The sequence below is a fragment of the Pseudonocardia aurantiaca genome (genome assembly GCF_039526725.1).
GTDB classification, from domain to species: Bacteria; Actinomycetota; Actinomycetes; order Mycobacteriales; family Pseudonocardiaceae; genus Pseudonocardia; species Pseudonocardia aurantiaca.
The window spans coordinates 222,116-278,377 of the sequence record NZ_BAAAJG010000015.1 but is presented as its reverse complement, the minus strand read 5'-3'; the positions used below and the strand labels follow the sequence as shown (position 1 = coordinate 278,377).

The following is a 56,262-nucleotide window of genomic DNA, read 5'->3' as shown; positions in this document are numbered from 1 at the left end:
CTCAAGGAGGCCGACCCGCAGGCGTGGGTGATCGCCCGCCTCGACGGGGCCGCGAAGGCCGCGCTCGTGACGATCGAGCACGACGAGTACGGCGCGGGCGACCCGGACCGGATGCACGCGCACCTGTTCGGCGAGATGATGCGGGCGCTCGACCTCGACGACTCCTACGGGGCGTACGTGGACGCCGCCCCGGCGGCCACCCTCGCCGAGGTCAACCTGATGTCGCTGTGCGGGCTGCACCGCTCCCTGCGCGGGGCGCTCGTCGGGCAGTTCGCCGCGGTGGAACTGACCTCCTCCCCCGGCTCGGACCGGCTCGTCCGTGCGATGCGCAGGCTGGACCTGTCCGAACGCGCCGTCGAGTTCTACGCCGAGCACGTCGAGGCCGACGCCGTGCACGAGCAACTGGTGCGGCGCGGGGTGATCGCGCCGCTGCTGGCGACCGAGCCCGCGCTCGCCGCGGACGTCGTGTTCGGGATCAGGGCGAGCGGGTTCCTCGCCGACCGCTTCGGCGACGCGGTGCTGGACAGCTGGGCGGCGGGCCGCCCGTCGCTGCGGGTCCCGCTACCGGACGCGCCCGCGGGCGCCTGACCGCCGCACGGGCAGACTTCGCGGGTGCTCCCGACGACCGAGCTACCCGACCTGCCGGTCCGCGCCGCGCTCGGGTCCGTCGCGGACGCGCTGGCCGGGTCCGGGTCCGCGGTGCTCGTCGCGCCGCCGGGCACGGGCAAGACCACCCTGGTACCGCTCGCGCTGGCATCCGGCGACGGGAAGGTGCTGGTCGCCGAGCCGCGCAGGCTCGCGGCCCGCGCCGCGGCCGCCCGGATGGCGGCGCTGCTCGGCGAGGACGTCGGCGAGCGCGTCGGGTACGCCGTGCGCGGCGACTCCCGGACCTCGGCCCGCACCCGCGTGGAAGTGGTGACGTCCGGGCTCCTGCTGCGCAGGCTGCTCGCCGACCCGGAACTGGCCGGCACGAGCACCGTGGTGCTCGACGAGTGCCACGAGCGGCACCTCGACGCCGACCTGCTGCTCGCGCTCCTCCTCGACGCCCGCGACGGGCTGCGCCCGGACCTGCGGCTGCTCGCCACGTCGGCCACGGTCGCCACCGGCAGGCTGGCCGAGCTGCTGGGGCACGCGCCGGTCCTCCACGTCGAGGGCACCGCGCACCCCGTCGACGTCCGGTACACGCCGCCGGTGCGTGGCGAGCGGATCGAGGCCCGCGTAGCCAGGGCCGTGCGGACCGCCCTGGCCGACGGGGACGGGGACGTGCTCGTGTTCCTCCCTGGGGTGCCGGAGATCCGGCGGACCGCCGCGGCCTTGTCCGGCGTCGACGCCGACGCCGCCGCCGACGTGCTGATGCTGCACGGGCGGCTCCCGGCCGCCGAACAGGACCGGGCGCTGCGGCCCGGCCCGCGCAGGCGGGTGGTGCTGGCCACGGCCGTGGCCGAGTCGAGCCTGACGGTGCCTGGCGTCCGCGCGGTCGTGGACGCCGGGCTCGCCCGCGTGCCCCGCACCGACCACCGCCGCGGACTCGCGGGGCTGGTCACCGTGCGGGTGTCGGCGGCGGTCGCCGCGCAGCGCGCCGGGCGGGCGGGCCGCGAGGCGCCGGGCCGGGTGTACCGCTGCTGGCCGGAGGGCGAGCTGCTCCCCCGCTACCCGGAGCCGGAGATCCGGACCGCCGACCTCACCCGGCTCGCGCTCGACCTCGCCTGCTGGGGCACCCCCGACGGCACGGGCCTGCGCTGGTGGGACGCCCCGCCCGACGGTCCGCTGCGTGCCGCGCAGGAGGTGCTGCGGGCGCTCGGCGCGCTCACCGGCGGCGCCGGCGGGGTGCCTGCGGTGACGGACCGGGGGCGCCGGATGGCCGCGCTCGGTCTGCATCCGCGGCTCGCCCGCGCGCTCCTCGACGGTTCCGCCGCCGTCGGCGCCCGGGCGGCGGCAGAGGTGGTGGCGCTGCTCGACGACGACACCCTCGCCGCGGGTGTGGAGGTCGAGCCCGAGCTGGCCCGGCTGCGGTCCGGCGCGGCCCCCGGCTCCGGCCGGTGGAAGGGCGAGGTGAGCCGCCTGCGCAGGCTCGTGGACGGTGGCAGCGCCGGCGCGGGAGCGGGCGGGGCCGCCCTGGTCGTCGCGCTGGCGCATCCTGAGCGGCTCGCCCGCAGGCGCGGGGCGGGGTCGCGGCTGTATCTGATGGCCGGCGGCACCGCCGTCGAGTTGCCGCCGGGCACGGCGCTGGAGGGCCAGGAGTGGCTCGCTGTGGCGGTCGCCGACCGCGCCCCCGGAGCCGAGAACGGGCGGGTGCGCCTCGCCGCGGCCGCTGACCGCGCACTCGCGGAACGCGCCGCGCCCGCCCTGCTCGCGGACGGGGACGAGGTGCGCTGGGAGAACGGGGACGTGATCGCGCGGCACGTCAGGAGGCTGGGGGCGATCGTGCTCGACGAGCGCCGCCTCCCGGCCCCCGACCCGGACGCGCTGCGGGCCGCCCTCCTCGACGGCCTCCGCGCCGAGGGCATGGGCCTGCTGCGCTGGACCGACACCGCGCGCCGCCTGCGCGACCGGCTCGCCACGCTGCACCGTGCGCTCGGCGACCCGTGGCCCGACGGCTCGGACGAAGCGCTTCTCGCCGACCCGGACCGCTGGTGGACCGGGCCGCTCACCACCGCCCGCTCGCGCGCCGACCTGGCCCGGGTCGACGCCGGCGCGGTGCTCCGTGCGGTGCTGGGCTGGCGGGAGGCCGCGCTGCTGGACGAGCTGGCCCCGGAGCGGATCACCGTGGCGTCCGGATCGCGGATCGCGGTCGACTACTCCGGGGACCGCCCGGTGCTCGCCGTGCGGGTGCAGGAGGTGTTCGGCGCCACCGACACGCCGGCCGTCGCGGGCGGGCGGCTGCCCGTGGTGCTGCACCTGCTCTCCCCCGCCGGGCGTCCGGCCGCGGTGACGGCCGACCTGGCGTCGTTCTGGAGCACCGGCTACCCGCAGGTGCGCGCCGAGCTGCGCGGCCGCTACCCGAAACACTCCTGGCCCGAGGACCCGAGCACGGCAGAGCCGACAGCGCGCACCCGCCGCCCCTGACCCCCGCAACTCGCGCGCACTTACGCCGCGACTCGCGCGCACCCAGACCCCGACTCGCGTACACCCAGACCCCGACTCGCGGAACGCAGGGCTACCGCACCCGCGAGTCGGGGTGTGAGTGCGCGCGAGTCGGGGTGTGAGTGCGTGCGAGTCGCTGGATTCGGGCGCTGGTCTCGCGTCTCTCCCGCTACTCGCGCGGGTGGTTGCCGTGGTCCCGCGCTGCCGCCCGGTTCGTCCCGACCTATCCTTCCGGCGTGGTCACCGTCCGCCGTGACGTCAACGCCCCCACCTCAGCCGTCTGGGCCGTGCTGGCCGACGGCTGGCTCTACCCGACCTGGGTGGTGGGCGCCTCCCGGATGCGGGCCGTCGACGCGACCTGGCCCGGTGTGGGCGCGCAGCTCCACCACTCCGTCGGTGTCTGGCCGGTGCTGATCAACGACACCACCACCGTCGTCGCGTCGGTGCCGACGCGGGAGCTGGTGCTGCGGGTCCGTGGCTGGCCGCTGGGCGAGGGGGACGTCCGCCTGACGCTCACCGAGCACGGCGGCAGCTGCCAGGTGGAGATGGCCGAAGACGCCGTGAGCGGCCCCGGCAAGGTGGTCCCCGGCCCGGCCCGGCAGGTCGCGATCGCCCCCCGCAACACCGAGTGTCTGCTCCGGCTCGCCTACCTCGCCGAGGGGGGCGCCCGGTAGACCAGCTCAAGCGCTGCCGACGTGACGCGGCGCCGCAGCGCCCCGAGCGCACCGTGCTCGCCGAGCGCGGCCCTGGCTGCCAGCCACCCGCAGACGCCGTGCACTCCGCCGCCGGGGTGTGCCGACGCACTCCCGAGGTAGAGCCCGCCCACGACCGTCTCCGAGCGGCCGAGCCCGGGCACCGGCCGGAACACGAGCTGCTGGTAGAGCTGCGCAGTCCCGCCGTTTACGGCGCCGTGCACGAGGTTCGGATCGGCCGCCTGCAGGTCGCCGGGCCGCTGCACGGTGCGGGCCAGCACCCGGCCGCCGAATCCCGGGGCGAACTCCTCGACCACGGCGTCCACCCGCTTCGCCAGCTGCCCCGCAGCCTCGTCGTCGCTGACCCCCCGGGGAAGGTGGGTGTAGGCCCAGGCGCTTTCCGTGCCCTCCGGGGAGCGGGTCGGATCGGCCGTGGTCATCTGCCCGAACAGCAGGAACGGTGACGCCGGGACCCGCTGCGACTCGATGTCGGCCGCCCACTGGTTCATCCCGTGCTCGTCCACCCCGAGGTGCACGGTGCCCGCGCCCGCGACGCCGGGGTTGCGCCACGGGACCGGCCCGTCGAGTGCCCAGTTGACCTTGACGACCGGGGTGTCCCAGACGAAGTGCTCCAGGTCGTCGTGCAGCCGTTGCGGCAGGGCGTCGGCGGGGAGCAGGTCGCGGTAGAGCATCGGCGCGGCGATGTCCGCGACCACGGCGCGGCGCACCCGGACGGTCAGCCCGGTGGCCGTGTGCACCGCCACCGCACGCCCGCCACGCACCTCGACGCGCTCGACGTGCTCGCCGGTCAGCAAGTCTGCCCCGGCCGCCGTGGCCCGCCTGGCGAGCGCCGCGGCCAGTTCGCCGGAACCGCCGACCGGCACCGGGAACCCGTAATGCTGGCCCAGCATGGCGAGCAGCCAGCCGAACACCCCGCTGACCGTGGCGTCGGGGGGAGCGTCGGCGTGCACGGCGTTGCCCGTGAGCAGCAGCCGGGCGCCCTCCGATGCGAAGAGCTCCTCCCCCATCCGCCCGGCCGGGAGCGCGAGGAACCGGGCCAGCCTCAGCGCCTCCGCGGTGCCGATCCGGCGCAGCAATTGCAGCGGCCCGCGGACGGGCGGGAACGCTGTGAAGATCGTCCGGAGCATCGGCTCGCCGATCGCGTCCCACTGCTCGCACAGCCGCAGCCACGCCTCGCCGTCCCGCGGGTTCAGCTCGGCGAGACCGGCGGCGGTGCGTTCCCGGTCGCGGTACAGCACCGCGGCAGGCTCGCCGCCCGGCCGGACCGGGTGGGCCAGCACGGCGGGGGCGTGCGCCCAGCGCAACCCGTGGGCCTCCAGGTCCATGGAACGCAGCACGGGCGAGGCGACCGACAGCGGGTAGAACGCGCTGAAGAGGTCGGCGGTGAACCCGGGGTGCAGCTCGGCCGACCGGACGGCCCCGCCGAGCACGTCCGCGGACTCCAGCAGGCACACGTCCCAGCCGGCGTCGGCGAGCACGGCGGCGGCCACGAGCCCGTGGTGACCGCCACCGATCACGACGGCGTCGGCGGTGCGGATCGGCATGCCGCCACTATGTGCCTGTCGCCGCCGGGCGGCACGCCGGAAGCCTCAGCCGACGACGGCGGTCGCGCCGCGCCCGAGGAAGGCCAGGAACCGGGTCTGCTCGTCCGCGCCCGGCGGCGGGGTCAGCTCGGGTCCGATCCCGCCCGGCTCGCGGATCTCGACCCTGCGGGACCAGGCGAAGCATCCGGGAACGAGATCGGGGTCGAGCCGGACGTCGAGGCCCGCCGGGTACCCGATGTCCCAGGTGTGCGCGAGGAAGTCCGTGACCAGCGCCGTCAGGAACCCCTCGAGCGGCACGTCCCCGAACGCCCGCAGCGACACCACTCGGGCCAGCGCGGTGGGCGTGAGGGTGGGCAGGCTCGCGGCGCGGGCCGCGCGCCAGGTGGCGAGCGGGTCGGCGCCGATCAGCTGTCCGGGGTTCGGCGCACCCGGCGCCCCCACCTGGGACGTGAATGGCCGGCCGGTCGCGAGGTGGCGGACCAGGTCCTGGCCCCACACGACGTGGCCCAGCACGTCCCGGGCGGTCCACTCGGTGCAGGCCGATGGGCCGTCCCAGCGGTCGGCCGGCAGTTGGGCGACGACCCGGTCGAAACCCTCCTGGGCGCGAATGTAGCGGGCGATCGTGTCCATGGTGTCCTCCGTGAGGTCGGGCTGTGCGGTCGACTCCGAGGACGAACGGCGGCCGGCCGGCTCGACACCGAATGCCTGTCGAGTTCGCCGGTCCTCGTTCGTCCTCAGGGTGTGCCGCTACCGTCGCGGCGGCTGCGAGAGACACGGGAGGCTCCGCCCATGCGCTACATGCTGCTGATCTACGGCTGCTACCGCCCCGAACCGGACACGCCGGAGGGGGACGCGCGGATCGCGGAGATCCACGCGTTCACGCAGCGCTGCGTGGACGACGGGGTGTTCCTGGCCGCCGACCCGCTGCACACGGTCGACTCCGCGACGACGGTGCGCGTCCGCGATGGCGAGCCGCTCGTGACCGACGGGCCGTTCGCGGAGACGGCCGAGCAGCTCGGCGGCTACTTCATCCTCGACTGCACCGACCTCGACCACGCCCTCGAGTACGCGGCGCGGTGCCCGATGGCGCAGGACGGGTCGGTGGAGGTCCGGCCGATCCTCGAGGTGCGGCTGCCGGGCCGGGCGGGGTAGTTGGCGGCCCCCGCGGAGCCGGACGCGGTCGAGCCGGGTGCCGCGCTCGACCGGGTCTACCGGGCTGATCGGGCCCGCCTGCTGGCGGCGCTGATCCGTGGGCTCGGTGACTTCGAGCTCGCCGAGGACGCCCTCTCGGATGCGTTCGCCGCCGCCATGCGGTCGTGGACCGCCGACGGGGTGCCGCGCGACCCGGCTGCCTGGCTGGTCACGGTCGCCCGCCGGGCCGCGCTGGACAAGATCCGCCGGGCTCGGGTCCGCGAACAGAAGTACGCGCAGGTCGCGTGGGAGCAGCGGGGAGGTGTGGTGGACGACCCATCCGACGCCGGGCCGGACGAGCTACCCGACAGCCTCGAGCGCATCGGCGACGACCGGCTCAGCCTGCTGTTCACCTGCTGCCACCCCGCGCTCGCGCCCGAGGCGCGGATCGCGCTCACGTTGCACGCCGTCGCCGGGCTGACCGCGGCGCAGATCGCGCGGGCGTTCCTCGTGGGAGAGGCGACGATGGCGCAGCGGCTCGTCCGGGCGAAACGCAAGATCCGCGACGCCGGCATCCGGTTCGCCGTGCCCGGCGGGGGCGCACTGCCCGACCGCCTCGCGGCGGCGCTGGCCGTCATCTACCTGGTGTTCACCGAGGGCTACCTCGCCACGGGAGGTGACGGCCTGTCCCGGCCGGGCCTCGCGGCGGAGGCGGTCCGGCTGGGCAAGCTGCTCGCCGCGCTGATGCCCGACGAGGCCGAGCCGCTCGGGCTGGTCGCGCTGATGCTGCTGCAGGACTCCCGCCGAGATGCCCGCACGGGTCCGGACGGGGAGCTGGTGCTCCTCGACGACCAGGACCGCAGCCGGTGGGACCGGACCGAGATCGACGAGGGGCTCGCCCTGGTCGCGACGGCGTTGCGGCGCGGCCGGCCGGGCCCCTACCAGCTGCAGGCCGCGATCGCCGCCGTCCACGCGACGGCGGCGACACCCGCCGAGACCGACTGGCGCGGGATCGTCGCGCTGTACAACGAGCTGGTGCGGCGGCAGCCGTCACCGGTGGTGGCGCTCAACCGCGCGGTGGCGGTGGCGATGGCCGAGGGGCCGGAACGCGGGTTGGAGCTGCTGGACGGGATCCGCGGGCTCGACCGCTACCGGCTCCTGCACGCCGCCCGCGGCGACCTGCTGCGGCGGTTGGGCCGCGGTCGCGAGGCCGTCACGGCGTACCGGCGGGCGCGCGAGCTGGCCACGAACCCCGCCGAGCAGCGGTTCCTGGAGGCGCGGCTGCGCGAGCTTGCGCCCTGAACCCGAACACGGGCAGGGCCCGATCACGCAGGGCCCGATCACACGCATGCCAGCTCCCGCACGACCGCGGCGAACCCCGCCACCAGCGGCGACTCAGCACCCTCGACCCAGGCCAGCGCCACGCGCATCGGCTCGACGTCGGTGATCGGCACCCAGGCGAGGTCGGGGCGGGCGTAATAGCGGGCCATCCCGGCCGGCGCGATGCAGACCGCCGTCCCGCCCGCGACCTGTTCAAGCATCTCCTCGACGTTGTCATTGGTCGGGCCCCAGCGCGGGCTCGACCCGTCGGGGCGCGGGTTCACCGCCCACCAGTCCACCCACTCCCGCGGCGCCCGCTCGGTCCACATCAGCGGGTCGTCGTTGATCTCCAGCACCGAGATCCCCTCCCGGCAGGCGAGCGGGTGCGTCACGGCGAGCCCGACCACCCGCAGGTCGGTGTGCACGACCTCGGCGCGGAGCCCGGTGAGGTCGTTCGGCAGCCAGACGAACGCGACGTCCACCCGCCCCTCCCGGAGCCCGTCGGCCTCCTGGCCCCAGTCGAATCGCTTGGGCTCCACACGCACGCCGGGGTGGCGGCGCGCGAACTCCGCGCGGGCCCGCGTGGTCAGTTCCGCGGCCCCGCTCGCGGCGAAGCCGACCCGCAGGACGCCGGTCTGCCCCCGCCGGTGCCGCTCGGCCGCGGCGCTGACCCGGTCGGCCTGCCGCAGCGCCTTCCTGGCCTCCGCGACGACGTCGCGGCCGGCCGCGGTGGGGGTGACCCCGCCGCGATGCCGGTCGAACAGCCGCAGGCCCAGCTCCGTCTCCAGGGCCTTCAGGGCGTAGGAGAGCGCGGGCTGGCTGACGTAGAGCCGGGTGGCCGCGCGGCCGATGTTGCCGGCGTCGGCGATCGTCACGAGGTAGCGCAGCTGGCGCAGCTCCATTTGCCAGCAATCATAAGCCGCATTCATGACAGCGGTGCGCACATGTGTTGGACGGCAGTGCGCGGACCTGCGACAACGGCACCATGAGTACCGAAGTGAACTCCTCCGCCCGCACGCCGACCGGCCGCGTGTGGCTCATCACCGGCGCGTCCTCCGGCTTCGGCCGGGCCATTGCCGAGGCCGCGCTCGCCGCGGGAGACACCGTCGTGGCGGCTGCCCGCCGGCCCGAGGTGCTGGACGACCTCGTCGCGGCGCACCCCGGCCGGGTGGTCGCGACACAGCTGGACGTCACCGACGCCGTCCGCGCGGCAGCCGTGGTCGCGGAGGTGATCCTCTGGTACGGGCGGATCGACGTCCTGGTGAACAATGCCGGGCGCGGGATGGTGGGCGCGGTCGAGGAGACCACGGACCGGGAGCTCCGCGATCTCATGGAGCTGCACTTCTTCGGTCCGGCTGCGCTCACCAGGGCGGTCCTGCCGCACATGCGCCGTCAGGGTTCCGGCGCCGTCGTGCAGATGAGCAGCATGGGCGGCCGGCTCACGTTCCCCGGGGTGTCCGCCTACTCCGCCACCAAGTTCGCCTTGGAAGGGCTGTCGGAGGCTCTCGCAGCCGAGGTGGCCGCCTTCGGCATCCGAGTCCTCATCGTCGAGCCCGGGGCGTTCCGCACGGGCTTCGCGAACCCGCAGGCCCTGCACCAGTCGGTCGCGATCCCGGCCTACGACGACATCATCGGCCCGTTCCGCAGCGCACTGCCGGAGAGCGACGGCGACCAGCCCGGCGACCCCGCGAAGGGCGCGGCGGCGATCCTCACCGCGCTCGCCGCCGAGCAGCCGCCGCTGCGCCTCGCGCTGGGCAGCGACGCCGCCGACGCCGTCGCCGAACACCTGGAGAAAGCCCGCGCGGAGTTCCTGACATGGGAGACGACGACCCGCGGCACCGACTTCGACGCGTCCGGCGACACCCTGGTCCTGGCCCCTGAAACCGCGGTGAAACCGCGGTGAATGCACTCCCCTGCAACCTCGGCGCATCCGATCGACCACGGGAAAGGACCGGGGCATGCGCGCCGAGCACTGGAACGTCCATCCACAGCACTTCTGGATGCGCGGGGAGGAGAGGGGGCCGGTCGAGTTCGACGCGAGCCGGGGCGTGTGGAACGTCCACGGCCACCCGGAGGCGGTGCGGATCATCAGCGACCCGGCCACGTTCTCCTCCGATGTGGTGCGGCTGTTCCCGATGGACGACATCGACACCAGCTTCACCGAGGGCAACCTGGTGCAGATGGACCCGCCGGATCACCGGAAGCTGCGCAACCTGGTGAGCCGCGCGTTCACGCCGAAGATGGTGGCCGGCGTGGAACCGCGGATCCGGGAGGTCACCACGGAACTGCTGGACGCCGTGGCCGAGCCGGACCGGCTCGAGCTGGTGGCCGACCTCGCCTACCCGCTCCCGGTGATCGTCATCGCCGACCTGCTCGGCGTACCCGCGTCGGACCGCCCGCTGTTCAAGAGGTGGGCCGACCAGATCACCGGGAGCACCGTCGAGCTGTCGCCGGTGGAGGTCACGGAGGAGCAGAAGAACGAACTGCGCTCGCAGCTCGACCAGGTCAAGGAGATGGCCGACTACCTGCGCGGGCACGCCGCCGAGCGCAGGACCCGGCCCCAGCAGGACCTCCTGACCGACCTGGTGCAGGCCGAGGTCGACGGAGTGCGCCTCAGCGACACCGAGGTCGTGAACTTCGCGAACCTGCTGCTCCTCGCCGGGCACATCACCACCACCCTGCTGCTCGGCAGCACCGTCCTGTGCCTGGACGCCAACCCGGAGCAGGCGCAGCGGGTGCGGGCCGACCGCGCCCTGCTGCCCACCGCCATCGAGGAGTCGCTGCGCTTGCTCACCCCGTTCGCGATGGTCGCGCGGGCGACCACAACCGAGACGGAGATCGGCGGGCACGTCGTGCCGCCCGACCAGCTCGTGGCCATCTGGCTCGCTGCGGCGAACCGGGACCCACGGCAGTTCGACCGTCCGCACGAGTTCGACGCGGGGCGCGACCCGAACCCGCACATCGCCTTCGGCCGCGGCATCCACTTCTGCCTGGGAGCGCCGCTCGCCCGGCTGGAAGGGCGGATCGTGCTGGACATGCTGCTCGACCGCTTCCCCGTCCTGCGCGCGGATCCGGCCACCCCGCCGGAGTTCCTCCCCAGCTCGGAGATGACCGGGGTGCGCACGCTGCCGCTGCTGACCGGCTGAGCAGCCCGTTCAGGCGCTCCCAGCCGAGCCGCCGGCGCTGCCCCGGAAGGCCGACAGCTCCTCCTTCATCCCGCGCAGCCGCTCCAGGTGCTCGGGCCCGCGGCGCACCGCGACGGCCGTGGCGAGAATGTCGATCAGCACCAGCCCGGCCAGCCTGCTGACGGTCGGCGTGTAGATGTCGGTGTCCTCGAACGTGCGCAGTATCAGCGCGACGTCGGCGACATCGGCGAGCGGGCCGGGGCCGCCGGTCACCGCGACGACCGACGCCCCGGCCGCCCGCGCCCGCTCGGAGACGTCCAGCACCGACGTCGTGCGGCCGGTGTTGGAGATCGCGACGATCACCGTCCCCGGCGTGCACATCGAGGCGGCCATGTACTGCTGGTGCAGGTCCGCGGGCGCGGAGCAGGGCACCCCGAAGAGCACGGCGTGCTGCAGCGCGTCCTGCGCGATGATCCCGGACGCCCCGAGCCCGACGAACAGCACCGACCGGGCCCGCACGAGCAGCTCGACGGCGCGGGCGACGGCGGCGGTGTCGAGCGACCGCCGCGTCCGGTCGAGGCTGCTCAGCGTGTGGTCGAAGATCTTCCCGGCCATCGCCTCGACCGGGTCGTCCGGCTCGATCGCCGAGTGCGTCACCGGGATGCCGATGGCAAGCGCCTGCGCCAGCCCGAGCTTGAACGACTGGAACCCGTCGAACCCAAGGCCGGTGCAGAACCGCATCACGGTCGGCTCGCTCACCCCGGCCGCCTCGGCGAGGCCCGCCATGCCGAGCTGCACCGCGGCCGCCGGGTCGGCGAGCACCGCGGCGGCGACCTTCCGCTCCGAGGGCCGCATCCGCTCCAGCCCAGCGGTGATCCGCTCCAGCACCGGGCCGTCCGGGTGCTCCGGTCCGGTCACCGGGCGCCCCCGCTCACGGGGCGGCGGCGGGCCGGAGCGACGCGGCCGCGCGGGCACGCCCGGCGATCGCGTCCCAGTTGCCCGCGACGATGTCGGCCCGCGGAGCGATCCAGGTGCCGCCGACCGCGAAGACGTTCGGCAGCGCGAGGTACTCCGCAGCGTTGTCCGGGCGCACGCCGCCGGTCGGCATGAAGCGCGCGCCCGTCCAGCCGAACGGCCCGTCGAGCGCCTTGATGGTGGCCACCCCGCCATAGGCCCCCGCAGGGAAGAACTTGATGGTCGTGCGTCCCGCCTCCAGGCAGCCGCCGACCTCGCTCGGGGTGACCGCTCCCGGAACGAACGGGAGGTCGTGCTCGTCGGCGACCGCGAGGCACGCGCTCGACAGCCCGGGCGAGACCCCGAACCGCGCACCGGCATCGGCGGCCGCGGCGACCATGTCGGGCAGCACGAGCGTGCCGGCGCCGAGCAGGAAGTCGGGCAGCTCGGCGGCGATCGCGGCCACGGCGTCGCGGGCGGCCGGGGTGCGGAAGGTGACCTCGACGACCGGGAGACCGGCCTCGGCGAGCGTGCTGGCGAGCGGGACGGCCGCCGCCGCGTCGTCGATCTCGACGACGGGCACGACCGCGAGCGCCTCCACGTCGGCGAATACGTCCCCGGTGGCCATCAGGCCACCTCCTTCCCGTAGTTCCACTACACCGCTCAACGGTCGGACGACCTGCATGGCGGCGCCGGCGCCAGGATCTTGCCTCTTGGACGCCCCCTCAGCTAGTACTACTACATCACATCGCCGTGAGAGAGAGCGTGGGATCGATGACGAACCGCTTCGAGGGACGACGCATCGCGGTCACCGGTGCCGCAGGCGGGATCGGCCGGGCCATCTGCGAGAGCCTCGTCGCGCAGGGGGCGCAGGTGCACGGACTCGACCGAACGGGGCTCGACGGGCTGCCCGACGGTGTCGCAGGCGCCTCGATCGACCTGCTGTCCGAGGAGTCGGTCGTCTCCGCCGTCCGCGACCTCTATGCCGCGGACGACTGCCCGGTCGAGCTGGTGAACTGCGCGGGAGTGGTCGAGGACGACGTGCCTGCCGAGGAGATGCCGATGGCGCAGTTCGACCTCGTCATGGGTGTGAACCTGCGCGGGGTGTTCCTCACCTGCCGGGAGTTCGGGCGCGAGCTGCTCGCCCGGGGCGGCGGGGCGATCGTCAACATCGCCTCGATGTCGGGCAACGCGATCGTCAACCACCCGCAGCGGCAGAGCGTCTACAACAGCTCGAAGGCGGCGGTCAGCGCGCTCGGCCGCTCGCTGGCGGTCGAGTGGGGCCCGCGCGGGGTGCGCGTCAACACCGTCTCCCCCGGCTACGTCGACACCCCGCTCAACGCGCTCAAGACGCAGATGCACGAGCAGTGGAAGCGCGAGACCGTGCTCGGCCGCTTCGCGGCGCCGGTGGAGATCGCCCGCGCCGTCGAGTACTTCCTCAGCGAGGACTCCGCGTTCTGCTGCGGCGCGGAGCTGCTGATAGACGGAGGCTTCGCGCTGCGCTGAGCCGAACGGGAGGGGGTCGGTCAGCCCAGACCGAGCATGCGTACCGCGTTGTCCTTCAGGATCAGCGGCCGTACGTCCGGTTTGATCTCCAGCTTCGCGAAGTCGTCGAGCCAGCGGTCCGGCGTGATCACGGGGTAGTCCGAGCCGAAGAGCACCTTCCGCTTGAGCAGCGAGTTCGCCGCCCGCACGAGCTGGGGCGGGAAGAACTTCGGCGACCAGCCGGACAGGTCGATGTAGACGTTCGCCTTGTGCGTCGCGATCGAGATCGCCTCGTCCTGCCAGGGCACCGACGGGTGCGCGAACACGATCGTCAGCTCGGGGAAGTCGGCGGCGACGTCGTCGAGCAGCATTGGCGCCGAGTACCTCAGCTTGATCCCGCGCCCCCCGGGGAGGCCAGCGCCGATCCCGGTCTGCCCGGTGTGGAACAGCGCCGGGACGCCCAGCTCGGCGAGCGCCTCGTAGAGCGGGTAGAAGCGCACGTCGTTCGGCTCGAACGCCTGCAGGCTCGGGTGGAACTTGAACCCGCGCACGCCGCGCTCGCCCACCAGGCGCCGCGCCCGCAACACGGCCGCGCGTCCGGCGTGCGGGTCGACCGAACCGAACGGGATCAGCACGTCGTTGTGCTCGGCCGCGAGGTCGGCAATCTCCTCGCTCGACAGCGCCGGATGACCGGTCGCCGCCGTAGCGTCCACCGTGAAGACGACGGCGCCGGTGCGCCGGGCGCGGTAGTACTCGGCGATTTGCCCGAGGGTCGGCGTGCGGTGCTCGCCCGACTTGAAATAGCCGGCGGAGGCGTCCAGCAGCTCCTGGTCGAGCGCGAAGCAGCCGCGGCTGTCCTGCTCGACGTGGACGTGGACGTCGATGGCGTCCAGTGCGGCGATGTCCATGGTGTTCGGCTCTCCTCAGGGCAGGTCGGTGCCGGCCTTCGCGGCGAGCAGCGTGCGCAGCACGGCGTCGCGGTCGGCGACGAGGCGGTCGAGGTCGAGACCCGCCAGCTCCTCGGCCACCCCAGCCACCAGCCGGTCGCCGAGCTCGGGGGTGAGCTCCGGGTCGCCCAGCTCGCGCCAGATCTCCGCGATCGGCGGGCCGAGGTGGGCGAGCACGTGCGCGAGCCCGCCGGGCCCGCCGGACAGGTGCTGGTTGACGAACGGGCCGAGCACGGCCCAGCGCAGCCCGGGACCGTGCGAGATCGCGACGTCGATGTCGGCGACCGAGGCGACCCCGCGCTCCACGAGCGAGTAGGCCTCGCGCCAGAGCGCGGCCTGCAGCCGGTTGGCGACATGCCCGCGCAGCTCCGCGCGCAGCCGGATCGGGCGCTTGCCGGCGGCCGTGTAGAAGGCCGTCGCGCGCTCGACAGCGTCCTCGCTCGTGCACTCGCCCGGCACCACCTCGACCAGCGGGATGACGTGTGGCGGGTTGAACGGGTGCCCGACGACCACCCGCTCCGGGTGGCGCGCGCACCCGCGCGCGATCAGCGATGGCAGGAGCGTCGAGGAGCTGCTGGCGAGCACGACGTCCGGCCGCGCCGCCGCGTCGAGCGCCGCGAAGAGGGCGAGCTTGACGTCCTCGCGTTCCGGCCCGTTCTCCTGCACGAAGTCGGCGCATTCGGCGGCGGCTGCCGCGTCCGCGCTGAACTCCAGCCGGTCCGGAGTGGCGCCCTCGACCGGGGCGAGCGCGGGCCAGAATCCCGCGACGGCCGCGCGCAGCCGCTCCTCCGCGCCGGGCGCCGGGTCGGAGGCGACGACGTCGAGCCCGCGGGCGAGGAACAGCGCCGCCCAGCTCGCCCCGATGACCCCTGTGCCGACCACGGCGACCCGCCGGATCTCCCCGCTCACGCGGACCTCCTCGCCGCGAGCGCCGTAAACGCGTCGAGGGCGGCCGGGTCGGCCAGTGAGTCCCGACCTGCGACGGCGTCGGGGTCCGCGCCGAGCAGGATGCGCTTGGCGGGGAGCTCCAGCTTCTTGCCGGTGCGGTTGCGCGGCACGGCGGGCACCGCGAGGACCGTGTCGGGGACGTGCCGCGGCGACAGCGCCCCGCGCAGCTCCTTTCCGATGCGCGCCCGCAGGGCGTCGTCCAGCGCGGCGCCATCGCGCAGCACGACGAAGAGCAGCAGCTCGCCGGGGCCGCCCGCGGCGTCCTCCAGGTGCACCACCAGACTGTCCTCGACCTCCGGCAGCTCCTCCACCACCCGGTAGAACTCCGCGGTGCCCAGGCGCACCCCACCGCGATTGAGCGTGGCGTCCGAGCGCCCGGCCACAACGCAGCTCCCCTGCTCGGAGAACTGCACCCAGTCGCCGTGCCGCCACACCCCGGGGTACGTGCCGAAGTAAGCGTCGCGGTAGCGGGAGCCGTCGGCGTCGCCCCAGAACGCGACCGGCATCGACGGCATCGGCTGCGTGATCACCAGCTCGCCGAGCTCGCCGACCACCTCGCGGCCGTCGGCGCCGAACGCAGTGGCGGCCACGCCGAGGCAGGGACCCGCGATCTCGCCCTCCCACACCGGCTGTAGCGGCCCGCCCTGCACGATCCCCGAGCAGACGTCGGTACCGCCGCTGCCCACGTTGAGCAGCACACCCGGCCCGAACTGCTCCTGCACCCAGCGGTAGCCCTCGGCAGGCAGCGGGCTGCCCGCCGCGCCGAGCTGGCGCAGCCGCGAGAGGTCCAGCTCCGCGGGCCGCAGCCCGGCTTTCCGGCACGCCATGAGCCAGCCGGGGCTCGCGCCCATCAGCGTGGCGCCGGTGGCCTCCGCGAGCCGCCACTGCCAGCCGAGGTCGGGGTGCACCGGGTCGCCGTCCACGAGCACGATCGACGCGCCGACGAGCAGCCCGGAGACCAGCGCGTTCCACATCATCCAGGCGGTCGTGGTGAACCAGAGCATCCGGTCACCGGCACGCAGGTCCCAGCTCAGCCCGTGGTTCTTCAGGTGCTCCAGCAGGATGCCGCCGTGGCCGTGCACGATCGCCTTCGGACGGCCGGTCGTTCCCGAGGAGAACAGCACGGCCAGCGGCTGCGCGAACGGCACCGGGTCGAAGGTGAGCTCACCGGGCTCGGCGAGCAGGTCGTCCCACCTGGTGGTGCCGGGCAGCTCCCCGGGCCCGTACGGCACGTGCACGACGTGCCGGACGGTGGGCAGGCCGGCGCGGATGGCGGCAATCTCCGCCCGCCGGTCGATCTCCTTGCTCCCGTACCGGTAGCCGGCGACGGCGAGCAGCACCGAGGGTTCGACCTGCGCGAACCGGTCCACCACACTCCGCGGCCCGAACTCGGGCGCGCAACTCGCCCAGACCGCCCCGAGGCTCGCCGTGGCCAGGAACGCCACCACGGTCTCGGGGACGTTCGGTAGGTAGGCCACGACCCGGTCCCCCGGCCCCACGCCGAGCCGCCGCAGCCCCACCCGGGCACGGGCCACCTGACCACGCAGCTCGTCCCAGGTCAGCTCCACCGTCTCGCGGGTCTGCGAGTACGCGGTGACGGCGGTCGCGGGTCCCGTGGTACGCAGCGCGTGCTCGGCGTAGTTGAGGCGCGCCCCCGGGAACCAGTCGGCGCCCGGCATCTCGCGGCGGCCGAGCACGCGCTCCGCCGGGGTGGCGAACCGGACGTCGAAGAACCCGGCGACCGATGCCCAGAACCCGTCGAGGTCGGCGACGGACCAGCGGTGCAGCTCGCGGTAGCCGGGGAAGTCGAGGCCGCGCTCGCGGCGCACGTGCGCCAGGAAACGCCCGGCCTCGGTGGTCTCGCGGGCGTCGGGCGCCGGCGCCCGCACCATCGCCCCGGTCATCCCCGGCCCACCTTTCCGGCACGGCCCTCCAGGAAGGCCTGCATCCGCTCCTTGGCCTCGGCGCTCCCGCTGGCGACCGCGGCCATCAGCGACTCCATCAGGTAGCCCTCCGCCGGGTTGGCCTCGGCGATCCGCGGCAGCGCCTGCAGCACCGCGAAGTTCGTGACGGGCGAGTTGGCGGCCACCTTCCGGGCCAGCTCCAGGGCGAGCGCGAGCCCCTGGCCCGGGTCGGCGCGGTACTGCGTGATGCCGAGGGCGTGACCCTCGTCGGCGTCGAGCACACGGCCGGTCAGCATCATGTCCGCCATCCGGTGCGCGCCGATCAGCCGCGGCAGCCGCACAGACGCCCCACCGCCCACGAAGAGCCCACGCTGCCCCTCGGGCAGGGCGTAGAAAGCGCTCGGCTCGGCGACCCGGATGTGCGCGGCGCAGGCCAGCTCCAGCCCGCCGCCGATCACCGCACCCGTGAGCACCGCGATGACCGGCACTCGCCCGCGCTCCACCCGATCGAACGCGCGGTGCCACATCATCGAGTGCTCGAGGCCGGCGAACGCATCCCGGTCGGTCAGCTCCGCGAGGTCGAGCCCGGCGGAGAAGTGCTCGCCGTCGGCGGCGAGCACCGCGGCCCGCACACCGGAGGGCGGGTTCGCGAAGAACGTCTCGATGCCGAGCACCGTGGCGTCGTCGAGCGCGTTGCGCTTGGCCGCCCTCGCCAGCCGCAGCACCACGACCGCGCCGTCCGGGCCGGGCCGTTCCACTCGCAGCGACGGCGGCAGCAGGGCGCGCACGGGCTCGGTCACCGCGAGCCCAGCTCCGCGACCGCGCGCCTACGCAGGTCGACGCGGCGGATCTTGCCCGTCGCGGCGCGCGGCAGGTCCGGCACGAACACGAGGTGGCGGGGGACCTTGTACCGGGCCAGGTGCGCTTCGAGGTGCGCCCGGAGCTGCGCCTCGGTCAGCTCGGCGCCTTCCCGTACCTCGACGTAGGCGGCGCCGACCTCACCCCAGCGCTCGTCGGGGATCCCGACGACCGCGCAGTTCGCCACGGCGTCGAGCTGCACGGCGACCGCCTCGACCTCGGCCGGGTACACGTTCTCGCCGCCGGAGATGTAGACGTCCTTGACGCGGTCGACGACGTGCGCCCACCCGTCCGGCTCCACGCGCAGCACGTCGCCCGTGCGGAACCACCCGTCCACGAAGCCCGCCGCGGTCTCCTGCGGCCGCCCCCAGTACCCCGCGAACACGTGCGGCCCGCGCACCAGGAGCTCCGCCGGCTCCTCGCCCACCGGGGCGGGCCCGCCGTCGCGGAGCATCGCCACGTCGGTGAAGAAATGCGGCACCCCGGCCGAGAGTGGGTGCTCGGGCTGGCCCTCCTGGGTGCCCATGTACACGCCCGGGGCCGCCTCGGTCATCCCGTAGCCCTGCACGAGCAGCACGTCACGCTCCATCCATGCCCGGGCCACGCGCTCCTGCACGGCGGAGCCGCCGTAGATCACGCAGGTCAGCGAGCTGAGATCGGCCGATTCCCAGGCCGGGTGCTCGGTCATCATCTGCAGCATCGTCGGCACGGCGGAGAAACTCGTGATCCGCGCAGCGATCCGCCCTTGAAGAGCGTCGGCAACGTGATCTGGCCGAGCCCGACGGTGTGGAAGAGCGGAGCGATGCACAGCGCCCTGTCAGTACTCAGCACGTCGACATGGGCGAGCTGGTTGATCGTGTTCCACGTCAGGTTGCCGTGGGTGAGCACCGCGGCCTTCGGCCGGCCCGTCGTGCCCGACGTGTAGAGCAGGATCGCCGGGTCGTCGAGCCCGACGGGCCCCTCCTCGGCCGGGCCGGGAGCGGCGGCGATCGCGGCCTCGTAGTCCCCGGTGCGCACCGAGACCACGTGCCGCACCGCGGCGGGCAGCGGGGCGGCCGCGGCGACCAGCGCGTCCGCGTCGCCGCTGTGCACGAGCACCGTCGCCCCGGAGTCGTCGAGCATGTAGCGGATCTCGGGACCGGCGAGGCGGTGGTTGAGCGGAACGGCGATAGCGCCGAGGAACCAGGTGGCGAAGAACGACTCGAAGACCTCGACGGCGTTGACGCCGAGGTAGGCCACCCGGTCGCCGGCGCCCACGCCCATCCCCCGCAGTGCCGCGGCGAGCCGGGCTGTTCGGTCGGCAAGCTCGGCGTAGGTGAGCGTGCGACGGGCGTCGAGCAGGGCGGTGCTCGCCGGGGCGATCCGGGCCCGGCGCCGTGGCCAGCTACCGAGCGCCGGGACCGGGCGCGTCGCGGCGTCCACCATCGACCTCCCCTCACCGGTCAGTAACAGGAATCCTTCCTATCACTCGACGGCGTCCAGGAGAAGGCCCTCGTGCAAGACTCCCCGCGAGCCGAGCCGAGGAGACCAGGATGTCGCTGCAACCGCTCCCGGACTCCGGCGCCGCCCGACCGGCGCCGTCGCTGCTCTATGCGATCAAGCAGGTCGAGCTGGCGGTGCGCGCCCACCTCGACGAGCTGTTACGCCCGGCCGGGATCACGGCGCTGCAGTACACCGCGCTCACGGTGCTCGACCGCCGCGCCGGGCTGACCACCGCCGAACTCGCCCGCAACTCGTTCGTCACGCCCCAGGCGATGGGCGACCTCGTCACCGCGCTCGAGCGCCGCGGCCTCATCGAGCGCCGCCACGACCCAGCCCACCGGCGGAGGCTGCTGATCAGCCTCACCGGCCCCGGCCAGGAGCTCCTCGCCGCGTTCGCCGAGCCCGTCGAACGGCTCGAGAACCGCATGGTCTCCGACCTGGCGCCCGACGAGCGGACGGCGTTCGCGGGCTACCTCAACCGCAGCCGCGCCGCACTGGCGACGCAACCGGCCCACTGACCGGCCCGCGATGGGTCAAAGTCGGCCGGCGTCCTCGTCGGGCACGACGTCCAGGTGGGCCGCGGCTGCCCGCGCCCCGGGTTCGAACTCCGCGTACAGCCCCCTGAACAGCTGCTGCGCCTGCTCGGCCGGCCAGTCCTGCGGCAGGTGCTGCACCGGGAGCCGCGGGTCGCGGCGGATCACCTGCAGCCAGTCGGTCTGCAGAACGAGCTGGCTCGCGAGACCGTCGGGGAGGCGCGGACGCCGGGACGGCTGCTCCCACCGGTGGAGGAACCCGCGGTAGCGCGCGGCCAGCGCATCGAGATCCCAAGCGTCGCGCACCAGCGCGTCGACGTCGGTGGGCGGCACCGCGGTCGCGGTGAACACCTTGAGGTGCCCACCCGCTTCGAGGTCGTCGCCGAGCACGCCGAGCTCGACGGTCGACGGGGCGATCCAGAGCCCGCCCTGCAGCGGACCGAACCCCGCCCACTGCAGCCGCGACCGCAGGACGTGCCGCTGCCGCTGCCAGGAGTCGGGCAGGGAGAACCCGAGCAGCGTCCACGTGCCGTCCCACTGGGCGTTCACCGCGCCCGCCCGCCACACGCGCGCCTCCCCGTCACGCAGGATCTCCCGCGAGCGCAAGGTCAGCCCGACGTACACCTGACGGCCGCTGCGCGTGCGGTGCAGCAGGTCGCGCCGCGCCATCCGGCTCAGGGTGGAGCGAGTGGCGTGCTCAGAGATCCCGACCCGGTCGAGCACGTCGATCACGCTGCTCGTGGCCACGTGCACACCGCGGCCGAGCAGGTAACCGCCGAAGAACGTGAGCAGGAGCGCCTGCGGCCGCGCCGAACCGGGCGGGCCGTCCAGCTCCTCCTCGATCCCCGTGCCGCCCCCGGGGACCTGCGCCGACGCCACGCAGGCAGCGTAGTGCCCCTTCCCGGCGAGGATGGTGTTGGGCGAATCCTTGACGGGCGTTACACATGTGCCTAAGGTCTGCGCCCATGTGACCCGGGCTACACCCGGAACCGACCGAGAAGACAGGGCACCGCGATGACGCCGACCCCTACCGGCCGCCCCACCCCACAACTCCGCCGCGCCGTGCTGTCGAGCTATCTCGGCAGCGTCATCGAGTACTACGACTTCCTCCTGTACGCCACGGCGTCCGCCCTGGTGTTCAGCCGCGTCTTCTTCTCCGACCTGGACCCGCTCGTCGGCACGGTGGCGAGCTTCGGGACCCTCGCCACCGGCTACCTCGCGCGTCCGCTCGGCGGTGCCCTGTTCGGTCACTTCGGTGACCGGCTCGGGCGCAAGCGCATGCTCGTGCTGACGATGGCCCTGATGGGTGTGGCGAGTGTGCTCATCGGCCTGCTGCCCACCTACGCCCAGGTCGGCGCGCTGGCGCCGGTACTGCTCGTGGTGCTGCGGATCGCGCAGGGCATCGCGGTTGGCGGCGAATGGGGCGGCGCCGTGCTGATGTCGGCCGAGCACGCCACGTCGCGGCGCGGGCTGTGGGCGAGCTTCACCAACGCGGGAGCGCCGAGCGGCATGGTGCTCTCCACCCTCGTGCTGGCTCTCGCGTCCGCTGCCACCGGCGAGGAGCAGTTCCTCGTCTGGGGCTGGCGCATCCCGTTCCTGCTCAGCGCCGTGCTGCTGGCCGTCGGCCTGTTCGTGCGGGCCAAGGTCGAGGAGACACCGGTGTTCACCGCCGCGGCGAAACCGGCAGCGCCGCCGCTCGTGGAGGTGTTCCGGCGGCACCGCCGCAACCTCGCTCTGTCCGTGGGTGTCGGGTTCGGCGCGTTCGTCGCGCAGGGCACGCTCACGACGTTCGTGATCTCCTACGCCGTGCAGGCCGGCTTCCCGCGCCAGACCGTGCTCAACGCGCTGACCGTTTCGTCGGCGGTGGCGATCGCCGGGATCATCGGCTTCTCGGCGCTGTCGGATCGGCTCGGCCGCCGCCCGGTGGTACTCGCCGGAGCGGTGGCGATGGCCGCGTGGAGCTTCCTGTTCTTCCCCATGATCCGCAGCGGCTCGACGCTCCTCCTCGTGCTCGCGGTCGTGCTCGGCCAGGGCGTGATCCACGCGGCCATGTACGGACCGCTCGCCGCGCTCTACACGGAGCTGTTCTCGACGCAGGCCCGCTACACCGGCGCGTCTCTCGGCTACCAGATCGCGGGCACGGGGGCGGGGCTCGCGCCGGTCGTCTTCGCCGCCGTGCTGGGCGGATCGGGCACGCTGCCGGTGTCGGTGATCATCGCGGCCTGCTGCCTGCTGACCGTGGCGTGCGTGCTGGCCCTCGGGGAGACCTCGACGAACGACCTGGCCGCCGAGCCGGAGTCACACGACCGGGAGGTACCGGTCACCTGACCCAGGGACGGTCGTGGTCAGCGAGTGGAGACCCGATCGTCTCCTGCCACCAGCCCGAGCATGGCCAGCATCTCGGCGCAGTCCTCCGCGCCCGTGGAGTGGCTGGCGACGACTCGCGCGGCCCGCCGGTTCTGCGCGTCGTGGATCTCGACCTGAGCGGCCTGGGCGGCGGCGAAGCGGCCGTTCTCGCCGCTGTTGTCATGGGAAGGGTTTCCGGTCCAGCTCATCCGTCCGTGACTCCCTCAGTCGTCGCGCCAGGGCTGAAGCCACTCCTCGCGCGACCATGCATCAGGTGGCAATCTGCACGAACGGGCACTTGGTGCCCGCCCGCCCTGACTGTCTGACCCTACCCCGGATGGACGGCGTCGGTCTGCTCCGGGCACAGCTCGGCCCTCCGCGCGGGATCGGGGATGCTGCGGACCTCGGCCGGGACCACCGCCACCACCACCGCGCGGCCAGGCCCGAGGCCGGCGGGGACCGGCCCGGTGCAGGCGACCGTGCCCGCCGCGGTGTCGACGTCGACCCGGGTGCCGCCCCCGAGCGGCACGATCCGGCGCACTGTTCCCGTGACCCCCACCTCGCCCGCGGGCGGCTCCCCCACCAGCACCCTGCAGTGCTCCGGGCGGGCGGCGAGCAGCGTGTCCCGGCCGGTCACGGCCGGCGGAAACAGGTTCGTGAACCCGACGAGCCGCGCGCACTCCGCGTCGCTGGGCGCATCGAGCACCACTTCCGTCGGCCCGTGCTGGCGGATCCGCCCGGCCACGAGCAGCGCCGTCTCGCCTGCCAGCGCGCGAGCCTCGTGCCGGTCGTGCGTGACGAGCAGCGTGGCGGCGTCGAGCCCGTCCAGGACGGCGCGCAGGTCGGCGAGCAGGTCGACACGGGTGGTGGCGTCGAGCCCGGCGAACGGCTCGTCGAGCAGCAGCACGCGCGGCTCGACCGCCAGCGCCCTGGCCAGCGCGACCCGCTGCGCCTCGCCCCCGGAGAGGGTGCGGGCGTCGCGGCGGGCGAGGTGCGCCACGCCCAGCGCGGCGAGCCACGGCTCCGCCCGCCGGCCCGCCTCCGCCCGTCCGACGCCGCGCAGCCGCAGCCCGGACGCGGCGTTGGCGGCCACCGTCCCCCGGCGCAGGATCGGCCGCTGCAGCACGGCCGCCACGGCGGGACGCAGCTCGCGCGAGCTGGCCGGGCGCCCGTCGAGCAGCACGTCGCCGGTGCGCCGGAGGCCCCCGAGGTGCGCGAGCGCCCGCAGCAGCGTCGACTTGCCGGCCCCGTTCGGGCCGAGCACGGCGAGCGCGCTCCCGGCGGCCACGTCGAGCGCCGGGACGTGCAGCAGCTCCCGGCCGCGCGCGCTCACGCGCAGGTCCCGGCACCCGATTCGCGGTGCTGCCCCCATGGTCATCGCCGCGCCGGATCCTGCTGGCCGGCGAGCGTGAGGACGAGGTTCACCACGAAGGCGATCACCAGCAGGATCAGCCCGAAGGCGATGGCGAGCGCGAAGTTCCCGCGGCTGGTGGCGAGCACGGCGGCGGTGGTCAGCACCCGGGTCTCCCCGGCGATGTTGCCGCCGACCATCTGCGCCGCACCGACCTCGCTCACCACCGCCCCGAACGCGGCCATCGCGGCGGCCAGCAGCGGCAGCCGCGCCTCGCCGAAGAGCGCGAGCAGCGCCCTGGCCCGGCCGGCTCCGAGCGCCTGCATCTGCACCATGAACTCGGGGTCCACCTGCTGCAGCGCGACCGCGACGAGCGCGACGACCACCGGCGTCGCGATCGCGGCCTGGGCCACCACCATCGCGGCCGGCGTGTAGAGCAGGCCGAACGCGCCGAGCGGGCCGCTGCGCCAGAGCAGCACCGTGACGAACAGCCCCACGACCACCGGCGGCAGGCCCATCCCGGTGTTGGCGGCGGCGAGCAGCACCCGCCGCCCCGGGAACAACGTGAGCGCCACCGCGGCGCCGAGCGGCACGCCCACGACCGCGGCGACGGCCGTCGCCGTCAGCGAGATCCGCAGCGTGAGCGCGGTGATCGCCCACGTTTCGGAATCGCCGCCGAAGAGCAGCCACACGGCCTCCACGAACCCGTCGAACAGGACGTCCATCAGCGCGCGCGGGTCACGGCACCGGCTCAGGCTTGCCGGCGTCGGGCACGAAGAGCGGCTGGCCGTACTCGGCCCGGCCGAACTCGCCGATCCGCTGCTGGGCGCCGGGCGCGGTGATCCAGTCGGCGAACGCCACCCCTGCCTCGGGCTGCACCCGCTCGCCCGCCTGCTTCGTCATCTCGATCACGTGGTAGACGTTCAGCAGGCCCGGATCGCCCTCGACCAGCACCGACAGGCCCTCGGGTTGGCTGAGGTAGGTCGCCCGGTCCGACAGCGTGTAGCCACCCTTCTCTGCAGCCACCCGCAGGGTCGCGCCCATGCCCTGCCCGGTCTGCTGGTACCAGTCGCCGGCAGGCGTGACGCCGGCGTCCTTCCACAGTGCCTTCTCCTTCGCGTTCGTCCCCGAGTCGTCGCCGCGCGAGACGAACACCGCGCCGGACGCCGCAATCTTCGACATCGCCTCGCCGACGGGCAGGCCGCGCACGCCTGCGGGGTCGGCGTCCGGACCGAGCAGCACGAAGTCGTTGTGCATCACGAGCAGGCGGCGCCCGGCGGTGCCCTCGGCGACGAAGGCCTCCTCCGCCGCGGGCGAGTGCACGAGCAGCACGTCCGCCTCGCCGCGGCGACCGAGCTCGATCGCCTGGCCACTGCCGACGGCCACCGTCTTTACGCCCCAGCCGGTCTCCTGCGTGAACGCCGGGAGCAGGTCGTCGAGCAGGCCCGAGTCCTGCGTGCTCGTCGTCGTGGCCAGGATCAGCGACCGCTCGGCGGACGGCCCGGCCGCGGGGGGCGCGCTCCCGCCACAGGCGGTGAGCACACCCGCGAGGACAACCGCGAGGATCGAGCCGAGTGTCCGCTTCTGTCCTAGCACAGGGCGGCACTATAGAGTGCGCAGCCGTGACGCGGTACCGGGAGATCTGCGCCGACCTGGCAGGGCGGATCAGCGCGGGTGATCTCGCGGAGGGCGCCGAGTTACCCGGCGTCCGGGAGCTCGCACAGCGCTTCGGCAGCACGTCGTCGACGGTCGGGCGGGCCGAGCGCGCGCTGGCCGACGCCGGCGTGATCGTCACGGCCGACCGCCGCCGTCCGCGTGTGGCACAAGGCGGTGCCGTGGCAGCGCGGCGCTTCCTGCACGCGGATCGCGTGTTCCGCCTCGCAGGGAGCGACGACCCCGCTCTCGACGTCGTGAGCCGCAGGCTGGGCCGCTCCCTGCAGGTCCTCGACGCCGAAGGCAGCTTCAGCGGGTTGCGCGCCCTGCGGCAGAGCCGGGCCGACGGCGCCGCCGTGCACCTGATGCACCACACCGGCATCTACAACGCACCGTTCGCCACCGGGCTGCTGCGCGGGTTGCGCCCGCACCTGATCCACCTGTGGCGGCGCGAGCAGGGGTTGCTGGTGCCGCCGGGGAACCCGCGGGGGCTCAGCACGGCAGCCGACATCGCCAAGCTGCGGGTGGCCAAGCGCAGGCAGGGGACCGGCACCCGCGTTCTGTTCGAGCGGCTCCTGCTCGCCGAGGGCTGCGATCCCGACACGGTTGCCGGCCCCGAGACCGGGTCGCACCTCGAGGTGGCGCTCGCGGTCGCGTCCGGGATCGTCGAGGTGGGGCTGGGCGTCCGTTCGGTGGCCCGCGACCTCGAGCTCGACTTCGTGCCGCTCGTCTCGGAGCAGTACGACGTGGTGCTCACCGGCGCCGCTCTCGACGCCGCCGCACCGCTCGTGGCCGCGCTGCACGACCCGGCACTGCGGGCGGCGGTCGCAGCACTCGGCGGCTACGACACCGACGACTCGGGCAGCGTGGAGGAGCTCGGTCCCTGAGCGGAGCTTGCCCAGGCCGCCAGGCGCGGGACGAGTGCCATGTAGAGGTCGGGGTCCGTGCCCATGCCCGTGTGGCTGCTGTACACCTCGACCCACTCCGCGGCGGGGTCCCGGCAGGACTCCCAGCCCACGACCCCGTCGGTGCGGGAGAAGATCGCCATGGCCGGCACCTCCAGCGGCGCCGCCAGCCCAGCGGAGGCGACCTCGCGGCACTCCCCCGCCACGCAGTCGCGCTCGAGCAGCCCGCGCACCCCGAGATCGGAGAGGCGCACCATGAGCCGCCACGCGACGGAGGCGAGGCCGCGCGCGTCGAGCGGGTCGAGCACCGGGCTGCCCATCATCACGAGCCCCCGCACCAGGTCGGGCCTGCGCACGGCGAGGAGCCGGCCCAGCCAGCCGCCCCGGCTGTGACCGAGCAGGACGACCGGGCCACCGGTCGCGGCCACGTGCGCCTCCACCCGCCGCTCCAGCTTGCCGAGCATGTCCTCGGTGCAGCCCAGGTTGAGCGCGAGCCCGGCGCCGACGGCGTGGTAGTCGCGTGCCGTGAGCCAGCGCCGCAGCACCGCCATGTCCGCGTCGGCGCCGCAGAAGCCCGGAACGACGACCACGCCGACGCCGCGCCCGTCGGCGGCTGGGGTCGTCCACACCGGGTGCCGGAAGAGCGCCTTCCTGCCCATCCCCGCTATCGGCCCGAAGTGCCGCACCAATTCGTTCGCGATCCGCTTGGCCCGTGCAGGCAGCGTCTCGGCCAGCAAACCACCACTCGTCACCCGGTGTGTCTGCCCACCCAATTCTGACGTCACACATCCGTCGTACCAGCTGGCGAGGCGCAGGTGGAATGGCCGCATCCGCTGGGTACTCCCGCGCATGCTCGCAGACAGGCCCCACGGCCGCCGGTTGACCGCCACCGAGCAGATGCGGCTGGATCAGCTGGAACGACAGCTCAGCGACGACGACCCCGAGCTCGCCGCCGCGCTCAGCGGGCAAATCGGGCCGCGGAACATCGCGGCGGCGCCGCGCTGGGCGCTCGTTGCCGGGCTGGCCGTGGCCGCCGCCGTCCTCGTGCTGCTGGCCTCTGTGGTCGGCGGGACCGGGGGCGCGGCATTGGCTGCCACGACCCTGCTCACCGCGTTCGTGGGGTGGCGGATGGTCCAGCGGCGTCGCCGGAGCCGGGACTCCTAGGCGTTCCTAGACCCCGCGCTCGACCGGGAGCACACCGCGGTCCACCGCGGCGACGAGTGCGGCGTGGTCGGCCTCGGTCTGGTCGGCGTAGGCCCGCGCGAACCGGCAGAACGCGACGTCCAGGTTGTCCGAGCTGCCTGCGTAACCGGCGATCCTGGACGCCCCGCTCGTGCGGGCGTGGCCCTTCGCGAGCAGGTGCCCGACCACTCCGGCGTAGTCGGCGAGCGCGGCGCCGTCGATCGCGTCGAGGGCGATGGCCCCCTTCATGTTCCGGAACTGGCGCACGTAGAACTGGTGGTCACCGACGGTGGTCCAGCCCAGCAGCGGGTCGCTGACGGTCTGCAGCGCCTGCTGGTACTCCACCACCCGCTGGCCCTGGTGCGCGTGCAAGGCTTGCTCGCCGTGCACGTGCCGGGCGAGCACTGACCGGCGGGCCTGCTTCAGCTGCAGGAACACCACGTCGTCGGCCGATGAGCCCTCGAGCAGCGCCACGTACGCGCGCAGCCCCACGCTCCCCACCCCGACCACCTTGTGCGCGACGTCGACGAGCGTGTAACCGCCGAGCACCCGCCGCCAGTGCGGGGCGAGGGTCAGGAGGTACTCGTCGAGCGCCGCGGCGATCAGCTCCACCTCGGCGTCGGGAAGGTGGGTGATCAGCGGCGGCTCGTCGACGATGCGGCGCCTGCCCTCGACCTCGCGGGTGAACCGCGGCAGAGCGCGGTCGCTCGTGCGGTTGCGCGCCCGCCGGGCCGCCCGCTGCACCTCGGCGCGCAAGGGCTTGCTGCTCTCCTCCGCGAGCCGGTCGACGTCGAGCCGCTGGTAGGAGCGCGAGAGCAAGGGCTGGTCGGCGAGGTGGCGGACCTCCTCGCGGTACGACGCCATGCACTCCATGACGGCGGCCTCGCACCCGTCCTCACTCGCGCCGTTCTGCCGGCCGGCCACCCAGATGCTCGCGACGAGCCTGCGCACGTCCCACTCCCAGCTGCCGGGGTGGGCCTCGTCGAAGTCGTTGAGATCGATCACGAGGTCGAGTTCGGGCGAGGCGTAGAAGCCGAAGTTGCCCAGGTGGGCGTCGCCGCACACGACCGGCGTGATCCCGGTGGCGGGCAGCTGGGCGACGTCATCCGCCATCACACCGGCCGCGCCGCGCAGGAACCCGTAGGGCGACGCGATCATCCGCCCGACCCGGACGGGCACCAGCTCCTCGACGCGCCCCTCGTGGCTGTCGATGACCTGCTGCACCGGGTCGGCCCGGTCGTCGGGCGGCGCCCAGTCGCCCAGCGCTGAGCGCGGCACCCGCTTGCGCAGTGCCCGCCCGATCGCGTACCGCTCGGAGCGGTCGACGGGCCGCTGCCGCAGCGACGAGTACGCGGCACCGTCGGCGTCGGCGAGCACGGTGTGCGCGCCGGCACGCACGTCGCCGGTGCTGGTCACCCCGCGGATGCTACGCCGCCACCCGCGCAACGCCGCGGCCACGAACCGCGGACGGGCTCAGGCCTCCCTACCACCTAGCGTCGTGGGTGGCTCAGGGCCTGGCCCGTCGTCGAGTCGAACACGTGGGCGCGCCGCGCGTCCAGCAGCAGTTCCGCTCGCTCCCCCTCGCGCAGGCGGGTGGAGCTGGGCACTCGCGCCAGCAGAGACGCGCCGTCGGCCTCGCCTGCGACGCCGACCTCGGCGCTCACCACGGCGTCCGCGCCGGGGCGCTCGACCCGGCGCACCGCGACCGGCAGCGCGACCGTGCCGGGGTCCGCGCCCGGCCCCGCTTCCGTGACGTCCTCGGCGCGCAGCCCGAGCAGCACCCGCTTACCCACCTTCCCGGCGAGCTCCGCGGGCACCGGACCCCACAGCGGCAGCGTCCGCTCGCCCACCCGGTACCCCGCGCCGCCGGACGAGCAGACCAGCCGGGCCGGCAGCAGCCCTATTCCGGGCCCGCCGACGAACTCGGCGACGAACACGTCGGCCGGGCGCTCGTAGACCTGCCGCGGCCGGTCGACCTGCACCACCTCGCCGGCGCGGAGCACCGCGAGCCGGTCGCCGACCGCCATGGCCTCGGCCTGGTCGTGGGTGACGTACAGCGCGCCGACCGCGGCGCGGCGCACCGCCTCGACCACCGTGCGGCGGGCGCGGGCGCGCTCCACCGGGTCGAGGTGGGCGAGCGGCTCGTCGAACAGGAACGCGGCGGGTGCGCGGACCAGAGTGCGGCCGATGCCCGTCCGGCCGGCCTCCCCCGCCGACAGCGTGCCGGGCATCCGCGGCAGCAGCCGCGCCAGGCCGAGCAGCCGGCTGCGGGAGGCGACGCGGCGCGCGGCCTCCTCCTCCGGCACGCCGAAGGCGCCGGCGGAACGGGCCAGGTTCTCAGCGACGTCGAGGAACGGGACGAGGCTGGTGGTGGACCGGAAGACCATGGCCACGTTCCGCCGCGGCGTGGGGGTCTGCGTGACATCCCGCCCGGCCACCAGCACCCGCCCACGCTGCACCGACTGAAGCCCAGCGACGGCCCGCAGCGCCGTGGTCTTGCCACTGCCGGACGGCCCGACGACCGCGAGCACCTCGCCCGGTGCCGCCAGCAGCGTCACACCGCGCAGGGCGACGTCGTCGCCGAAGGTGACGGTGACGTCCTGCAGGCCGGTCAGCCGCTCGCCGGGAGCCACGCCCTGGAACGGTAATCGCCCGTCCCCGGGGTGTCATCACAGTTCTGGCGCCTCAGCCGCCTGCCACAGCCACTACGCCGGCGTGCTCGACGCGCACGAGCACACAGCTGCAGTTGCATGAGGAGCCGTCGATGGTGTTGTTGCCGATGGTCGGTTGAGACGGGCAGCAGACCTGGCAGAGTCCCGCCCAGATGCCATACGGTCAGCCTTGACTGTCTCGGCGAGGGCGGCGAGGAAAGGATCGGGCGACGTGGACGATCAGCAGCTGATCGAGAAGACCGCTCGGCAGGTGGTGGAGACGCACGACCCGCGATCGACCCCGCCGCGCGACTTCCTCGGCGCTGTCTACGACGCGGGGCTGGCGTGGGTCCATTTCCCTGTCGGGCTTGGTGGGCTCGGCGTCTCGCGCGGGCTGCAGGCCCGTGCTGACGAGGTACTGCAAGGCGCTGGCGGGCCAAGCGCCTTCTCTCTCAATCCAATCGGCCAGGGCATGGCCGCGCCCACGGTACTGGAGCACGCCCAGCCTGGGCTGGCGGCCGAGCTGTTGCGCCCGCTTGCAACCACCGAACACATCTGGTGTCAGCTGTTCAGTGAGCCCGGTGCGGGCTCCGACCTGGCCGGACTAGCGACGTCAGCCGTCCAGGATGGGGAAGAGTGGGTGGTCAACGGCCAAAAGGTCTGGACCAGCCTCGCCCACCGCGCCCGTTACGCCCTGTTGCTCGCCCGGACCGATCCCGAACAGCCCAAGCACAAAGGGTTGACGTACTTCGTGCTCGACATGCATGCACCGGGCGTCGAGACGCGGCCATTGCGGCAGATGACGGGGCAGGCCGAGTTCAACGAGGTCTATCTATCGGACGCGCGCATCCCCGACTCCCACCGGCTGGGTGCTGTGGGCAACGGCTGGCGCGTGGCGATGACCACGCTGATGAACGAACGTTCTGCCATCGGCAGTGGCTCGTCGGTGCGCGGTGCGGGTGCCATTGCCGACGCCGTGGAGCTGTGGGCGCGGCGACCGGATCTGCGCACCGCGGTGCTGCGCGACAAGCTCGCCGCGCTGTGGACGCGGGCGGAGGCGCAGCGGCTCACCTCCGCCCGCGCGGGCCGCGCGGCCACTAGCGGCTCGCCCGGCCCGGAGGGCTCGATCGCCAAGCTCGTCTCCGCGGAGCTCAACCAGCACGTCTACGAGTTCTGCATGGAACTGCTGGGCCCCGAGGCCATGCTGTACGGCTCATACGAACTGCGCGACCTCGAGCGCGGGGAGGCCTACCGAGGTCCCGTCCAGCAGCGGTTCCTGCGCTCGCGGGCCAACACCATCGAGGGGGGCACGTCCGAGGTGCTGCGCAACATCCTGGGCGAGCGAATCCTCGGGCTTCCCGGCGACCTTCGAGCAGATTCCGGCAAGGCGTGGAAGGACATCCCCCGTGGTTGAGTTCGTGTTCTCCGACGAGCAGCAGGACTTGCGGCGAGCGGTACGGCAGTTCCTTGCCCAACGGTCTGACGAGGCGGCTGTCCGGCGATCGATGGACACAGACATCGGCTACGACCCGGCCATCTGGTCGCGCCTGGGCAGTGAGCTCGGGGTGCTGGGACTCGCCGTGCCGGAGGCATTAGGTGGCGTGGGCGGCACGCTCGTCGACCAAGCTGTCATCGCCGAGGAGTTCGGGGCGGCGCTGACGCCGGGCCCGGTGTTCGGCACCGTCTCGCTGGCGATCCCTGCGTTGGTCTCGCTGGGCGGTGCCGACGACCTGCTCACCGCCCTGGTGGAGGGCACCCGGACCGCGGCGCTCGCGGTGCCCGATCGGGCTGGACGCTTCGACCCGGGCCTGGTCACCGTTACGGAGTCGCACGGGGCGCTGACCGGTGAAGTCCACCAGGTCGTCGACGGCAACGCGGACGTTCTGCTCGTGGCCGCGTGCACGGGCTCAGGCGTCGGCCTGTTCGCCGTCGAGGGCGGTGAGCGGATTCGGTTGTCCACGTTGGACTCGACCCGGCGCCAGGCCACGGTCCGGCTGCACGCCGCGGAGGGGCGCCTGCTCGCCACCGGCGCCGACGCCGAGCGCGCCATCCTGCACGCGTTCCGGGTCGGCGGGGCGCTGCTGGCCGCCGAGCAGGCGGGCGGGGCGCAGAAGCTGCTCGACCTCACCGTCGCCTACGCGGGCACCCGCCTGCAGTTCGGCCGCCCGATCGGCTCCTTCCAGGCCGTCAAGCACCGGTGCGCCGACATGCTCGTGCTCGTCGAGCACGCCCGGTCCACCGCGTACCACGCGGCGTGGGCGCTGCAGGACGGCACGGACGACCCGGATCTCGCCGTCAGCATCGCCCAGGCCACCTGCTCCGAGGCCTACCAACGGGTGGCCCTGGACACCGTGCAGCTGCACGGCGGCATCGGCTTCACCTGGGAACACCCCACACACCTGTATGTCAAGCGGGCCGTCACCGACGCCGTCCTGCTGGGCAGCGCGGCGGCGCACCGCGAGCACATTGCGGCGGCCGTGCTCGATACCGCCGTCTCCGACGGTGCACTGGTAGTGGCCGCCGGCTGACACCCCGATGTTCCTATGCCCGTGCTGGTGGTGTTGATCCAATCGAAGCAACGTCGACGGTGCCCTGAGACGAACTCGCGTTTGTAGGTGGCATCGCGATGCCACGGAATGCCCGCAACTGGTTGAACGATGCATCGAGCCACAGGTCGAAGGCTGTACCAGCTCGTTGTTGACTGGCTCGCTCGTACCACTCACCCTCCCAGGTGTGCCTGTGATGCGAAGCCGCCGGGCAGATCGAAGAACGCATCGCCCCGGCCGGCGACGTTGTCCGCGTCGCCGAGATCCTCGAGTACCTTCGCAAGGGTTCGGCGGAAGGGGCAGCCGAGTGACGCACGAGCATCAGCCTGTCGTCGCTCTCAGGCACACCTCGAAGACGTTCGGCGCTGTTCGCGCGCTTCATGACGTCGATCTGACCATTCGGCGCGGCGAGGTGCACGGCCTGCTCGGAGAGAACGGATCGGGCAAGTCGACCCTGATCAAGATCCTTTCCGGCTTCCACGCACCGGACGGGGGGAGCGAGCTCGAGATCAACGGCCGCCCCATCTCGGTCCCGCTACACCCGGGTCAGTTCCGCAGTCTTGGCATGAGCTTCGTGCACCAGGATCTCGGGCTCGTGCCCTCGCTGTCGGTCATCGATAATTTCCTCGTCGGCGACCTGACCTCCCAGCGCAGGTGGCGGCTCTCCTGGGCGCGCGAACGGCGTAGGGCACAGGAGACCTTCGAGTCCTTCGGGCTCAAGCTCGATCCGCGCACGAAGGTCTCCGACCTGCGCCCGACCGACCGCGCGCTGCTCGCAATCGTCAGAGCGGTCGAGGAGATCCGTGCGAACACCGCTGGTGACGGGTCCGAATACGGGCTACTCGTCCTCGACGAGCCGACGGTCTTCCTGCCGGCAAGCGACCGCGACGAGCTCTTCGCGATCGTCCGGGAAATCGCCGCGACGCGGGCCAGCATCCTGTTCGTCTCCCACGACCTCGACGAGACCCTTGAGATCACCGACCGGGTCACAGTGCTGCGAGACGGGAAGGTTCGCGGCACCGTCGACACCGCTCAAGCGAGCGGGGAAGTTCTCGTCGAGATGATCATCGGCCGACGACTTCAGGCGCTTTCGCTCGAACGCAAGCAGACGGAGACGGGCAAGGCGATATCAATAACGGGCCTGACCGGCCGATATGCGCGAGATGTGTCGCTCACGGTCCGTGCAGGCGAGGTCGTCGGACTGACTGGGCTACTGGGCAGCGGGTTCGACGAGATCCCGTACTACGTCTTTGGCGCGAGATCCCCCGCCGCCGGCCGGCTCGAGGTGGACGGGAAGACCTACGACCTCCGTGAGATGAGCCCGAGCCGTGCGCTTGAGGCGGGGGTCGCGCTGATTCCGGCCGACCGCCAGCGCGACGGAACCGTCGGCTCGCTCTCCCTTGCCGACAACGTCACGGTTCCGGTTCTTCACAAGTACCAGACGCGCGTCGGTCTGAATCGAAGCCGCATGCGAAGCGCCGCGCGAAAGCTGCTGGAACAGTTCGACGTCCGGCCACCCGACCCGCGGTTGAAGTACCAGTCGCTGAGCGGCGGCAACCAGCAGAAGGCCATGCTCGCGAAGTGGCTGCAGACGAAGCCGTCGCTGCTGCTACTCCACGAGCCGACGCAGGGCGTTGACGTCGGAGCCCGCCAACAGATCTTCCAGCTGACGAGGAAGGCCGCAGCCGACGGCACGGCCGTGGTTTGCGTAAGCGCCGACTACGAGCAGCTCGCGGCGGTCTGTGACCGGGTCCTGGTCTTCGGTCGCGGACGCGTCGCGCGCGAGTTGACAGGCGATCAGGTCACCAAGGCGCGGATCGCGGAGCAGTGCTACCGCGTCGCCGAGAGCCACTCCGGTAGCCATCTCCACGCGGGAGGGGATGCGCAGTGAGCGCGGAGACCGCTTCCCTCGCCCAACGGCTGCGCGGAGGGATGAGCGTCGGCGAGTTCGTCGAGCGATTCGCGCTCGTCGGCGCGTGGATCGCCGTGATCGTCGTCTTCAGCGCGCTCAAGCCGGACACGTTCGCCACGTCGTCCAACTTCGCCGCGATCCTCGGTTCGCAGGCGGTCCTCGTCGTGCTCACGTGCGCGCTGCTGATCCCGCTGACCGCGGGCGACTACGACTTGTCGATCACTGGAGTGCTGACGCTCTCGCAGATGATGATCGGGATCCTGAACACGGTGTACGGGATCTCCGTATATGTATGCATCGTGGTCGCGCTCCTCATGGGAGCGCTCGTTGGTCTGATCAACGGCGCGTTCGTCGTCATCTTCGGCATCGACTCGTTCATCGTCACGCTCGGCACGGGAACGTTCCTCGGCGGCGTTGTCTTGTGGATCAGCAACTCGGAGACCTTCGCCGGGATCTCCTCCCAGCTCACCGGGCCGGTTGTAGTAGAACTATTCCTCGGCGTCCCGCTTGCTTTCTACTACGGCCTCGCACTCGTCATCGTGCTCTGGTACTTCCTCGAGTACACCTCGCTCGGCCGACAACTGCTGTTCGTTGGGCGAAGTCGGAGCGTTGCCCGGCTCAGCGGTCTGCCCGTGGGACGCCTCCGTTGGGGGGCGCTGGTCGCCTCGGGCCTCATTGCGGCCGGCGCCGGCGTCCTGTACGCAGGGATCACAGGTGCGGCCGACCCGGTGTCGGGCGCGGGGTTCTTGTTGCCCGCGTTCGCGGCGGCGTTCCTTGGAGCGACCAGCATCGTCCCCGGCCGGTTCAACCCATGGGGATCGTTTATCGCCGTCTACTTCCTCGTCACCGGGATCACCGGGCTGGCCCTCTTCGGGATCCAGTCGTGGCTCCAGGACATGTTCTACGGCGGCGCGCTCGTGTTGGCGGTTACGTTCTCACAGATTGCCCGGCGGCGCGAGGAGCACGTGAGCGGCGGGCGCGAGGGCTAGCGGAAGGAAGGGCGGCGAGAGACGCAATCGGTGCGCAGTTTTGTTCACGACGGCAACTGCGCCTAATGGACGAAACGGAGGCGAAGTGAGGAGCAAGACTCGAAAGCTGCTACCGGGCCGGCGGGCGTTCACCTTCGCCGTGTTGATCGTTGTCGCCATGCTCACCGCGCTCGCTGCGGGCTGCGGAGTCGATGCGAACAAGGCGGCCGGTGGCACGACCACAGGCGCCGCGGGTGCCTGCGATCTCCAGCACGTAACCAAGCAGATCGACGACCACAAGGGGATCGCCGATTGGATATATCCCGGAAACCCCTTCGATGCGAAGAAGGCGGCCGGGAAAACGATCTTCAGCATCCAGGAGAACTCCACCAACCCGTTCACGAACACGATCGTCGCCGGGATGCAGGACGTGGCCGACAAGATCGGGATGAATCTCGTGGACTATCCGAACCAAGGCCAACGCACGCAATGGATCCAAGGAATCCAGCAGGCGATCTCCCAGAAGGTCGACGTGATCGTCTTGTCGGGCGGCACAATAGGCCCGATCTACTTCAGGGAACAGGCAGCCGCTGCCAATCGAGCGGGCATCCCGATCGTCACGGTCGTCGACCGTGATCTGACCCAGGACGCCGAGCCGAACACGGCCGCACGCGTCGGCCAGCCGTACGCGGAGGCCGCGCGGCTCGACGCGGACTGGATCATCAAGCAGACAAAATGCAGCGCGAACGTGCTCGTCATCACCACGAACGAGCTGATCGCGGGCGACATCAACAGCAAGGCTGCACAGGATGAGTTCGATAAGTACTGCGGCCAGGGTTGCAAGACGCGGTTCGTGAACGTCCCGCTCACCCAGTGGTCGACGAAGATCGGGACGACGACGCAGACGGAAGTCGCGTCGAACCCCGATCTCAACTACGTCTTTCCGTTGTACGACGCAATGTCGCAGTTCGTAGTCCCGGCAATCCAGCTGGGCGGCGGGATCCAGCGGGTCAAGGTCGCGACTTTCAACGGCACGCCGGCGATCCTTCGCATGATCCAGACGGGTGACACGGTGGAGATGATCGTCGGTGAGAACGAGATCCACCTCGGCTACGCGGCGATGGACCAGGCGATGCGCCTGATGACCGGCGTCGACCCGATCCGGGACGGCGACTACGGCATCCCGCTTCGTGTTTTCGACGACTCGAACGTCGACGAGACGGGCGTTCCGCCTGAGTACGGCGTCGGCTACGGCGACCAGTGGCGCGACGGCTTCCTCAAGGCGTGGGGGCTGCCTGGCTAGTGTCCCGCAAACCAGCGAAAGGGGCGGCGCCCCGACGTTGCGCGCCGCTCCTCGCCTAGCGCGAAGGAGGTGGCAGGGAAGATGAGTGAACCCGAGCGCGACCTGGTCGGCTACGGGGCGAATCGGCCCACGACCGGTTTCCCTGACGGCAAGAGGCTCGCGATCTCGCTCGTCGTCAATTACGAGGAGGGATCGGAGCGGTCGTTCGCAATGGGCGATCCAGACCAGGAAACACTCACGGAGTGGGGGCAGTACCCGTTCCCGCCCGACATCCGGAACCTGGCGATGGAGACCATGCACGAGTACGGCTCCCGAGTCGGCGTCTGGCGGATCCTCGACATCTTCAAGCGCCACGACGTCAAGAGCACGTTCTTCGCCTGCGCGGTCGCGTTCGAGCACGCCCCTGACGTCGCCCGCGCCGCGGTGGAGCAAGGGCACGAGATCTGCAGCCACGGCTACCGGTGGGAGGAAGTCTTCCGCTTGAGCGAGGACGAGGAGCGCGAGCACATCCGACTCGCGGTCGAGTCGTTTGAGCGTGTGTGCGGGAAGCGGCCCGTGGGCTGGTACTGCCGCTATGGACCGAGTACGCGGACGCGCAGGCTGCTCGTCGAGGAAGGCGGGTTCATCTACGACTCGGACTCGTACAACGACGAGGTCCCGCACTTCACGGAGGTCGAGGGCCATCAGCACCTGATCGTGCCCTACACACCCGATGCGAACGACATCGCGTTCTGGCTAGGCAACGGCATGGCCACGGCCGAGCAGTTCGAGACCTACCTGCGCGATTCGTTCGATGTGCTGTACGCAGAGTCCGAGCGCTATCCACGGATGATGTCGATCGGGCTGCACTGCCGAGTGATCGGACGGCCGGGCCGCTCGCCCTCGCTCGACCGGTTCATCGATTATGCAAAGGGGTTCGACGGCGTCTGGTTCGCCACGCGTGAAGAGATCGCCCGCTCGTGGCTCGGGGTGCACGGCGGAAACGCACGCTCGGCGGCGGGAGACGTCACTGCAGGAAGGGTGTTCGAGAATCATGTGAGGTAGGTGGCGACCTACCTCCCCGGCGCGTCACCTACCGACCACCCGCAGGTTGTGCGCCGCGCCGCGCCGTGCGTCCGTGGTGGTCGAGCGATCAGGTGGGGTGCAGCGGAAGGTCGACGTCGATCGCCGTCCCGCCCCCTGGCGGGCTGTTGACCTCGATCGACCCGCCCAGTGCCTGCACCCGGTCGCGCAGCCCGATCAGGCCCGAACCGCCCGCGGGATCCGCGCCACCGACGCCGTCGTCGCGGATCGAGAGGCGCAGGCGGGCGTCGCGCTGTTCGACGGCGACGTACGCGTAGGAGGCGCGGGAGTGTTTGGTGGTGTTGGTGAGTGCCTCGGACACGACGTAGTAGGCCGCCACCTCGGTCCGGTCCGCGGGGCGGGTGTCGGTGCGGATGTCGAGTTCCACCGGGAGCGCGGCCCGGCGGGCCAGGCCGCGCAGGGCCGGGCCGAGCCCGCCCTCGGACAGGATCGCCGGGTGGATACCACGGGAGATCTCGCGCAGCTCCTCGATCGCCCCGGTGAGCTCGTCGGCGACCCGACCGATCTCCGACTGAAGGGCGGAGTAGTTCGACGGCTCCGTGGACTGGGCCATACGCAGCGCGAGGCTGAGCGAGACGAGCCGCTGCTGGGTGCCGTCATGGAGGTCTCGCTCGATCCGGCGCCGGGCGTCGTCGGCGGCCGTGATGACCCGCCTGCGCGAGGCGGCGAGCTCGGACTTGCTGTCCGCATTCGCGATCGCGGTGCCGACGAGCTCGGTGAACTTCTCGAGGCGTTCGTCGGTGTCCATCGGCAGTGGCTCCTGGGACTGGACGGCCATGGCGCCCCAGAGACGGCCCTCGACGACGATCGGGCTGGCAACCGTCGAGACGATGCCCAGACGGTGGTGGGTATCGCCAACGGGTCCTTTGACTGTGGACCAGTCCCTCGCGCCGCCGCGGGCGGAGCGCCCGGTGCGATACACCTCTCCCGACGCCATCCCATCCTGGAACTCCCAGCGCGCTCCGAGCGGGAAGGCGTCGGTCATGTTGCTCGCGACGCCGACGAAGACGATCCCCGGACCGTCGTCGTCGAACCTCATGACCGTTGCCGAATCCGTTCCGACCAGGCGCCCGACCTCGTCGCTGACGGCTGCGAAGATCTCGTCGGGTTGGACGCCGTGCGCCACCAGCGTCGCCACGCGCCGCAGCGCCGCCTGCTCCTCGGCGAGACCGCGCAGCTCGTCGCGGCTGTCCTCGAGCTGGGAGCTGCCCTCGGCGTTGGCGATCGCGGTGGCGACCAGCTCGGTGAAGCGGGCCAGTCGCGCCTCGGTATCCACCGGCAGTGGCTCCTCGTGCGTGTAGGCCGCGAGCATGAACCCCCACAGCTGCCCCTCGACGCTGATCGGCACGCCGACCGCCGAGCGGAACCCCCACTCGCGTCCGACGACGGCGCCCGCGCCCGAGGCGTCGGCGTAGTCGTCGATCCGCGCCGGCTGACCGGTCTCGAACACCACAGTGGTCACGTTCCACCCGCCGAGCCCCCACCGGGTCTCGCCGGGGCCGGGCCCGGCGCCGGTGGGGTTCCACACGCCGGCCGTCGTGGCCGTGCCGTCCGGGTCGTAGCGACCCAGATGCGTGAAGTCGACCTCCAGCAGCCGGCCGACCTCCGCGGTCACCGCAGTGAACACCTCCTCCGGCGGCGCCCCGCCGGCGACCAGCGTCGCCACCCGCCGCAGCGCCGCCTGCTCCTGCGCGAGCCGGCGGAGTTCGTCGCGGCTCTCCTCGAGCTGGGCGCGGCCCTCCGCGTTCGCGATCGCGGTGCCGATGAGCTCGGTGAAGCCGGCCATGCGCTGTTCGGCCTTGGCCGGGAAACGCTCGTGCCGCGTCCCGACGGCGATCGCGCCCCACAGCCGCCCCTCGACGACGATCGGCGCCGCGACCGACGACCGGAGTCCCAGCCGGCGGACGGCGTCCGCGTATTCGCCGCGGGCTTGGCTGAAGTTGTCGCAGCGAGCCGGGCGGCACGTGCGCATGACGACCCCCAAGGCCAGGGGTGGCTCCGGCTTCCAGCGGCTCCCCACCGCCAGCTCGCCGGGGTGGTCGCCGATGCGGGCGAGAACGGTTGTCGCGCCGTCGGGATCGAGGCGGACGATGGCGGTGGTGTCGGCACCGAGGACGCTGCCGACCTCCTGCGCGACAGCCGCGAGCACCTCGGCCGGTGGCAGCCCGCGGGCGACCAGCGTGGCGACCCGGCGCAGCGCGGCCTGCTCGTCGGCGAGCCGGCGGAGTTCGTCGCGGCTTTCCTCGAGCTGGGCGCGGCCCTCGGCGTTCGCGATCGCGGTGCCGACGAGCTCGGTGAAGTCCGCTATGCGCTGTTCGGTGTCGGCCGGGAAACGCTCACGCCGCGTCCCAACGGCGATCGCGCCCCACAACCGCCCCTCGACGGTGATCGGAGCCGCAACGCCTGACCGGAGTCCCAGCCGGCGGACGGCCTCCCCATAGGCGTCGCAGGCGTGGCTGAAGTCGTCGATGCGGGCCGGGCCACCGGTGCCCAGTACGGCCGCCAAGGCCAGCGGCGGCTCGGGCGTCCAGCGGCTTCCGATCGGGAACTCGGCGGGGTAGGCGCCGACGCGGGCCACGACGGTCGCCGCGCCGTCGGGATCGAGGCGGAGGATGTTCGTACCATCGGCACCGAGGACGCTGCCGACCTCCTGCGCGACGGCCGCGAGCACCCCGGCCGGTGGCACGCCGCGGGCGACCAGCGTGGCGACCCGCCGCAGCGCCGCCTGCTCCTGCGCGAGCCGGCGCAGTTCGTCGCCGCTTTCCTCGAGCTGGGCGCGACCCTCCGCGTTCGCGATCGCAGTCGCGACGAGCTCGGTGAAGTCCGCTATGCGCTGTTCGGTGTCGCCCGGGAGGCGCTCGCGCCGCGTCCCGGCGACAGTCGCGCCCCACAGCCGCCCCCCGACGACGATCGGCGCCGCGACCCCCGACCGGATTCCCATCCGGCGGAGGCGTTCCCCGTAGACGTCGCAGGCCTGGCTGAAGTCGTCGAGGCGGGCTGGGCGGCCGGTGCGCAAGGCGACCGCCAAAGGCAGCGGCGGCTCGGGCTTGAAGCGGCGCCCCACCGCCAGCTCGTCGGGGTGGTCGCCGACGCGGGAGAGAACGGTCACCGCCTCGTCGGGATCGTGGCGGACGATGGCGGTGGTGTCGGCACCGAGTACGTGGCCGACCTCCTGCGCGACAGCCGGGAAGATCTCGGCCGGTGGCAGCCCGCGGGCGACCAGCGTGGCGACCCGGCGCAGCGCGGCCTGCTCGTCGGCGAGCCGGCGGAGTTCGTCGCGGCTTTCCTCGAGCTGGGCGCGGCCCTCGGCGTTCGCGATCGCGGTGCCGACGAGCTCGGTGAAGTCCGCTATGCGCTGTTCGGTGTCGGCCGGGAAACGCTCACGCCGCGTCCCAACGGCGATCGCGCCCCACAACCGCCCCTCGACGGTGATCGGAGCCGCAACGCCTGACCGGAGTCCCAGCCGGCGGACGGCCTCCCCATAGGCGTCGCAGGCGTGGCTGAAGTCGTCGATGCGGGCCGGGCGGCCGGTGCCCAGTACGGCCGCCAAGGCCAGCGGCGGCTCGGGCGTCCAGCGGCTTCCGATCGGGAACTCGGCGGGGTAGGCGCCGACGCGGGCCACGACGGTCGCCGCGCCGTCGGGATCGAGGCGGAGGATGTTCGTACCATCGGCACCGAGGACGCTGCCGACCTCCTGCGCGACGGCCGCGAGCACCTCGGCCGGTGGCATCCCGTGGGCGACCAGCGTGGCGACGCGGCGCAACGCGGCCTGCTCGTCGGCGAGCCGGCGGAGTTCCTCGCGGCTCACGGCGTTCGCGGCCGCGAGGCTTTCGGCCTCACGGCGGCGGGCCGCCAGGCCGACAACCGAGCTGGCCGCGGTGGCGACGAGGACGAACGCGACCACGGCCACCACTTGGTTGGGGTCGGCGACGGCGATGTTGTGTAGCGGTGGGATGAAGTAGTAGGCCAGCAGCACCGCGGCCGCGACCGCGGCGGCCAGCGCCGGGACCAGCCCACCGACCAGTGCCACGACCACGACGGCGAGCAGGTAGAGCAGCATCTGGCTGGGCAGGACCAGGACGTCGCGAAGCCGGGTCAAAACCACTGTCAGAAGGGGAAGGACGACCAGCCCGGTCAGCGCCCCGGCGAGCAGACGCCGCGGGGACAGCCCCGCCCAAAGTCCGCGCAGCCGTCGTCGGGTCGCGGCGAGTTTGGTGGGTGACGATGTCTGCACGAAGGTCGCCCTTCCCGTCCGGCCGGTGGCGGTAGCCGGTCCCGTCGGCAGCTGGGCCGGCCGGCTGCACCGGCCGGCGCCCGGGACGAGCCGGGAGGCGTGCTCGGCACGGGCGAAGTCCAGGCAGCGCGGCGGGAATGTGTCGCCGACCACAGCATGGTAGGGCCCCTCACGCCGAGCGGTGACGCCTGCGAGCTTCGCTTTCGCCCGTCAGGCTGGGCTCGGGTGCGGCCGCCAAGCTTACAAGCTGCTGTTACTACGCCACCAGATCGCCATACTCCCCAGGCGAACCCGAAGCCCTATCGGGACTGGGCCGACCGGGCCGAGCATCCGTGCAGGCCGGAGCAGAACTGAACTAGGCTCTCGATATGACCGCCGAGCATGTCACGGTGAGCCTCCCGCCGGAGCTGCTCCGCGACGTGCGCGCCGCCGTCGACAGCGGCGCGGCGGAGAGCCTGTCAGCCTTCGTCGCCGACGCGCTGCGTACCCAGCTGTCCCGGGCCAGGGCGCTGGCCGAGCTGGAGCGGGTGCTCGGCGGAAGGCCGCCACAGGACGTCCTCGACACCGTCCGCCGCGACCTGGGCCTGCCGGTCGCGTGATCGGCGGACGAGTACTCGACGCGTCCGCGGTCGTCGCCTTCGCCGCCGGCCACTCCGTCTACGCAGCAGCCCTGGTCTGGACCGCCGTGGAGGAAGGCATCGTGCTGACCCTCCCGTCCACGGCGGTGGCCACCGCCTGGTCGAAGCTGCGGGAGAAGGACCACCCGGTGCTGGAGGTCCTCCTGCACCTTCCGGTGTCCATCACCGACGACCTGACCGCGGCCAGGGCCCGCGCCATCGGAGCCCTCGGCGGCGAGCAGGTGAACGCCCACGCGCTGTTGTGCGCCCGGGAGCGTGGATGGGCGCTGGTCACCGCCGACGCCTCCCGCTACTCCGGCGTCGACCTGGCCGGGGTCGAGGTCGAGCCACTCCCCTAGTAGCTAGGTAGGCTGGCCCACCTCATGGTCAGCTCACCCGTACCGCGCGTTCGCAGCTTCGGCGCCGAGCTGGTCGCCGTGCACGACGAGCTGCGCGCCCACCTCCGGCGCCTGCGGGCCGCCCCGGCCGACCCCGGCAACCGCCAGCGGGACCTGCGCGCGCACTGCGCGGCGTTCTGCTCTGCGCTCACCACCCACCACACCAGCGAGGACGCCCGGACGTTCCCGCTGTTGGCCGACGAGGTGCCCGAGCTGCGGCCGGTCATCGTCAAGCTCCAGGAGGACCACGTCCTGATCGCCGGGCTCCTGGAGGGCGTGCGGGACCTCACCGACCGATTGCCCGCCGAGCCCGGGCCGGACGAGATCCTCCGGTTCGAGCGGGAGCTCGACGGGCTCGCGGCGATCATGGAGTCCCACTTCGCCTTCGAGGAGCGGCGGGTCACCGCCGCGCTCGACCAGCTGGAACGCGGCGAGCACACGGCCGTCGAGCTCTTCGGCATCGACCCCGGCGATCCGCACCGGCCGCTCTGACAAGGCCCGCTGGTCGGTCACGTCGGTCGGCACAGCACCGGGTTCTCGAGCTCCGCACACGGACGAAGCCCGTACGAGCGCACGATGTCCCTGCCGACCTCGTTCGTCAGGTAGCGCAGGAAGCTGGCGGCCAGTGAGTCGGCCGCCGGCTCCCCGTGCGTGTAGGCGATCTCCGTCTGCCAGAACGGATAGGCGTTGTGGACCGCCCCGTCCAGCGTGGCCCCCTGGCCGTCGATCCGGACGAGCAGCACGTCCGCGGCAGCGGAGGCGGCGCTGAGCTCGCTGTATCCCAGTGCGCCAGGCGTCCCTGCGACGGCGCTCAGCAGATCGGTGGTGGATGATCGTTCGCAGCGGACAACGCCCGGCGGGGCGTCCGGATCCGGATTCAGACAGTCATCGGAGTTGCTCCCGCTCCCGCCTGCCGTCGAGCAGCTGCTGCTGGAAGGTCCTGCGGGTGCCCGAATCGGGCGCCCGGCTGACGAGCCGGACCGGCATGTCGGCGCCGCCGATCTCGCTCCAGTTGGTGATCCGCCCGTCGTAGAGCTGCCGGATCTGGTCCAGGGAGAGATCCTGGACGCCGGCCTCTTTATTCGCAACGAGCGAGAAGAGCGAGAAGGCGGCCATTTACCGGCGGGATGCCTATGTCGTCTCGATCGAGGCGGGACGCGACAGAGCACGGCGTTCGCTAGGCGCTCGACAAGCGATAGGCGGCTCTCGACGCACCGATCAGCCTCCCCGCGCCCGCCGCTCGGCCGCCGCCCACGCGCGCTCGTCGCCGGCGGGTTCGTAGCGGGTCAGCGACTGGGTCGCGCGCAGCAGCGCCCGCAGCTCCGCGAGACCGCCTTCCACCGCCCCCAGCGCTCTGGCCTGCACCAGCGCGTTGCCCAACGCGGTCGCCTCGACCGGGCCGGCCACGACCGGCAGCCCGCAGGCGTCGGCGGTGAGCCGGCAGAGCAGCGCGTTGCGGGCGCCGCCTCCGACAACGTGCATGACGTCGACCTCGCGGCCGGAGAGCCGTACGGCGTCGCGCACGGCACGCCGGTGGGCGATGGCGAGGCTGTCGAGCACGCACCGGACGGTGGACGCCCGGTCGGGCGGCGGTTCCTGCCCGAGCCGGCGGCATGCGGCGGCGATCCGGGCCGGCATGTCGCCGGGGGGCAGGAACACCGGGTCGTCCGCGTCGACCACCGCCGTGAACGCCGGCACCTGCGCGGCCTCGGCGAGCAGGTCGGCGAGCTGCGCGTCCGGCCAGTCGCGTAGGCACTCCTGCAGCAGCCACAGCCCCATCACGTTCCGCAGGTAGCGGACCGTGCCGTCGACGCCCAGCTCGTTGGAGAAGTTCGCCGCCCGGCTCGCCTCCGTCAGCACGGGTTCCGCGAGCTCGACGCCGACCAGCGACCAGGTGCCGCACGAGACGTACGCGAAGCGCTCCCCCTCGGCCGGCACCCCGACGACCGCCGACGCGGTGTCGTGCGAGCCCACCGCCACCAGCGGGACCGACGCTGGGAGCCCGGTGTCGGCGAGCACGTGCGGCGCCAGCTCCCCGATCCGCTCCCCCGGCTCGACGAGCGGGGCGAACAGGCCGGGGTCGATGCCCGCGCGCCGCATCACGTCGGACGACCAGTCGCGCTTGCGCACGTCGAGCAGGCCCGTGGTGGACGCGTTGGTGACCTCGGCGCGGCGCTCGCCGGTGAGCCAGTACCCCAGCAAGTCGGGCACGAGCAGCAGGTCGTTCGCCGCCGTGAGCTGGGGTGTGCCGGCCGCGGCCGCGAGCTGGTAGATCGTGTTGAACGGCAGCACCTGCACGCCCGTGGTGGCGTACAGGTCCGCGGCAGGGACCACCGCGTGCACACGGTCGGCCACCCCGTCGGTGCGGGAGTCGCGGTAGTGCACGGGGTTGCCCAGCAGGGCGCCGGTGGCGTCGAGCAGCCCATGGTCGACGGCCCACGCGTCGATCCCGACGGCGTCGATGGCACCGGCGGCGCCGAGCCCGTCCAGCACCCCGCGGTACAGCGCGAGCACGTCCCAGTGCAGCGTGGCACCCAGCCGGACGGGGCCGTTGGGGAACCGCGCCGCCTCGGTGACGGCGAGGAGATCAGGCCCGACCTCGGCCGCCACCACGCGCCCGCTCGACGCCCCGAGGTCGACGGCGGCGACGCGTACGGCAGTCACCTGAGGAAGGCCGCCGCCACCCCGGCGTCGACCGGGACGTGCAGACCCGTCGTGTGCGACAGCTCGCCCGCCGTCAGCACGAACACCGCCGCGGCCACGTGCTCGGGCAGCACCTCCTTCTTGAGCAGCGTGCGCTGCGCGTAGAAGGCACCCAGCTCCTCCTCCGGCACCCCGTAGACGGCGGCGCGCTGCGCACCCCAGCCGCCCGCGAAGATCCCGGAGCCGCGCACGACGCCGTCGGGGTTCACGCCGTTGACCCGGATGCCGTGCTCACCCAGCTCAGCGGCGAGCAGCCGCACTTGGTGGGCCTGGTCGGCCTTCGCCGCCCCGTACGCCACGTTGTTCGGGCCCGCGAACACGCCGTTCTTGCTGGCGATGTAGACGATGTCGCCGCCGAGGCGCTGCGCGACCATCGCCCGCGCCGCCGCCCGCGAGACGACGAACGATCCTCGCGCCATGACATCGTGCTGCAGGTCCCAGTCGGCGTCGGTCGTCTCCAGCAGGGGCTTCGAGATCGACAGCCCGGCGTTGTTCACGACGAGGTCGACGCCGCCGAACGCCAGCGCGGTCGCGTCGACGGCGGCGGCCACGGCGTTGGCGGAGGTGACGTCGACCGTCACCGGCACGGCGACATCGGTTCCGCCCAGCTCGGCGGCCACCGCGGCGGCCGAGCCGGCGTCCAGGTCGGCGACGGCCACGCACGCGCCCTCGGCGGCGAGCCGGGTGGCGATCGCCTTGCCGATGCCCGACCCACCGCCCGTCACGAGCGCGATCCGGCCGGCGAGCGGCTTGGGCTTCGGCATCCGCGCGAGCTTGGCCTCCTCCAGGGCCCAGTACTCGATACGGAACTTCTCGCTCTCGTCGATCGGTGCATACCGCGAGACGGCCTCGGCGCCGCGCATCCCGTTGATCGCGTTGACGTAGAACTCGCCCGCCACCCGGGCGGTCTGCTTGTTCGCGCCGAAGCTGAACATCCCGACACCTGGCACCAGCACGATCGCCGGGTCGGCGCCGCGCATGGGCGGGGAGTCGGGGGCGGCGTGCCGCTCGTAGTAGGCGCGGTAGTCCCCGCGGTAGGCCGCGTGCAGCTCCTGGAGCCGGGCCACGGCGTCGTCGAGCGGCGCGTCGGCGGGGAGATCGAGCACGAGCGGGCGCACCTTCGTGCGCAGGAAGTGATCGGGGCACGAGGTGCCCAGCGCCGCCAGGGGCTCGAGCTTCTCGCGGGAGAGGAAGTCGAGCACGACGGCCGAGTCGGTGAAGTGCCCGACCTGGCGCCGGTCGGTGGACGCGAGCCCCCGGATGACCGGCGCGAGCGCGGCGGCGCGGGCGCGGCGCTCGGCGTCGGGCAGCGGCCCGTACCCGGGGCGCACCGGGCCGAACGGCTCCGGCAGACCCCGGGAGTCGAGGTAGGCCTGGGCGGTGCGGATGATCTCCATCGAGCGCGACTCGCACTCCTCGCTCGTCGCACCCCACGCGGTGATCCCGTGCCCGCCGAGGATGACGCCGATGGCCTGCGGGTTGGCCGCCTTGACTGCGGCGATGTCGAGGCCGAGCTGGAAGCCCGGGCGCCGCCACGGCACCCACACCACCCGGTCGCCGAAGATCTCCTTGGTGAGCGCCTCCCCGTCGGCGGCTGTGGCGATCGCGATGCCGGCGTCGGGGTGGAGGTGGTCGACGTGGTCGGCGTCCACGAGGCCGTGCATGGCCGTGTCGATCGACGGGGTCGCGCCGCCCTTGCCGTGCAGGCAGAAGTCGAACGCGGCCACCATCTCGTCCTCGCGCCCGACCCCCGGGTAGACGTCCACGAGCGCGCGCATCCGGTCCAGCTGCAACACGGCCAGTCCCTGCTCGGTGAGCGTGCCGAGGTCGCCGCCGGAGCCCTTGACCCACATCAGGTCGACGGGCCGTCCCGTCACCGGGTCGGTCGCGGAACCCTTCGCCGACGTGTTGCCGCCCGCGAAGTTGGTGGTGGTGGGGTCGGCACCGAGCCGGTTGCTCCGGCCGAGCAACTCCTGGACGACTGCGTGAGTCATGGTCCCTTCCGGGGTCGAGTGGGTTGCGCGGGTGCTCTCAGGCGCCCCAGCCTGCCTGCCGGCCGCCTACGCGCTCCGCCACGATCCGCTCCTGGTAACCCGAGCGGTGGTAGGCGGCGATGGGGTCCGGGTCGAGGCCCATCTCCTCGCGCAGTTCCCGCAGCAGTGGCCTGACGTCGGTGGAGTAGGCGTCCATCAGCACCGCGTTGGCGCCCAGCACGTCGCCGGACCGCTGGGCCGCCGCGAGCGCCTCGGCGTCCACCAGCAGCGCCTTCGCCGTGGCCTCCTGCACGTTCAGCACCGAGCGGATGATCGCGGGAATCTTCGCCTCGATGTTGTGGCACTGGTCGAGCATGAACGCGATGCCCGCCGCGGGCGTGAGCGCGTCGGCCGCGACGATCTCGTGCATGATCCGGAACAGCTGGAACGGGTCGGCCGCCCCGACCATGAGGTCGTCGTCGGCGTAGAAGCGGGAGTTGAAATCGAACGCCGCGAGCTTCCCGGCCCGCAGCAGGAACGCCACGATGAACTCGATGTTCGTGCCGGGCGCGTGGTGGCCGGTGTCGATGCAGACGCCCGCCTTGTCCCCCAGCTCCACGCAGTGCGCGTACGACGTGCCCCAGTCCGGCACGTCGGTGGTGTAGAAGGCCGGCTCGAAAAGCTTGTACTCCAGCAGCATCCGCTGGTCGGGGCCGAGCCGGTCGTACACCTCGTGCAGCGCTTCGGCCAGCCGGTCCTGCCGCGCCCGGATCGAGTCCTGCCCCGGGTAGTTGGTGCCGTCGGAGAACCAGAGCTTGAGGTCCCGGGAGCCGGTGGCGTCCATGATGTCGACGCACTCCAGCAGGTGGTCGATCGCCTTGCGGCGCACCCCGGGGTCCGGGTTGGTCACCGAGCCGAGCTTGTAGTCGTCGTCCTGGAACACGTTGGAGTTGATCGCCCCGACCGCGACGCCCTGGTCTGTGGCGTACTTCGCCAGCTCGCCGTAGTCGTCCACACGGTCCCACGGGATGTGCAGCGCGACGGCGGGCGCCACCCCGGTGAGCCGGTGCACGACGGCGGCGTCGGCGATCTTCTCCTGCGGCGTGCGCGGCACCCCGGCCTGCGCGAACACCTTGAACCGGGTCCCGGAGTTGGCGTACGCCCACGACGGGGTCTCGATCCGCTGTTCCCGCAGCGCCTGCTTCACGTCGTTCACGCGTCACTCTCCGATCGGGACAGCTGGTCCTCCAGGTGGAAGACCTCCTCCAGGACGAGGAAGCCCTCGTCCGGACGCCGGCCGTCGAGGCCGGTGAAGAACGGGGCCATCTCGGCCTGCCACCGGGCGTTCACGTCGGTGCGGGCCATGGCCTCCTGTGCGGCGGCGAGGTCGTCGGTCTCGACGTAGCCGACGAGCAGCCCGTCGCCGCGCAGGTGGAGCGAGTAGTTGCGCCACCCGCTGTCGCGCAGCGCGGCCAGCATCTCCGGCCAGACGCGGCGGTGCCGCTCGCGGTACTCGTCGAGCCGGTCCGGCCGCACCTGGAGCAGGAAGCAGTGGCGCAACTACCGCACCCCCCTCCGGGCCACCACCGCGGCGAGCCGTTCCCGCACCTCGTCGGGGGCGGGCCGCAGCCGTGGCGGCACGAGTGCGGGCAGCTCGGTCGCCGGGGCGTCGAGGTGCGGGCCCACGCGCGCCGCGATCTCGGCGCCGTCGGACGCGAGCCCCGCCGTGACTGCCGTGGCGACGAGCTCGTCCCACAGGCCCGCGTCGTCGATCGCGTCCCGGACGGTGCGCACCACACGTGGCGGCTCGACGGGGTCGGGCACGTCCCAGCGGTGGTGGCCGTGTCCCACCTCGACCAGCTCCGCCCGGCCGGGCACGTGCACGTCCGCCCGCACGCCGACCGGCACCTCGACGGAGAGCCGGAGCCGCCCGTCCGCCCGCTCCCACGCCACCGCGGCGGGGCCATACGGCGTGTCGTGACGGGCGGCGGCGGAGGTGAGCCCGCCGCCGGGCATCGGGCGCACGAGCAGGCGCCGGTAGCCGGGCGCCGCGGGCGCGAGCCCGGCGACCACCCGGTGCAGCCAGTCGGCCACGGCCCCGAGCGCGTAGTGGTTGAACGAGGTCATCTGGCCGGGATTGATCGAACCGTCGGGCAGCATGCTGTCCCAGCGCTCCCAGATCGTGGTCGCGCCCATGGTGACGGGGTAGAGCCACGACGGGCAACCACGCTCCAGCAGCAGCCGGTACGCGAGCTCAGGCTCGCCCGCGAGTGTGAGCGCGTCGGTGATCAGCGGGGTTCCGACGAACCCGGTGGCGACCCGAAACCCCGCCTTGCGCACGAGGTCGGCGAGCGTGCGCCCGGCGTGCGCGCGCTGCTCCGGCGTGGGGAGCAGATCCCAGATCAGCGCGAGCGCGTACGCCGTCGGGGCGTCGTTGTGCAGCCGCCCCGACGGGCTCACGAACTCGCGGGCGAACGCGTCGCGGGCGGTGGCGGCGAGGTCGGCGTAGTGCCGTTCCTCGGCGGAACGCCCGAGCACCTCGGCGGCGCGGGCCGTCAGCTCCGCGGAGCGCACGAGGTGCGCGGTGGCGAGGAGGTCCGGGTCGGTGCGCGCGGCGGCGGGATCCTCCGGCGGGGCGGCCGGGTCGAGCCAGTCGCCGAACTGGAAGCCACCCGCCCACAGCCCGTCCTTGCCTGCGAGCCCGGCGATCCGGTCGGTCCAGGCCTTCATGCTGTCGAACTGGGTGGCAAGCACCTCGGCGTCGGCGAACCGCTCATAGAGCACCGACGGCACGACGGTGGCGGCATCGCCCCACGCCGCTGCGGCCGGGCCCTCCGGGCGGCGCAGCACGTCGGGCACGACGAAGGGCACCGACCCGTCGGGCTGCTGGTCGGCGGCGAGGTCGGCAAGCCACGACGTGAGGAACCCGGCGCAGTCGGCCAGGAACGCGGCCGTGGGGGCGAAGACCTGGATGTCCCCGGTCCAGCCGAGCCGCTCGTCACGCTGGGGGCAGTCGGTGGGGACGTCGAGGAAGTTGCCGCGCATGCTCCGCACGACGTTCGCGTGCAGCGTCTCGACGTCTGGTGCGGAGCAGGCGAACGTGCCGGTTGGCCGCAGGTCCGAGCTGAGCACCACGGCCGTGGCCGACTCCACCTGCTCCTCGCTCACGCCCTCCAACTCGGCGTAACGGAACCCGTGGAAGGTGAGGGACGGCGTCAGCTCGGCGGTCTCTCCCGCGAGCACGTACTCGTCGGTCGCCTTCGCCGAGCGCAGCGGGCGCACACCCAGCTCGCCGTGTTCGAGCACCTCCGCGTGCCGGACGACCACCCGCCGGCCCTCGGCGCCGCCGCGCACGCGCAGCCGTACCCAGCCGACGACGTTCTCCCCGAAGTCGGCGAGCAGCCGTCCCGAGGGCGAGCGCGAGAGCGACACGGCCGGCACCTCGGCCACCGAGCGGACCGGCGGGCCGGCCGGCGGGACGAGCCGCCCGAGGTCCTCGTCGAGCACGTCCACCGGCTCACCGTGGGCGTCGGGAACGAAACGCAGGTCGGTGATCTGCCCGTCGTAGAGGTCGTCGGCGAGCACCCCGCTCGCCACCGCCGTCCACGTCTCGTCGGTGCCGAACGTGCGGACGGTCCCATCGGTGAGCGTGACCTCCAGCTGGGCCAGCGCGGCGAGCCGGTCGCCGTAGTGCGCCCGGCGCCCGCCCCAACCGAGCCGCCCGCGGTACCAGCCGTTGCCGAGCAGCACCTCGACCGAGTTCGCGCCCTCGCGCAGCAGCCCCGTGACGTCGTGGGTGCGGAAGCGCAGGCGGGAGCCGTAGGACGTCCAGCCGGGCGCGAGCTCCTCGTCCGTGACGCGCACCCCGTTGATCGTCGTGACGTGCAGGCCGAGCGCGGTGACGTGCAGCCGCGCCCTGACGATCTCCCCTGCGACCGCACCGGTCAGCTCCACGCCGCCGCGGACGATCGGCGCCGGCTGCTCGATCCCGCCCAGCGTCCGCGGCGAGACGAAGCGGGCGGTCCAGTCGAGCGGGTCGAGCAGGGTGGTCTCGACGGGTGCCGGCTCGCTCCACCCGCTCCAGTCCTCGCCCGCACCGGCCACCCGGACCCGCACCGACCCCCTGGCCCGGGAGCCCAGCGCCGGGAAGGGCCACGGCACGAGCACCTGCTCGGGGGACTCGACCCGGTCGACGCTCGTTGCGCCGGTGTCGGCGTCGGTCAGCTCGAGCTCGTAGATGGCCTGCGCGTAGCCCTCGGGTGCGGCCGGCACCTGCCACGACAGGCGCGGAGTGCCCGTGCCGAGCCCGAATCCCGAGGTGGCGTGCTCGTACCGCACGGGCGCCGGCCGGATGGTCGAGAACTGGTCGGGCATGAGATCTTCCTGCCTGTATGAAACGTTTCATACGCTGCTCGTGGAATCTAACGATTGCCACATCGGGGCGTCAACCTCCAGCGGAAGTCGGACCCGCTCACACGACTTGCGGACTGGCCTGTGCGCAGAACCCCGCCTTGACTGCGATCTACCCCACCTCGGAGCTGAAACGAGTCAATCGGGAGGTCCTACGCGGGACCACGAAGTCCGTTCGGGGTCGGGCTCGCCATGACGGTGGCCAGCGCGCCTCCCCCACGACGATCGCTCCCGCCGGCCCGCCCGCGTCGTCCCGGAGGGGCTGCTACGGATGGACGACGCGTACCGCCAGGCGGCCTGATGTCCCCCGGCGACAACCAGTGGCGTGGGAACGAGGTTTCACGCCACTAGACTCCGGAACGGCAGGGCTCGCGGCGGCACATCCCACGGGCCGCGGGATCGGCGGGAGGCGGCGCTCGTGAGACCGGGGACGAGCCCACGGGGCACCCCGAGCATGAAGGACGTGGCCCTCCGCGCGGGCGTCTCGCTCGGCACCGTCTCCAACGTGCTCAACCGTCCCGAGCTGGTCAGCGAGCCGACCCGGCGCCGCGTGCTCGACACGATCGAGGTGCTCGGCTTCGTGCGCAACGAGTCGGCCCGCCAGCTGCGCGGCGGCGGCAGCCGCACCCTCGCCTACGTCGTGCTCGACACGTCCAACCCGTTCTTCACCGACGTCGCCCGCGGTGTCCAGGAGGCGGCGGACGCCGCGGGGCTCGCGCTGTTCCTCTGCAACAGCGGCGAGGACGCCGCCCGGCAGGCCGGGTTCCTCGATCTGCTGGAGCAGCAGCGGGTGGAGGGCGTGCTGATCACCCCGGTCGACGCGGACGAGCCGCGGATCGCCGCGCTCGCCCGGCGCGGCACCCCCGTGGTGGTGGTTGACCGGGGCGCGGGCCCGGACCGGTGCTCGGTCACGGTGGACGACGTGCTCGGCGGCGACCTCGCCGCCACCCACCTCCTGGAGACCAGCCACCGGCGCATCGCGTTCGTCGGCGGCCCGCGGGCGATCGGGCAGGTCACCGACCGCATCACGGGCGCCGGGCAGGCCGTGGCGCGGGTGCCGGGGGCCGAGCTGACCGTGCTGGAGACGGCCGCCTTGAACGTCGCGGAGGGCCGCCGGGCCGGGGAGCGACTGGCCGGGCTGCCCGCCGCGCGCCGCCCGACCGCCGCGTTCTGCGCCAACGACCTGCTCGCGCTCGGGCTGCTGCAGCAGATGGTGCGCCTGGGCCTACGGGTGCCCGACGACCTCGCGATCGTCGGCTACGACGACATCGAGTTCGCCGAGGCCGCCGCCGTGCCGCTGACCTCGGTCAGCCAGCCACGGCAGCTGCTCGGCCGCACCGCGGCCCAGCTGCTCCTCGCCGAGGCGCGCGGGCCCGGCGACCACGAGCACCAGCAGGTGGTGTTCGCCCCCGAACTGGTGGTGCGTGCCTCCACCAGGCTCCTGTCGGCAAGGACCCCCACATGAAGATCGCCCTTTTCGTGACGTGTCTGGCCGACACGCTCTTCCCCGACGTCGGCAAGGCGACGGTGGCGCTGTTGGAGCGGCTGGGGCACGACGTGGAGTTCCCCTCCGCGCAGACCTGCTGCGGCCAGATGCACACCAACACCGGCTACCAGCGTGAGGCCCTCCCGCTCGTGCGCCACCATGTCAAGGTCTTCGAGCCCTACGACGCGGTCGTCGCGCCGTCGGGGTCGTGCGTGGGGTCGGTGCGCCACCAGCACGCGATGGTCGCCGCGGCGGCAGGCGACGAGGCCCTGGCGGCCCGCGCCGAGGCCGTGGCGGCTCGGACCTACGAGCTGTCCGAGCTGCTCGTCGACGTGCTCGGCGTCGAGGACGTGGGCGCGTACTACCCGCACCGGGTCACCTACCACCCCACGTGCCACTCCCTGCGCATGCTGCGGGTCGACGACAAGCCGCTGCGGCTGCTGCGCCACGTGCGGGGCATGACGCTCATGCCGCTACCCGAGGCCGACCAGTGCTGCGGGTTCGGCGGCACGTTCGCGCTGAAGAACGCCGACACCTCCACGGCGATGCTCGCGGACAAGATGCGCAACGTGCTCGACACCGGCGCCGAGGTCGTCTCGGCGGGCGACTCGTCGTGCCTGATGCACATCGGCGGCGGCCTCTCCCGGCTGCGGAGCGGCACCCGCACGGTCCACCTGGCCGAGATCCTGGCGAGCACGTCGTGAACGTTCCGCCGAATGGAAGCAAAGCCACTTTCACGCCGGCACGTTGCAGCAAGATCGCTCTGCTGCAACCAGGGCGGGCCCGACCCAGCGAGGCGACGCGATGACCACCTTCCTCGGGGTGCCGGCCCCCCGCGGCGTCGGGCACCTACGCGGCGAGAAGTCGTTCCCGGACGCCGCGCGACAGGCGCTGGCGGACTCTCAGCTGCGCCGCAACCTCGGCCACGCCACCCGGACCATCCGCAGCAAGCGCGCGTCCGTCGTCGCCGAGCTGGACGACTGGGAGCAGCTGCGGCTCGCCGGCTCCGCCCTGAAGGCGGCGACGATGGCCCGGCTCGACGAGAACCTGGAGCGGCTGGAGCGGTCGGTCACTGCCCGCGGCGGCGTCGTGCACTGGGCCCGGGACGCGAACGAGGCCAACTCGATCGTCACGCGGCTGGTCCAGGAGACCGGCGAGCGGGAGGTCGTCAAGGTCAAGTCGATGGCCACGCAGGAGATCGGGCTCAACGAGGCGCTCGAGGCCGCGGGCATCGCGGCCCACGAGACCGACCTCGCCGAGCTCATCGTCCAGCTCGGCGGCGACCAGCCCAGCCATATCCTCGTACCCGCCATCCACCGCAACCGAGCGGAGATCCGCGAGATCTTCCTGCGCACGATGCCGGACGTCGACCCCGGGCTGACCGCCGAGCCGCGCCGGCTCGCCATGGCCGCCCGCGCCCACCTGCGCGAGCGGTTCCTGCGCGCGAAGGTCGCGATCTCCGGCGCCAACTTCGGGGTCGCCGACACCGGCACGCTGCTCGTCGTCGAGTCCGAGGGCAACGGGCGTATGTGCCTCACGCTGCCCGAGACGCTGATCACCGTGATGGGCATCGAGAAGGTCGTGCCCACCTGGCAGGACCTCGAGGTGTTCCTCCAGCTCCTGCCGCGCTCCTCCACCGGCGAGCGGATGAACCCCTACACATCGGCGTGGACGGGTGTGACGCCCGGCGACGGGCCGCAGGCGTTCCACCTCGTGCTGCTCGACAACGGCCGCACCGCCGCGCTCGCCGACGAGCTGGGCCGCAGCGCATTGCACTGCATCAAGTGTTCCGCCTGCCTCAACGTCTGCCCCGTCTACGAGCGCACCGGCGGGCACGCCTACGGGTCGGTGTACCCCGGGCCGATCGGCGCCGTGCTCTCGCCGCAGCTCACGGGGGTCGAGGACAACGCGTCCCTGCCCTATGCCTCGAGCCTGTGCGGGGCGTGTTTCGACGCCTGCCCGGTGCGCATCGACATCCCGTCGCTGCTGGTGAAGCTGCGGGCCAGGCACGTGGACGAGCAGCGGAAGCGGCGCGTGCCCACCCCGGAGGCCGTGGTGATGGCGGCGGCCGCCTGGGTGATGGCCGATCCCAAACGGTTCGCCGCGGCGGAGAAGGCGTCGCGGGCCGGGCGGCTGCTCGGGCGGAAGAGTGGCCGGATCTCCGCGCTCCCGCCGCCGCTCTCGGCGTGGACGGCGAGCCGCGACGCCCCTCGTCCCCCGGCCAAGACCTTCCGGGAATGGTGGGCCCGCGAAAGGGGCGAACGTGACAACCGCTCGTGACGAGATGCTCGGCCGGATCAGGGCGGCCAACGCCGCGGCCGGGCACCCGGCGCCGCCGGACGTGCCGCGCGACTACCACCGCAAGGGCGAGCACCCGCCCGGCCACCCGGCGCTGATCGAGCTGTTCCGTGACCGGCTCGTCGACTACAAGGCCACCGTGATCGACGCCCCCGCCGACGGGGTGGCGGCCGCGGTGGCCACGGCGCTGGTGGCGTTCCCGGGCCGGGTGGTGG

51 protein-coding genes and 1 pseudogene (2 of these 52 only partly in view) are annotated in these 56,262 nt (G+C 73.0%); 25 read left to right on the top strand and 27 right to left on the bottom strand.

Annotated features, from left to right (window positions below):
• The 3 genes from ABD143_RS23520 to ABD143_RS23510 form a co-directional block, all read left to right on the top strand.
• A protein-coding gene (locus tag ABD143_RS23520) for an iron-containing redox enzyme family protein (RefSeq protein WP_343982329.1) crosses the window boundary here: on the top strand, nt 1–588 show its 3' portion. The gene continues 432 nt to the left of window position 1, outside the view; 588 of the gene's 1,020 nt are visible here — the last part of the coding sequence; its start codon lies beyond the left edge, outside the window; it ends in the stop codon at nt 586–588.
• Between the two features lie 24 nt (nt 589–612).
• Nucleotides 613–3,066, top strand: a complete 2,454-nt coding sequence (gene hrpB, locus ABD143_RS23515; RefSeq protein ID WP_343982326.1) for an ATP-dependent helicase HrpB — start codon at nt 613–615, stop codon at nt 3,064–3,066.
• A gap of 254 nt (nt 3,067–3,320) precedes the next feature.
• Complete coding sequence (locus ABD143_RS23510) at nt 3,321–3,758, top strand: SRPBCC family protein (RefSeq protein WP_343982324.1); 438 nt, start codon at nt 3,321–3,323, stop codon at nt 3,756–3,758.
• Here ABD143_RS23510 and ABD143_RS23505 read toward each other — a convergent pair.
• Both ABD143_RS23505 and ABD143_RS23500 read right to left on the bottom strand, forming a co-directional pair.
• Nucleotides 3,731–5,341 carry a phytoene desaturase family protein gene (locus tag ABD143_RS23505; RefSeq protein ID WP_343982322.1) on the bottom strand — a complete coding sequence of 537 codons (1,611 nt, stop codon included), beginning with the start codon at nt 5,339–5,341 and terminating at the stop codon, nt 3,731–3,733. The genes ABD143_RS23510 and ABD143_RS23505 overlap by 28 nt on opposite strands.
• 45 nt (nt 5,342–5,386) lie before the next feature.
• Entirely contained in the window at nt 5,387–5,971 is a 585-nt protein-coding gene (locus ABD143_RS23500; protein ID WP_343982320.1) for a TIGR03086 family metal-binding protein, read from the bottom strand.
• 159 nt (nt 5,972–6,130) lie between these two features.
• Between ABD143_RS23500 and ABD143_RS23495 the strand changes: the two genes are divergently transcribed.
• Together ABD143_RS23495 and ABD143_RS23490 are read left to right on the top strand one after the other, a co-directional pair.
• On the top strand, nt 6,131–6,493 hold the full coding sequence (locus ABD143_RS23495; protein ID WP_343982318.1) for a YciI family protein: 363 nt from the start codon (nt 6,131–6,133) through the stop codon (nt 6,491–6,493).
• Nucleotides 6,494–7,774 carry an RNA polymerase sigma factor gene (locus tag ABD143_RS23490; protein ID WP_343982316.1) on the top strand — a complete coding sequence of 427 codons (1,281 nt, stop codon included), beginning with the start codon at nt 6,494–6,496 and terminating at the stop codon, nt 7,772–7,774. It begins immediately after the preceding gene.
• 38 nt (nt 7,775–7,812) lie between these two features.
• On the opposite strand, the gene ABD143_RS23485 is transcribed toward ABD143_RS23490, so the two are convergent.
• Complete coding sequence (locus ABD143_RS23485; protein WP_343982314.1) at nt 7,813–8,694, bottom strand: LysR family transcriptional regulator; 882 nt, start codon at nt 8,692–8,694, stop codon at nt 7,813–7,815.
• An 83-nt stretch (nt 8,695–8,777) separates the two neighbouring features.
• Between ABD143_RS23485 and ABD143_RS23480 the strand changes: the two genes are divergently transcribed.
• On the top strand, nt 8,778–9,695 hold the full coding sequence (locus ABD143_RS23480; RefSeq protein WP_343982312.1) for an oxidoreductase: 918 nt from the start codon (nt 8,778–8,780) through the stop codon (nt 9,693–9,695).
• 55 nt (nt 9,696–9,750) lie between these two features.
• Nucleotides 9,751–10,938, top strand: coding sequence for a cytochrome P450 (locus ABD143_RS23475; protein WP_343982310.1), 1,188 nt, complete (start codon nt 9,751–9,753; stop codon nt 10,936–10,938).
• A 9-nt stretch (nt 10,939–10,947) separates the two neighbouring features.
• Here ABD143_RS23475 and ABD143_RS23470 read toward each other — a convergent pair whose 3' ends face one another.
• Nucleotides 10,948–11,835, bottom strand: a complete 888-nt coding sequence (locus tag ABD143_RS23470; protein WP_343982308.1) for an SIS domain-containing protein — start codon at nt 11,833–11,835, stop codon at nt 10,948–10,950.
• A gap of 13 nt (nt 11,836–11,848) precedes the next feature.
• A complete protein-coding gene (gene eda / locus ABD143_RS23465) occupies nt 11,849–12,499 on the bottom strand; it encodes a bifunctional 4-hydroxy-2-oxoglutarate aldolase/2-dehydro-3-deoxy-phosphogluconate aldolase (RefSeq protein WP_343982306.1) in 651 nt (216 codons plus the stop codon).
• 146 nt (nt 12,500–12,645) lie between these two features.
• Between eda and ABD143_RS23460 the strand changes: the two genes are divergently transcribed.
• On the top strand, nt 12,646–13,377 hold the full coding sequence (locus ABD143_RS23460; RefSeq protein WP_343982304.1) for an SDR family NAD(P)-dependent oxidoreductase: 732 nt from the start codon (nt 12,646–12,648) through the stop codon (nt 13,375–13,377).
• Nucleotides 13,378–13,397: 20 nt separating this feature from the next.
• Here ABD143_RS23460 and couO read toward each other — a convergent pair whose 3' ends face one another.
• The 6 genes and pseudogenes from couO to ABD143_RS23430 all read right to left on the bottom strand — a co-directional run.
• Nucleotides 13,398–14,264: a 4-hydroxyphenyl-beta-ketoacyl-CoA hydrolase gene (gene couO, locus ABD143_RS23455; protein ID WP_343982302.1), complete on the bottom strand. Its 867-nt coding sequence runs from the start codon at nt 14,262–14,264 to the stop codon at nt 13,398–13,400.
• 15 nt (nt 14,265–14,279) lie between these two features.
• Nucleotides 14,280–15,212 (bottom strand): 3-hydroxyacyl-CoA dehydrogenase NAD-binding domain-containing protein, encoded by a 933-nt coding sequence (locus ABD143_RS23450; protein ID WP_343982300.1) that lies wholly within the window; start codon nt 15,210–15,212, stop codon nt 14,280–14,282.
• The gene (locus ABD143_RS23445; RefSeq protein ID WP_343982297.1) at nt 15,209–17,155 is read right to left on the bottom strand and encodes an acetoacetate--CoA ligase; all 1,947 of its coding nucleotides are present in this window, start codon (nt 17,153–17,155) and stop codon (nt 15,209–15,211) included. Before ABD143_RS23445 ends, ABD143_RS23450 begins: the two co-directional genes overlap by 4 nt.
• The gene (locus ABD143_RS23440) at nt 17,152–17,955 is read right to left on the bottom strand and encodes a crotonase/enoyl-CoA hydratase family protein (protein WP_343982294.1); all 804 of its coding nucleotides are present in this window, start codon (nt 17,953–17,955) and stop codon (nt 17,152–17,154) included. The genes ABD143_RS23445 and ABD143_RS23440 overlap by 4 nt, the downstream gene beginning before the upstream one ends.
• Complete coding sequence (locus ABD143_RS23435) at nt 17,952–18,467, bottom strand: AMP-binding enzyme (RefSeq protein ID WP_343982843.1); 516 nt, start codon at nt 18,465–18,467, stop codon at nt 17,952–17,954. Before ABD143_RS23435 ends, ABD143_RS23440 begins: the two co-directional genes overlap by 4 nt.
• Nucleotides 18,441–19,438, bottom strand: a pseudogene (locus tag ABD143_RS23430) (AMP-binding protein); the annotation flags it as partial. The gene ABD143_RS23435 and the pseudogene ABD143_RS23430, both read right to left, overlap by 27 nt.
• Nucleotides 19,439–19,545: 107 nt before the next feature.
• Between ABD143_RS23430 and ABD143_RS23425 the strand changes: the two are divergent.
• Nucleotides 19,546–20,013 carry a MarR family winged helix-turn-helix transcriptional regulator gene (locus ABD143_RS23425; protein ID WP_343982291.1) on the top strand — a complete coding sequence of 156 codons (468 nt, stop codon included), beginning with the start codon at nt 19,546–19,548 and terminating at the stop codon, nt 20,011–20,013.
• Nucleotides 20,014–20,028: 15 nt separating this feature from the next.
• On the opposite strand, the gene ABD143_RS23420 is transcribed toward ABD143_RS23425, so the two are convergent.
• Nucleotides 20,029–20,907 carry a PaaX family transcriptional regulator gene (locus tag ABD143_RS23420; protein ID WP_343982289.1) on the bottom strand — a complete coding sequence of 293 codons (879 nt, stop codon included), beginning with the start codon at nt 20,905–20,907 and terminating at the stop codon, nt 20,029–20,031.
• Nucleotides 20,908–21,042: 135 nt separating this feature from the next.
• Here ABD143_RS23420 and ABD143_RS23415 point away from each other — a divergent pair, with 135 nt between their 5' ends.
• Nucleotides 21,043–22,356: an MFS transporter gene (locus ABD143_RS23415; RefSeq protein WP_343982286.1), complete on the top strand. Its 1,314-nt coding sequence runs from the start codon at nt 21,043–21,045 to the stop codon at nt 22,354–22,356.
• Nucleotides 22,357–22,373: 17 nt separating this feature from the next.
• Here ABD143_RS23415 and ABD143_RS23410 read toward each other — a convergent pair whose 3' ends face one another.
• The 4 genes from ABD143_RS23410 to ABD143_RS23395 form a co-directional block, all read right to left on the bottom strand.
• Entirely contained in the window at nt 22,374–22,583 is a 210-nt protein-coding gene (locus tag ABD143_RS23410; protein ID WP_343982283.1) for a hypothetical protein, read from the bottom strand.
• 119 nt (nt 22,584–22,702) lie between these two features.
• The gene (locus ABD143_RS23405) at nt 22,703–23,707 is read right to left on the bottom strand and encodes an ABC transporter ATP-binding protein (protein WP_343982279.1); all 1,005 of its coding nucleotides are present in this window, start codon (nt 23,705–23,707) and stop codon (nt 22,703–22,705) included.
• 41 nt (nt 23,708–23,748) lie between these two features.
• Entirely contained in the window at nt 23,749–24,450 is a 702-nt protein-coding gene (locus ABD143_RS23400; RefSeq protein ID WP_343982276.1) for an ABC transporter permease, read from the bottom strand.
• A 13-nt stretch (nt 24,451–24,463) separates the two neighbouring features.
• Nucleotides 24,464–25,321 (bottom strand): ABC transporter substrate-binding protein, encoded by an 858-nt coding sequence (locus tag ABD143_RS23395; protein WP_343982273.1) that lies wholly within the window; start codon nt 25,319–25,321, stop codon nt 24,464–24,466.
• A gap of 26 nt (nt 25,322–25,347) precedes the next feature.
• Here ABD143_RS23395 and ABD143_RS23390 point away from each other — a divergent pair, with 26 nt between their 5' ends.
• Nucleotides 25,348–26,265, top strand: coding sequence for a substrate-binding domain-containing protein (locus tag ABD143_RS23390; protein WP_343982267.1), 918 nt, complete (start codon nt 25,348–25,350; stop codon nt 26,263–26,265).
• On the opposite strand, the gene ABD143_RS23385 is transcribed toward ABD143_RS23390, so the two are convergent.
• Nucleotides 26,220–27,035 (bottom strand): alpha/beta fold hydrolase, encoded by an 816-nt coding sequence (locus ABD143_RS23385; protein WP_343982265.1) that lies wholly within the window; start codon nt 27,033–27,035, stop codon nt 26,220–26,222. The two genes, ABD143_RS23390 and ABD143_RS23385, sit on opposite strands and share 46 nt — an antisense overlap.
• 97 nt (nt 27,036–27,132) lie before the next feature.
• Between ABD143_RS23385 and ABD143_RS23380 the strand changes: the two genes are divergently transcribed.
• Nucleotides 27,133–27,447 (top strand): DUF3040 domain-containing protein, encoded by a 315-nt coding sequence (locus ABD143_RS23380; protein WP_343982263.1) that lies wholly within the window; start codon nt 27,133–27,135, stop codon nt 27,445–27,447.
• A gap of 6 nt (nt 27,448–27,453) precedes the next feature.
• Here ABD143_RS23380 and ABD143_RS23375 read toward each other — a convergent pair whose 3' ends face one another.
• Together ABD143_RS23375 and ABD143_RS23370 are read right to left on the bottom strand one after the other, a co-directional pair.
• Entirely contained in the window at nt 27,454–28,881 is a 1,428-nt protein-coding gene (locus ABD143_RS23375) for a DUF2252 domain-containing protein (RefSeq protein ID WP_343982261.1), read from the bottom strand.
• A gap of 74 nt (nt 28,882–28,955) precedes the next feature.
• Complete coding sequence (locus ABD143_RS23370; RefSeq protein WP_343982257.1) at nt 28,956–30,098, bottom strand: ABC transporter ATP-binding protein; 1,143 nt, start codon at nt 30,096–30,098, stop codon at nt 28,956–28,958.
• Nucleotides 30,099–30,348: 250 nt separating this feature from the next.
• Here ABD143_RS23370 and ABD143_RS23365 point away from each other — a divergent pair, with 250 nt between their 5' ends.
• The 6 genes from ABD143_RS23365 (at nt 30,349) to ABD143_RS23340 (ending at nt 37,889) form a co-directional block, all read left to right on the top strand.
• Nucleotides 30,349–31,530 carry an acyl-CoA dehydrogenase family protein gene (locus tag ABD143_RS23365; RefSeq protein ID WP_343982255.1) on the top strand — a complete coding sequence of 394 codons (1,182 nt, stop codon included), beginning with the start codon at nt 30,349–30,351 and terminating at the stop codon, nt 31,528–31,530.
• Entirely contained in the window at nt 31,523–32,644 is a 1,122-nt protein-coding gene (locus ABD143_RS23360) for an acyl-CoA dehydrogenase family protein (RefSeq protein WP_343982252.1), read from the top strand. Before ABD143_RS23365 ends, ABD143_RS23360 begins: the two co-directional genes overlap by 8 nt.
• Before the next feature lie 325 nt (nt 32,645–32,969).
• Nucleotides 32,970–34,553, top strand: a complete 1,584-nt coding sequence (locus ABD143_RS23355) for a sugar ABC transporter ATP-binding protein (RefSeq protein ID WP_343982249.1) — start codon at nt 32,970–32,972, stop codon at nt 34,551–34,553.
• On the top strand, nt 34,550–35,563 hold the full coding sequence (locus tag ABD143_RS23350) for an ABC transporter permease (RefSeq protein WP_343982246.1): 1,014 nt from the start codon (nt 34,550–34,552) through the stop codon (nt 35,561–35,563). Before ABD143_RS23355 ends, ABD143_RS23350 begins: the two co-directional genes overlap by 4 nt.
• A gap of 85 nt (nt 35,564–35,648) precedes the next feature.
• Nucleotides 35,649–36,845 (top strand): sugar ABC transporter substrate-binding protein, encoded by a 1,197-nt coding sequence (locus tag ABD143_RS23345; RefSeq protein ID WP_343982243.1) that lies wholly within the window; start codon nt 35,649–35,651, stop codon nt 36,843–36,845.
• An 81-nt stretch (nt 36,846–36,926) separates the two neighbouring features.
• On the top strand, nt 36,927–37,889 hold the full coding sequence (locus tag ABD143_RS23340) for an allantoinase PuuE (RefSeq protein ID WP_343982240.1): 963 nt from the start codon (nt 36,927–36,929) through the stop codon (nt 37,887–37,889).
• Between the two features lie 88 nt (nt 37,890–37,977).
• Here ABD143_RS23340 and ABD143_RS23335 read toward each other — a convergent pair whose 3' ends face one another.
• Entirely contained in the window at nt 37,978–42,315 is a 4,338-nt protein-coding gene (locus tag ABD143_RS23335) for a GAF domain-containing sensor histidine kinase (protein WP_343982236.1), read from the bottom strand.
• A 215-nt stretch (nt 42,316–42,530) separates the two neighbouring features.
• Here ABD143_RS23335 and ABD143_RS23330 point away from each other — a divergent pair, with 215 nt between their 5' ends.
• From ABD143_RS23330 to ABD143_RS23320, 3 genes are read left to right on the top strand one after another with little or no spacing between them, the layout of a single operon-like run.
• A complete protein-coding gene (locus ABD143_RS23330; protein ID WP_343982233.1) occupies nt 42,531–42,761 on the top strand; it encodes a ribbon-helix-helix domain-containing protein in 231 nt (76 codons plus the stop codon).
• Nucleotides 42,758–43,138, top strand: coding sequence for a hypothetical protein (locus ABD143_RS23325; RefSeq protein WP_343982230.1), 381 nt, complete (start codon nt 42,758–42,760; stop codon nt 43,136–43,138). The genes ABD143_RS23330 and ABD143_RS23325 overlap by 4 nt, the downstream gene beginning before the upstream one ends.
• Before the next feature lie 24 nt (nt 43,139–43,162).
• A complete protein-coding gene (locus ABD143_RS23320) occupies nt 43,163–43,669 on the top strand; it encodes a hemerythrin domain-containing protein (RefSeq protein ID WP_343982227.1) in 507 nt (168 codons plus the stop codon).
• Between the two features lie 17 nt (nt 43,670–43,686).
• On the opposite strand, the gene ABD143_RS23315 is transcribed toward ABD143_RS23320, so the two are convergent.
• The 7 genes from ABD143_RS23315 to ABD143_RS23285 all read right to left on the bottom strand — a co-directional run bounded on the left by ABD143_RS23315 (nt 43,687) and on the right by ABD143_RS23285 (nt 52,227).
• On the bottom strand, nt 43,687–43,920 hold the full coding sequence (locus ABD143_RS23315) for a hypothetical protein (RefSeq protein WP_343982224.1): 234 nt from the start codon (nt 43,918–43,920) through the stop codon (nt 43,687–43,689).
• Between the two features lie 142 nt (nt 43,921–44,062).
• Nucleotides 44,063–44,293: a substrate-binding domain-containing protein gene (locus ABD143_RS23310; RefSeq protein ID WP_343982222.1), complete on the bottom strand. Its 231-nt coding sequence runs from the start codon at nt 44,291–44,293 to the stop codon at nt 44,063–44,065.
• 102 nt (nt 44,294–44,395) lie between these two features.
• Nucleotides 44,396–45,841, bottom strand: coding sequence for a rhamnulokinase (locus tag ABD143_RS23305; RefSeq protein WP_343982220.1), 1,446 nt, complete (start codon nt 45,839–45,841; stop codon nt 44,396–44,398).
• Entirely contained in the window at nt 45,838–47,874 is a 2,037-nt protein-coding gene (locus tag ABD143_RS23300; protein ID WP_343982217.1) for a bifunctional aldolase/short-chain dehydrogenase, read from the bottom strand. Before ABD143_RS23300 ends, ABD143_RS23305 begins: the two co-directional genes overlap by 4 nt.
• 37 nt (nt 47,875–47,911) lie before the next feature.
• Nucleotides 47,912–49,060, bottom strand: coding sequence for an L-rhamnose isomerase (gene rhaI, locus ABD143_RS23295; protein WP_379659721.1), 1,149 nt, complete (start codon nt 49,058–49,060; stop codon nt 47,912–47,914).
• 5 nt (nt 49,061–49,065) lie between these two features.
• Nucleotides 49,066–49,413: an L-rhamnose mutarotase gene (locus ABD143_RS23290; protein ID WP_343982213.1), complete on the bottom strand. Its 348-nt coding sequence runs from the start codon at nt 49,411–49,413 to the stop codon at nt 49,066–49,068.
• Entirely contained in the window at nt 49,414–52,227 is a 2,814-nt protein-coding gene (locus ABD143_RS23285) for a family 78 glycoside hydrolase catalytic domain (RefSeq protein WP_343982211.1), read from the bottom strand. It abuts the gene before it with no gap.
• Nucleotides 52,228–52,717: 490 nt separating this feature from the next.
• Between ABD143_RS23285 and ABD143_RS23280 the strand changes: the two genes are divergently transcribed.
• The 4 genes from ABD143_RS23280 to ABD143_RS23265 form a co-directional block, all read left to right on the top strand.
• Entirely contained in the window at nt 52,718–53,728 is a 1,011-nt protein-coding gene (locus tag ABD143_RS23280; RefSeq protein WP_343982209.1) for a LacI family DNA-binding transcriptional regulator, read from the top strand.
• Entirely contained in the window at nt 53,725–54,453 is a 729-nt protein-coding gene (locus tag ABD143_RS23275) for a (Fe-S)-binding protein (RefSeq protein ID WP_343982207.1), read from the top strand. Before ABD143_RS23280 ends, ABD143_RS23275 begins: the two co-directional genes overlap by 4 nt.
• A 100-nt stretch (nt 54,454–54,553) precedes the next feature.
• The gene (locus ABD143_RS23270) at nt 54,554–56,029 is read left to right on the top strand and encodes a LutB/LldF family L-lactate oxidation iron-sulfur protein (RefSeq protein WP_343982204.1); all 1,476 of its coding nucleotides are present in this window, start codon (nt 54,554–54,556) and stop codon (nt 56,027–56,029) included.
• Nucleotides 56,013–56,262, top strand: the 5' portion of a protein-coding gene (locus ABD143_RS23265; RefSeq protein WP_343982202.1) for a LutC/YkgG family protein. It continues 380 nt past the right edge of the window; 250 of the gene's 630 nt are visible here — the first part of the coding sequence; the start codon lies at nt 56,013–56,015; its stop codon lies off the right edge, out of view. The genes ABD143_RS23270 and ABD143_RS23265 overlap by 17 nt, the downstream gene beginning before the upstream one ends.

What these genes read in the sequence shown, in the direction of transcription:
- ABD143_RS23505 (WP_343982322.1), bottom strand. Translation starts at nt 5,341, where the DNA reads ATGCCGATCCGCACCGCCGACGCCGTCGTGATCGGTGGCGGTCACCAC.
- ABD143_RS23500 (WP_343982320.1), bottom strand. Translation starts at nt 5,971, where the DNA reads ATGGACACGATCGCCCGCTACATTCGCGCCCAGGAGGGTTTCGACCGG.
- ABD143_RS23495 (WP_343982318.1), top strand. Translation starts at nt 6,131, where the DNA reads ATGCGCTACATGCTGCTGATCTACGGCTGCTACCGCCCCGAACCGGAC.
- ABD143_RS23485 (WP_343982314.1), bottom strand. Translation starts at nt 8,694, where the DNA reads ATGGAGCTGCGCCAGCTGCGCTACCTCGTGACGATCGCCGACGCCGGC.
- ABD143_RS23480 (WP_343982312.1), top strand. Translation starts at nt 8,778, where the DNA reads ATGAGTACCGAAGTGAACTCCTCCGCCCGCACGCCGACCGGCCGCGTG.
- ABD143_RS23475 (WP_343982310.1), top strand. Translation starts at nt 9,751, where the DNA reads ATGCGCGCCGAGCACTGGAACGTCCATCCACAGCACTTCTGGATGCGC.
- eda (WP_343982306.1), bottom strand. Translation starts at nt 12,499, where the DNA reads ATGGCCACCGGGGACGTATTCGCCGACGTGGAGGCGCTCGCGGTCGTG.
- ABD143_RS23460 (WP_343982304.1), top strand. Translation starts at nt 12,646, where the DNA reads ATGACGAACCGCTTCGAGGGACGACGCATCGCGGTCACCGGTGCCGCA.
- couO (WP_343982302.1), bottom strand. Translation starts at nt 14,264, where the DNA reads ATGGACATCGCCGCACTGGACGCCATCGACGTCCACGTCCACGTCGAG.
- ABD143_RS23445 (WP_343982297.1), bottom strand. Translation starts at nt 17,155, where the DNA reads ATGACCGGGGCGATGGTGCGGGCGCCGGCGCCCGACGCCCGCGAGACC.
- ABD143_RS23435 (WP_343982843.1), bottom strand. Translation starts at nt 18,467, where the DNA reads ATGCTCCGCGACGGCGGGCCCGCCCCGGTGGGCGAGGAGCCGGCGGAG.
- ABD143_RS23425 (WP_343982291.1), top strand. Translation starts at nt 19,546, where the DNA reads ATGTCGCTGCAACCGCTCCCGGACTCCGGCGCCGCCCGACCGGCGCCG.
- ABD143_RS23415 (WP_343982286.1), top strand. Translation starts at nt 21,043, where the DNA reads ATGACGCCGACCCCTACCGGCCGCCCCACCCCACAACTCCGCCGCGCC.
- ABD143_RS23410 (WP_343982283.1), bottom strand. Translation starts at nt 22,583, where the DNA reads ATGAGCTGGACCGGAAACCCTTCCCATGACAACAGCGGCGAGAACGGC.
- ABD143_RS23400 (WP_343982276.1), bottom strand. Translation starts at nt 24,450, where the DNA reads ATGGACGTCCTGTTCGACGGGTTCGTGGAGGCCGTGTGGCTGCTCTTC.
- ABD143_RS23380 (WP_343982263.1), top strand. Translation starts at nt 27,133, where the DNA reads ATGCTCGCAGACAGGCCCCACGGCCGCCGGTTGACCGCCACCGAGCAG.
- ABD143_RS23340 (WP_343982240.1), top strand. Translation starts at nt 36,927, where the DNA reads ATGAGTGAACCCGAGCGCGACCTGGTCGGCTACGGGGCGAATCGGCCC.
- ABD143_RS23330 (WP_343982233.1), top strand. Translation starts at nt 42,531, where the DNA reads ATGACCGCCGAGCATGTCACGGTGAGCCTCCCGCCGGAGCTGCTCCGC.
- ABD143_RS23320 (WP_343982227.1), top strand. Translation starts at nt 43,163, where the DNA reads ATGGTCAGCTCACCCGTACCGCGCGTTCGCAGCTTCGGCGCCGAGCTG.
- ABD143_RS23310 (WP_343982222.1), bottom strand. Translation starts at nt 44,293, where the DNA reads ATGGCCGCCTTCTCGCTCTTCTCGCTCGTTGCGAATAAAGAGGCCGGC.
- ABD143_RS23300 (WP_343982217.1), bottom strand. Translation starts at nt 47,874, where the DNA reads ATGACTCACGCAGTCGTCCAGGAGTTGCTCGGCCGGAGCAACCGGCTC.
- ABD143_RS23285 (WP_343982211.1), bottom strand. Translation starts at nt 52,227, where the DNA reads ATGCCCGACCAGTTCTCGACCATCCGGCCGGCGCCCGTGCGGTACGAG.
- ABD143_RS23280 (WP_343982209.1), top strand. Translation starts at nt 52,718, where the DNA reads ATGAAGGACGTGGCCCTCCGCGCGGGCGTCTCGCTCGGCACCGTCTCC.
- ABD143_RS23275 (WP_343982207.1), top strand. Translation starts at nt 53,725, where the DNA reads ATGAAGATCGCCCTTTTCGTGACGTGTCTGGCCGACACGCTCTTCCCC.
- ABD143_RS23270 (WP_343982204.1), top strand. Translation starts at nt 54,554, where the DNA reads ATGACCACCTTCCTCGGGGTGCCGGCCCCCCGCGGCGTCGGGCACCTA.